This is a genomic window from Streptomyces sp. NPDC058812, from assembly GCF_042744565.1.
Lineage (GTDB): Bacteria > Actinomycetota > Actinomycetes > Streptomycetales > Streptomycetaceae > Streptomyces > Streptomyces thinghirensis.
Genome location: NZ_JBHYOB010000002.1, coordinates 280,028 through 337,698, shown reverse-complemented (window position 1 = coordinate 337,698; position 57,671 = coordinate 280,028). Strand labels below are relative to the sequence as shown.

The 57,671-nt window shown below is 71.1% G+C and carries 41 protein-coding genes (1 of these 41 cut by a window edge); 21 read left to right on the top strand and 20 right to left on the bottom strand.

All coding sequences use genetic code 11. The features are described 5' to 3' along the window. Positions 1-349: 349 nt before the first annotated feature. The 4 genes from ACFW48_RS05565 to ACFW48_RS05550 are packed head-to-tail and all read right to left on the bottom strand — an operon-like array spanning position 350 to position 5,814. Entirely contained in the window at positions 350-2,731 is a 2,382-nt protein-coding gene (locus ACFW48_RS05565; protein WP_386310718.1) for a glycoside hydrolase family 3 N-terminal domain-containing protein, read from the bottom strand. Continuing rightward, positions 2,728-3,546: a carbohydrate ABC transporter permease gene (locus ACFW48_RS05560; RefSeq protein WP_386310716.1), complete on the bottom strand. Its 819-nt coding sequence runs from the start codon at positions 3,544-3,546 to the stop codon at positions 2,728-2,730. The genes ACFW48_RS05565 and ACFW48_RS05560 overlap by 4 nt, the downstream gene beginning before the upstream one ends. Continuing rightward, positions 3,543-4,499, bottom strand: a complete 957-nt coding sequence (locus ACFW48_RS05555) for a carbohydrate ABC transporter permease (RefSeq protein ID WP_386310714.1) — start codon at positions 4,497-4,499, stop codon at positions 3,543-3,545. The genes ACFW48_RS05560 and ACFW48_RS05555 overlap by 4 nt, the downstream gene beginning before the upstream one ends. A gap of 10 nt (positions 4,500-4,509) precedes the next feature. Beyond that, entirely contained in the window at positions 4,510-5,814 is a 1,305-nt protein-coding gene (locus tag ACFW48_RS05550) for an ABC transporter substrate-binding protein (RefSeq protein WP_386310712.1), read from the bottom strand. A gap of 137 nt (positions 5,815-5,951) precedes the next feature. On the opposite strand from ACFW48_RS05550, the gene ACFW48_RS05545 reads away from it, so the two are divergent. Beyond that, positions 5,952-7,007: a LacI family DNA-binding transcriptional regulator gene (locus ACFW48_RS05545; RefSeq protein WP_386310711.1), complete on the top strand. Its 1,056-nt coding sequence runs from the start codon at positions 5,952-5,954 to the stop codon at positions 7,005-7,007. Positions 7,008-7,127: 120 nt separating this feature from the next. Here ACFW48_RS05545 and ACFW48_RS05540 read toward each other — a convergent pair whose 3' ends face one another. After that, positions 7,128-7,493, bottom strand: a complete 366-nt coding sequence (locus tag ACFW48_RS05540; protein ID WP_386311117.1) for a hypothetical protein — start codon at positions 7,491-7,493, stop codon at positions 7,128-7,130. Positions 7,494-7,566: 73 nt separating this feature from the next. Between ACFW48_RS05540 and ACFW48_RS05535 the strand changes: the two genes are divergently transcribed. Next, positions 7,567-8,520 (top strand): terpene synthase family protein, encoded by a 954-nt coding sequence (locus tag ACFW48_RS05535; protein ID WP_386310709.1) that lies wholly within the window; start codon positions 7,567-7,569, stop codon positions 8,518-8,520. On the opposite strand, the gene ACFW48_RS05530 is transcribed toward ACFW48_RS05535, so the two are convergent. From ACFW48_RS05530 to ACFW48_RS05510, 5 genes are all read right to left on the bottom strand, one after another. Next, a complete protein-coding gene (locus ACFW48_RS05530) occupies positions 8,427-8,762 on the bottom strand; it encodes a hypothetical protein (protein WP_386310708.1) in 336 nt (111 codons plus the stop codon). The two genes, ACFW48_RS05535 and ACFW48_RS05530, sit on opposite strands and share 94 nt — an antisense overlap. Beyond that, positions 8,671-9,279: a helix-turn-helix domain-containing protein gene (locus ACFW48_RS05525; protein WP_386310706.1), complete on the bottom strand. Its 609-nt coding sequence runs from the start codon at positions 9,277-9,279 to the stop codon at positions 8,671-8,673. Before ACFW48_RS05525 ends, ACFW48_RS05530 begins: the two co-directional genes overlap by 92 nt. Before the next feature lie 12 nt (positions 9,280-9,291). Next, entirely contained in the window at positions 9,292-9,348 is a 57-nt protein-coding gene (locus ACFW48_RS05520; protein ID WP_386311115.1) for a hypothetical protein, read from the bottom strand. A gap of 225 nt (positions 9,349-9,573) precedes the next feature. After that, the gene (locus ACFW48_RS05515) at positions 9,574-10,578 is read right to left on the bottom strand and encodes a MerR family transcriptional regulator (RefSeq protein WP_386310704.1); all 1,005 of its coding nucleotides are present in this window, start codon (positions 10,576-10,578) and stop codon (positions 9,574-9,576) included. A 48-nt stretch (positions 10,579-10,626) separates the two neighbouring features. Then, entirely contained in the window at positions 10,627-11,286 is a 660-nt protein-coding gene (locus tag ACFW48_RS05510) for a HEAT repeat domain-containing protein (RefSeq protein WP_386310702.1), read from the bottom strand. 662 nt (positions 11,287-11,948) lie between these two features. On the opposite strand from ACFW48_RS05510, the gene ACFW48_RS05505 reads away from it, so the two are divergent. The 5 genes from ACFW48_RS05505 to ACFW48_RS05485 all read left to right on the top strand — a co-directional run bounded on the left by ACFW48_RS05505 (position 11,949) and on the right by ACFW48_RS05485 (position 20,825). Then, positions 11,949-12,479, top strand: a complete 531-nt coding sequence (locus tag ACFW48_RS05505) for a discoidin domain-containing protein (protein ID WP_386310700.1) — start codon at positions 11,949-11,951, stop codon at positions 12,477-12,479. A gap of 190 nt (positions 12,480-12,669) precedes the next feature. After that, a complete protein-coding gene (locus tag ACFW48_RS05500) occupies positions 12,670-14,865 on the top strand; it encodes a discoidin domain-containing protein (protein WP_386310698.1) in 2,196 nt (731 codons plus the stop codon). Positions 14,866-14,996: 131 nt separating this feature from the next. Then, on the top strand, positions 14,997-17,162 hold the full coding sequence (locus ACFW48_RS05495; RefSeq protein WP_386310697.1) for a discoidin domain-containing protein: 2,166 nt from the start codon (positions 14,997-14,999) through the stop codon (positions 17,160-17,162). A 68-nt stretch (positions 17,163-17,230) separates the two neighbouring features. Further along, positions 17,231-18,310 carry a DUF1996 domain-containing protein gene (locus ACFW48_RS05490; RefSeq protein WP_386310695.1) on the top strand — a complete coding sequence of 360 codons (1,080 nt, stop codon included), beginning with the start codon at positions 17,231-17,233 and terminating at the stop codon, positions 18,308-18,310. A gap of 82 nt (positions 18,311-18,392) precedes the next feature. Continuing rightward, on the top strand, positions 18,393-20,825 hold the full coding sequence (locus ACFW48_RS05485) for a glycoside hydrolase family 3 C-terminal domain-containing protein (RefSeq protein WP_386310693.1): 2,433 nt from the start codon (positions 18,393-18,395) through the stop codon (positions 20,823-20,825). Positions 20,826-20,900: 75 nt separating this feature from the next. Here the strand turns inward: ACFW48_RS05485 and ACFW48_RS05480 are convergent, their stop codons facing one another. Beyond that, positions 20,901-22,223: an ROK family protein gene (locus tag ACFW48_RS05480; protein WP_386310691.1), complete on the bottom strand. Its 1,323-nt coding sequence runs from the start codon at positions 22,221-22,223 to the stop codon at positions 20,901-20,903. 182 nt (positions 22,224-22,405) lie between these two features. Here ACFW48_RS05480 and ACFW48_RS05475 point away from each other — a divergent pair, with 182 nt between their 5' ends. From ACFW48_RS05475 to ACFW48_RS05460, 4 genes are read left to right on the top strand one after another with little or no spacing between them, the layout of a single operon-like run. Further along, positions 22,406-23,722, top strand: a complete 1,317-nt coding sequence (locus ACFW48_RS05475; protein ID WP_386310689.1) for an ABC transporter substrate-binding protein — start codon at positions 22,406-22,408, stop codon at positions 23,720-23,722. A 14-nt stretch (positions 23,723-23,736) separates the two neighbouring features. After that, the gene (locus ACFW48_RS05470) at positions 23,737-24,732 is read left to right on the top strand and encodes a carbohydrate ABC transporter permease (RefSeq protein WP_386310687.1); all 996 of its coding nucleotides are present in this window, start codon (positions 23,737-23,739) and stop codon (positions 24,730-24,732) included. A gap of 28 nt (positions 24,733-24,760) precedes the next feature. Next, positions 24,761-25,600: a carbohydrate ABC transporter permease gene (locus ACFW48_RS05465; protein WP_386311114.1), complete on the top strand. Its 840-nt coding sequence runs from the start codon at positions 24,761-24,763 to the stop codon at positions 25,598-25,600. Between the two features lie 56 nt (positions 25,601-25,656). Further along, complete coding sequence (locus ACFW48_RS05460; RefSeq protein WP_386310685.1) at positions 25,657-27,012, top strand: GH1 family beta-glucosidase; 1,356 nt, start codon at positions 25,657-25,659, stop codon at positions 27,010-27,012. Positions 27,013-27,043: 31 nt separating this feature from the next. Here the strand turns inward: ACFW48_RS05460 and ACFW48_RS05455 are convergent, their stop codons facing one another. Then, positions 27,044-28,063: a LacI family DNA-binding transcriptional regulator gene (locus ACFW48_RS05455; RefSeq protein WP_386310683.1), complete on the bottom strand. Its 1,020-nt coding sequence runs from the start codon at positions 28,061-28,063 to the stop codon at positions 27,044-27,046. A 337-nt stretch (positions 28,064-28,400) separates the two neighbouring features. On the opposite strand from ACFW48_RS05455, the gene ACFW48_RS05450 reads away from it, so the two are divergent. The 4 genes from ACFW48_RS05450 to ACFW48_RS05435 all read left to right on the top strand — a co-directional run bounded on the left by ACFW48_RS05450 (position 28,401) and on the right by ACFW48_RS05435 (position 40,732). After that, positions 28,401-31,952, top strand: a complete 3,552-nt coding sequence (locus ACFW48_RS05450) for a LamG domain-containing protein (RefSeq protein ID WP_386311112.1) — start codon at positions 28,401-28,403, stop codon at positions 31,950-31,952. A gap of 182 nt (positions 31,953-32,134) precedes the next feature. After that, positions 32,135-38,659 carry an RHS repeat-associated core domain-containing protein gene (locus tag ACFW48_RS05445; protein WP_386310681.1) on the top strand — a complete coding sequence of 2,175 codons (6,525 nt, stop codon included), beginning with the start codon at positions 32,135-32,137 and terminating at the stop codon, positions 38,657-38,659. A 19-nt stretch (positions 38,660-38,678) separates the two neighbouring features. After that, positions 38,679-39,038 (top strand): hypothetical protein, encoded by a 360-nt coding sequence (locus ACFW48_RS05440; RefSeq protein ID WP_210959326.1) that lies wholly within the window; start codon positions 38,679-38,681, stop codon positions 39,036-39,038. 290 nt (positions 39,039-39,328) lie between these two features. Further along, the gene (locus ACFW48_RS05435; protein ID WP_386310679.1) at positions 39,329-40,732 is read left to right on the top strand and encodes an MFS transporter; all 1,404 of its coding nucleotides are present in this window, start codon (positions 39,329-39,331) and stop codon (positions 40,730-40,732) included. A gap of 42 nt (positions 40,733-40,774) precedes the next feature. Here the strand turns inward: ACFW48_RS05435 and ACFW48_RS05430 are convergent, their stop codons facing one another. From ACFW48_RS05430 to lnt, 4 genes are all read right to left on the bottom strand, one after another. Continuing rightward, on the bottom strand, positions 40,775-42,739 hold the full coding sequence (locus ACFW48_RS05430; protein ID WP_386310677.1) for a helix-turn-helix domain-containing protein: 1,965 nt from the start codon (positions 42,737-42,739) through the stop codon (positions 40,775-40,777). 100 nt (positions 42,740-42,839) lie between these two features. Next, positions 42,840-43,640: a 3-hydroxybutyrate dehydrogenase gene (locus ACFW48_RS05425; protein WP_386310676.1), complete on the bottom strand. Its 801-nt coding sequence runs from the start codon at positions 43,638-43,640 to the stop codon at positions 42,840-42,842. A gap of 55 nt (positions 43,641-43,695) precedes the next feature. Further along, a complete protein-coding gene (locus ACFW48_RS05420; protein WP_386310674.1) occupies positions 43,696-44,175 on the bottom strand; it encodes an NUDIX domain-containing protein in 480 nt (159 codons plus the stop codon). Positions 44,176-44,243: 68 nt separating this feature from the next. Next, positions 44,244-45,857 carry an apolipoprotein N-acyltransferase gene (lnt, locus tag ACFW48_RS05415; protein WP_386310673.1) on the bottom strand — a complete coding sequence of 538 codons (1,614 nt, stop codon included), beginning with the start codon at positions 45,855-45,857 and terminating at the stop codon, positions 44,244-44,246. Positions 45,858-46,156: 299 nt separating this feature from the next. Between lnt and ACFW48_RS05410 the strand changes: the two genes are divergently transcribed. Then, positions 46,157-47,158: a hypothetical protein gene (locus tag ACFW48_RS05410; protein ID WP_386311134.1), complete on the top strand. Its 1,002-nt coding sequence runs from the start codon at positions 46,157-46,159 to the stop codon at positions 47,156-47,158. A gap of 117 nt (positions 47,159-47,275) precedes the next feature. Here ACFW48_RS05410 and ACFW48_RS05405 read toward each other — a convergent pair whose 3' ends face one another. Together ACFW48_RS05405 and ACFW48_RS05400 are read right to left on the bottom strand one after the other, a co-directional pair. Then, a complete protein-coding gene (locus ACFW48_RS05405; protein ID WP_386310672.1) occupies positions 47,276-47,818 on the bottom strand; it encodes a hypothetical protein in 543 nt (180 codons plus the stop codon). Positions 47,819-47,898: 80 nt separating this feature from the next. Continuing rightward, positions 47,899-48,684, bottom strand: a complete 786-nt coding sequence (locus ACFW48_RS05400; RefSeq protein ID WP_386310670.1) for a glutamate racemase — start codon at positions 48,682-48,684, stop codon at positions 47,899-47,901. Positions 48,685-48,723: 39 nt separating this feature from the next. On the opposite strand from ACFW48_RS05400, the gene ACFW48_RS05395 reads away from it, so the two are divergent. Continuing rightward, positions 48,724-49,932 (top strand): glycosyltransferase, encoded by a 1,209-nt coding sequence (locus ACFW48_RS05395; protein ID WP_386310668.1) that lies wholly within the window; start codon positions 48,724-48,726, stop codon positions 49,930-49,932. Positions 49,933-49,953: 21 nt separating this feature from the next. On the opposite strand, the gene ACFW48_RS05390 is transcribed toward ACFW48_RS05395, so the two are convergent. Further along, complete coding sequence (locus tag ACFW48_RS05390; protein WP_386310667.1) at positions 49,954-51,267, bottom strand: TerD family protein; 1,314 nt, start codon at positions 51,265-51,267, stop codon at positions 49,954-49,956. A gap of 296 nt (positions 51,268-51,563) precedes the next feature. Between ACFW48_RS05390 and ACFW48_RS05385 the strand changes: the two genes are divergently transcribed. From ACFW48_RS05385 to ACFW48_RS05370, 4 genes are all read left to right on the top strand, one after another. Next, a complete protein-coding gene (locus tag ACFW48_RS05385; protein WP_210959348.1) occupies positions 51,564-52,004 on the top strand; it encodes a DUF6643 family protein in 441 nt (146 codons plus the stop codon). 42 nt (positions 52,005-52,046) lie between these two features. Then, entirely contained in the window at positions 52,047-52,874 is an 828-nt protein-coding gene (locus ACFW48_RS05380) for an MOSC domain-containing protein (RefSeq protein WP_386310665.1), read from the top strand. 208 nt (positions 52,875-53,082) lie between these two features. Beyond that, complete coding sequence (locus ACFW48_RS05375) at positions 53,083-53,688, top strand: hypothetical protein (protein ID WP_386310663.1); 606 nt, start codon at positions 53,083-53,085, stop codon at positions 53,686-53,688. A gap of 108 nt (positions 53,689-53,796) precedes the next feature. Beyond that, positions 53,797-56,235, top strand: a complete 2,439-nt coding sequence (locus ACFW48_RS05370) for a right-handed parallel beta-helix repeat-containing protein (RefSeq protein ID WP_386310661.1) — start codon at positions 53,797-53,799, stop codon at positions 56,233-56,235. A 315-nt stretch (positions 56,236-56,550) separates the two neighbouring features. On the opposite strand, the gene ACFW48_RS05365 is transcribed toward ACFW48_RS05370, so the two are convergent. Then, positions 56,551-57,671, bottom strand: partial view of a hypothetical protein gene (locus ACFW48_RS05365; protein ID WP_386310659.1) — the 3' end only. 1,279 nt of this gene lie beyond the right edge of the window; 1,121 of the gene's 2,400 nt are visible here — the last part of the coding sequence; the start codon falls outside the window, past its right edge; the stop codon is at positions 56,551-56,553.

Sequence of the window (57,671 nt, the reverse complement as noted above, 5' to 3'; positions counted from 1 at the left end):
CGCGGGGCCCGCGACGGCCACACCTGGAGGGTGGGCGATGAAGCGGTGGTCAATCCGCGGCACCGGGCGCGCCGCCAGTATATGAACCATCAGATCCACTTGATCAAGTATTTACCCATGTGATCGGCGTCACATCACGATTGTTTGGGCGGAACGTGAGGTTCCGAATGTGTCGGCCGAGTTCCCGAGACCTACTATTCAGCGCCCCGCTTCTCGCTATTAACGAACGGAACACCCGCCTTTCCCGCCCTCCATTCCTGCGAAGAACAAGGCGAATGCCAACCGTAAAGCAGCGAGCGGTGCTCCCGGCACTGTCACCGGGCGCACCGCTCGTGGTATTGCGGGCGGATCAGGCGTCCGCAGTGTTTCCCTGACCGAATTCGGCGTGCAGGCGCCGCGTGTGGTCGACATGGCGTACCGGGCCGGTGAGGGTGACCGTCGCCGTCAGGAGCGGCTCGGTGCTGGACGCCGCGAACCGCAGTTCCAGGTCGCCCGGCTCGACGAGACGGCGGCCGTCGCGGCCGGTGAAGGAGGCGAGGTCGGCCGGGACCGTGACGCGCACCCTGCGGGCCTCGCCGGGGGCCAACCGCACCCGTGTGTAGCCGATGAGGCGCTGAACCGGCTGGACCACGGAGGCGACCGGGTCGTGCAGGTAGAGCTGGACGACCTCGGTGCCGTGCCGTTCGCCGGTGTTGCGGACGGTGAGCGCCAACGAGAACTCGCCGTCGGTGGCCGCTTCCCCGGTGTACGTCACGAGGTCGCTCCAGGCGAACGTGGTGTACGTGAGGCCGTGCCCGAACCCGAAGGCGGGCGTCGGGTCGATGTTGGACACCTCGCTGGCGTGGGCGAGCCGCGCTCCGAGATAGGTGGTCGGCTGCGCACCCGCTCCGCGCGGCACGCTGACCGGAAGCCTGCCGGAGGGACTGGTCCGTCCGCTGAGCACCCCGGCGATGGCGGCGGTGCCCTCCTCGCCGGGGAAGAACGACTGCACGATGGCGGCGGACTCCTCCACGGCCCGGCCGAGCGCGTAGGGGCGACCCGCGAGCAGCACCGTCACGACCGGTCTGCGGGTGTCGATCAGCGCGTCGAGGAGTTGCTGCTGGACGCCGGGCAGGGCCAGCGACTCGGCGTCGCAGCCCTCCCCGCTGGTGCCACGGCCGAAAAGGCCGGCGCGGTCGCCCAGGACGGCCACGACGACATCGGCGTCCCGGGCCGCCCGGACGGCCTCGGGGATCCCGAAGGCGTCGCCGTCGTCGACGCCCGTGCCGCGTACGACCGTGAACTCGGTCTCGGGGAACTCGGCGGCCAGGGTGTCGCGCAGAGTGGGCAGTTCGATGCCGACCGGGGTCTCGGGATGGTGCACGCCGATGTGCTGGGGAAAGGAGTAGCAGCCCAGTACGGCGGTGGCCTCGTCGGCGTTGGGTCCGACCAGGGCGATGCGGCGCGGCCGGTCCAGCGGCAGGGTGCCGTCGTTGCTCAGCAGCACGACCGCTTCCTCGGCGACCGTGCGGGCCAGCTCGCGGTTGGCGGGCCCGTCCAGGTCGATCCTGCCGCGCAGGGCGTCCGGGTCGTCCAGGTCGGCGCCGTCGAGCGCGGGCGGCACCGGGTCCCAGTCCGGGTCGAGCAGCCCGAGCATCGCCTTCTGGGTGAGTACCCGGCGCAGGGCGCGGTCGATCACCTTCTCCGGCACGCGGCCGGCGGCGACGGCCTCCGCCAGGGGCGCGCCGAACGTCTTGACGGTGGGCAGTTCGACGTCGACGCCCGCCCTCAGCGCGGTGCCGGCGGCGCCGGCCCAGTCGGCGGCGACACCGTGCAGCGTCTTGAGGAAGGCGATGCCGAAGTAGTCGGCCACGACGGTGCCCTCGAAGCCCCACGTGTCGCGCAGCAGCCCGGTCAGCAGGTCCTCGTCGGCCGCGGCGGGCACACCGTCGATGTCCGTGTAGGCGTGCATCACCGACCGTGCGCCGCCCTCGCGGATCGCCATCTCGAAGGGCGGCAGCAGGACGTCGGCGCGTTCCCGCGGGCCCACGGAGGAGGGGGCGAGGTTGCGTCCGGCGCGGGAGGCCGAATAGCCGACGAAGTGCTTGAGGGTGGCGACGACCCCCGCGCCCTCCAGTCCGCGCACGTAGGCGGTGCCGATGGTGCCCACGAGGTACGGGTCCTCGCCGATGGTCTCCTCGACCCGGCCCCAACGGGCGTCGCGCACCACGTCCAGGACGGGCGCGAGGCCCTGGTGGACGCCGACGGACCGCATGTCGCGGCCGATGGCGGTGGCCATGCGGTGGATCAGGTCCGGGTCGAAGGTGGCGCCCCAGGACAGCGGGACGGGGTAGGCGGTCGCGCCCCAGGCGGCGAAGCCGGCCAGGCACTCCTCGTGCGCGACGGCGGGAATGCCGAAGCGGCTCTGCGAGGCGATGCGGGTCTGGGTGCGCGACAGGGAGAGCGCACCGAGTGCCGGGTCGACGGGAAGGGTGCCGAACGACCGGGTCAGCTGCCCCAGTCCGGTGGGCAGCAGTGCGTCGAGGTCGACGGCCTCCTCCATGTCGTGCTGATGGGGGGCCACGTCACCGCCCTCGTCGGACGCGCCGACCCAGACGCCGTACAGCTGGGCGATCTTCTCCTCCAGGGTCATCGCGTCGATCAGCGCGGACACCCTGGTGGTGACGGAGTGGGCGGGGTCGTTCCAGAGGGGGACTTCGGGGGTGGTCTCAACGGCCACGTCGGCGATCACTTTCCTCCGACGCCCATCAGGCCCTGGACCAGGGCGCGACGGGCGAACAGGTAGACGAGCAGGATGGGCACCATGGACAGCACCACGGCTCCCAGCAGACCGGGGATGTCGATGCCGTGCGCGGTCTGGAAGTTGTACAGACCCAGGGTGACCACCTTGGTGGACTCGGACTGGGTCAGGACGAGCGGGAACAGGAAGCCGTTCCAGGCCTGGAGCGCCGAGAACACCACGATCGTGGACAGTCCACCGCGGGACAGCGGCACGACGAGCTGGAAGAACATGCGCCGCGGGCTCGCGCCGTCCATCGCCATGGCCTCGTACAGCTCCGGAGAGATGTCACGCATCGCGCCGCTGAGGATCAGGGCGGACATCGGCAGGCAGAAGGCGGCCGTGGGCAGGATGACGCCGAGCAGGTTGTCGTACAGCCCGGCCTCACTGATCAGGTAGAACATCGGCACGATCACGGCCTGGGCCGGGATGGCGAGGCCGAGCAGGAACAGCCGGAAGATCGCCGACGTGGCCCTGCCGCGGCTTCGGACGATGGCGTAGGCGAGCGGCGGGACGAGCAGCAGCACGATGCCGATCACACAGGCGGTGACGACCAGCGTGTTGAAGAAGTACTGGCCGAAGCCCGAGTCGAAGGCGCCGGTGTAGTTGTCCAGCGTGAAGCTGTCCGGGATCGAGACCGGGCCGTTCTCGGCGTAGTCCTGACGGGTGCGCAGGGTCGCGGCGAGCATCACGTACAGCGGCAGGCCGACCAGGACCAGCCAGACGAGCGAGCCGGTACCGGCCACGTAGTTCGGTCGGCGCCTCATGACACACCCTCCGCCGAGCCGCGCATCTTGTCGTAGCCGGAGACCCGGACGACGATCAGTGAAATGATCGTGGCCGCGACGACCAGGGCCAGGGCGATCGCGGAACCGGTGCCGTAGTCGAAGCTCTTGAACGCCTTGTCGTACATGTAGTAGGCGCTGATGGTGGTGTCGGTGCCGGGGCCGCCCTGGGTCAGGATGAGGACCGTCTCGAACGTGGTCAGACCGCCGACGATCATCAGGATCATCGAGGTGATCATGGAGGTGCGCAGCTGCGGCAGGGTGATGTGGAAGAACTGCCGGTAGCGGCCCGCCCCGTCGATCTCCGCGGCCTGGTACAGCACCGGCGGGATCGCGCGGGCGGCGCCCTGGTAGATCAGCGTGTGGAACGGGGTGAACTGCCAGGTGCTGACGAAGGCCAGCACCCCGATGGCGGTGGCCTGTTCACCGAACAGGTTGCCGTCGCCGAACAGCCAGCCGGCGTCGGCCGGGATGCCGAAGTTCGGGTCGAGCAGCGCCCGCCACAGCACGGACACGGCCGTCGCGGACAGCAGCAGCGGGATGAAGTAGATGACCGACAGGACGGCGCGGTTGCGCTGGTGACCGGCGGCCCAGACGCCGAGCAGGATGCTCAGCGGGGTCTGGAGGACCACGCCGAGCGCGGTCAGCAGCAGGGTCAGCCAGATGCTCTTGAGCATGACCGGGTCGTCGATGAGGCGCGACCAGTTGTCCGTGCCGACGAACTCGGGCGGACTGATCCCGTCCCAGCTCATGAAGGACAGCACCGCCACCATGATCAGCGGGACGATCGCGAAGAGGGCGAAGAACACTGCGGCGGGCAGCGCCCAGGCGAAGCCGGGGCGGCCCACGTTCGTTGCGGACGAGGCGGGCGGCCGCCGCCGGGACTCCTTGCGGGGTCCGGCGGCGGGCCGGGCGCTCGTGATCTGTGTGGTCATGAGCCGTTCGTCACTCGGTCGGGAGGGCCTGCATGGCCTTGATGAAGCCGTCCGTGTCGAGCTGTCCGTTGAAGAACTGCTGGACGGCCTTGTGCATGTCCGAGCTCGCCTTCTGCGGGTACGCCTGGTCCCAGGACAGCTGGAACGACGGTGCGTCGGCGACGAGGTCGTACTGGAAGCGCGAGTACTCGGGGGTGCCCGAGCTGTCGATGAACTTGTCGGTGTTGGTCGTGGTGGGCAGGTTGCCGATGTCCAGCTGCGCCTTGACGAACTCATCGGAGTACATGAGCTTCAGGAACTCGGCGACGGCCTCGGGGTGCTTGGTCTTCTTCATCACCGAGTAGTAGTTGTTGGTGTTGCCGGCGACGTTGGCCGGGTCGCCCTTGCCGCCCTCGACGGACGGGAAGGCGGTGTACCCGAGGTCCTTCTCGGCGAAGTCCGGGTGGTCCGTCAGCTGTTGGGAGTAGTACCAGGAGCCCATCAGCTCGAAGCCGGCCTTGCCGGAGGCCACCAGCTGGACCGAGCCGCCGTTGGTGTACTTGACGGAGTCGTAGTTCTTGCCGAAGGCACCGGTGTCGACGAGCTCCTTGATCATGTCCAGGGCCTTCTTGCTGTCCGCGCTCTCCCAGGCGCTCTTGTCGCCCCCGACGGCCTTCGCGAACAGCTCCGGACCGGCTATGCGGTCGTAGAGGTACTGGAACCACATCTGGGTGGGCCAGACGTCGCCGCCGCCGAGCGCGATCGGCGTGACGCCCTCGTCCTTGAGCTTGTCCACCGCGTCGAGCAGTTCGTCCCAGGTCTTCGGCGGCTCGACGCCCGCCTCTTCGAGGACCTTCTTGTTGTGGAAGAGCAGGACCGGTTGGGTGCCGCGCATCGGGATGCCGTACGGCTTGCCGTCGACGACGGCGCTGTCGAAGACGGACGGCAGGAACTTCTGCTTCAGGTCCGGGTCCTTCTTGATGAAGTCGTCGAGCGGCAGCAGCAGGTCGGCCTTGACGAACGGCTTGATGCTGCCGCCGCCCCAGTTGAAGAAGACGTCCGGAGCCTGGGGGGTGTTGATGATCGTCTGGAGCTTCTGCTGATAGTCGGCACCGGGGATGGTGTCGAGGACCACCTTGACGTCGGACGTCTTGTTGAAGGTGTCGACGATCTGCTGCTCGACCTTGTTGCTGGCGTCCCCGTAGACCAGGACATGGATCTTGCCGTCGTCCGACGACGCCCCGCCGTTCCCGTCGCCGCAGGCCGACAGGCTCAGCGCCAGGGCGAGCGTCGCGCCAGTGGCGACCAGTCTGGGCAAGCGCGCACGTGTCTTCATCGTTCGCCTTTCGAAAGTTTCGGCACCATCACCGAAAGTCCATGCTGTCGGACAGTAAAGTCAGTCGGGATTTCCGGTCAATGGCCGTGCGGATGCCGACTCAAAACGTTATCGATCGCATGACCTACTCTGCCTGTATGCACGATGAAGTTGAGGTGGGCACAAGGGTGACCCTGGCCGAGGTGGCGAAAGAAGCGGGGGTCTCCCCTCCGACAGTTTCGAAAGTCCTCAACGGTCGTTCGGACGTCTCCAGCGCCACCCGGGTCAAGGTCGAGCGGCTTCTGGAGCTCCACGGCTACCGCCGCCGGGCCTCGAGCCCACCGCGCTCCCCGCTCGTCGAACTCGTCTTCCACGAGTTGGACAGCGTCTGGGCGATGGAACTCGTCCGGGGCGTGGAGAACGTCGCCAAGGCCAACCGGGCGACCGTGGTGCTCACCAGGAGCGGCACCCGGCACGCACCCGCTCCCGGCTGGATCGAGGGTGTGCTCCGACGCAGGCCACTGGGTGTCGTGCTGGTCTTCTCGTCGCTTCCCGCGGAGGTGAAACAGCGGCTCAGATCGCGGGACATCCCCTTCGTCATCGTCGACCCGGCCGGCGACCCCGATCCCGACGTACCGTCCGTGGGCTCCGCCAACTGGGCCGGAGGGCTCGCGGCGACGCGCCATCTCACCGACCGCGGACACGAGCGCGTCGCGATCATCACCGGGCCCGAGGACATGCTGTGCTCACTGGCCCGTCTCGACGGGTACCGCTCGGCCATGACCATGGCGGGCCTGACGGTCGACCCGCGTCTCGTCCGGTTCGGCGACTTCCAGGTGCGGAGCGGCTTCGAGCACGCCATGGACCTGCTGGGCGGTCCCCGTCGGCCGACGGCGGTCTTCGCGGGCAGCGACCTCCAGGCACTGGGCGTCCTGGAGGCGGCCCGGCTCAGGGGGTTGAGGGTGCCGGAGGACCTCTCGGTGGTCGGCTACGACGACGTACCGCTGGCCCAGTGGTCGAGCCCGCCGCTGACCACGGTCCACCAGCCGCTGCGGCACATGGCCGAGGAGGCGGCCCGCATGCTCTTCCGCCCGGACGACCCCGGCGGGGCCGTCCAGCGCATTGAACTGGCGACACATCTCGTCGTACGGCAGAGCACGGCACGACGAGGGCAGCGCGCAATCCCGGCGGAGACCGTCAGCGCGGGCGCGTGACGAGGACCTGCCGTTCGCGGGCGGTGCCTCGGTGCAGGCGGTGCAGGCGGTGCCTCGGTGCAGGCGGTGCAGGCGGTGCCTCGGTGCAGCCGGTGCAGCCGGTGCAGCCGGTGCAGCTACCTAGTGCTGCGCTGCGGATGTTCCGCTGATGGCTATCGGGCGGTGAGGCGTTTGTCGATGTCCTTGATGTCGAACTGGCTTGGGTCGAAGGCGTCGCCAGCCCACTCCAGGAGTTCGTCGTGCTCCCCATGCCGGGGGCGGAGATGCCTCGATGAAGTTCGCGTAGTTCCACGGGCTGCCGCAGTCCTCCGGTGGGCAGGCCCGGCGGCCGGTCAGGCAGCCCCGGTAGGTCGCACCCGGATCCCCGGACAGGGCCTTCTCTACCTCGATGCGGTGGACCGGGAGCGTGTGACGTTTCTGCAGAATGTGCCGGGGGCAGTCGGGACAGTAGGGCCCCGCGATGGGCCGGGCGAGAAAGGCCGCCATGGGCGCGAGATACACAATCCCCGTCATCCGGACCGCAATCCCTTGGATGCTCAACCCCCATCACTCTGCCGAGATGGACGCCGACGCGAACCGCTGGGCGTTCGAACTGTTCCGCGACGACCCGCGTGTTCCGACCCCGGCACGGGCCGACAATTACACGACATGGGTGGCCCTCTGCTTCCCCGACGCAGGCCCCGAGCTGCTGACGCGCTGGTGCCGCTTCAACGCGCTCTACACAGTCATCGAGAACAAGCAAGAGGCGTTGTACGAGACGAGCGACGCGGGCAGCGCGGAAGCCGTCTGGGAACGTACGGTCACGCTGTTGTTCCGGCAGTCGCATGCTCCGGACGTGTTCGCCGTTCCGGCTGACGGGTGGGGCGAGGGGTTGCCCCGGTTCTACCTGCTCGCGGCGCACGGCATCGCCAAGACGCTGCCTGAACTGCTCGCCCGGTACTTCCTGCGGCGCATCGCGTACATGGCGCAGGCGCAGTACCAGGAAGAGGCTGCGATCAAGTCACCCCGTATGGGGCTGGGGGAGTATCTGGAGTACCGGCAAGTGAACTTCGGCATCCCGCTGTTCATAGCGACGATTCGCGCGCTGATGGGGCGTGACTTGTCGTCGGCCGAGTGGGAGTCGTCGGCGCGGGCAGAGCTGGACCGGCTGACGGCGCGTCACTGCTGTCTGGTCAACGACCTGTATTCGTTCCGCAAGGAGTGGAACGACCGCGACGGTAAGAAGGCCCCGGTTCAGGCTGTGACCGTTCTGCGGGCGCTGCACGGCTTGCCGACCCAGAGAGCCATCGACCTACTCGCTGAGACGATCGAGGCGACAGAGGCGGAGTTCTTGAGCCTGCGCGACACTGTGGCGAAGACGGCAGAGATGCGCGACTACTGCGACAGGTTGGGGCACATCCTGGCGGGGAACCTGCGCTATCACCAGGTGTCGCCCCGGTTCCACGGGCGAGGCTTTGACGGGGTGTTCGAGGGCGGGGAGATTACGGTTACCGGGGTGCCTGCGGAGCCCTGACCTGGGATTGTCCTGTAGGCAGCGGTGGCGCTCTCGGCCCCAGTCTGGCGGGGCCGGCCCTCGTAGTTCCAACGGAACGGGCGAGCAGTTGCGTTGTGGACGATGGTGAAGTCGGTGACCTTCCCAAGCAGGTCGACACGGGATGAGAAGTCACCGTGACGCAGGACAGCGCGGGCCAGGAGGGAGAAGAAGATCTCCACCTGGTTCAGCCAGGAGGCGTGCTTGGGCGTGTAGTGCGCCACGATCCGTGGGTGTTTCGCCGGCCAGGCCCGGGTGTCCTTGGAGGTATGCGACCTGCCCGGTGTGCACATCCAGCGCGGCCGTGACCGAGACCGTGCCGTGACGGACGTACTCGAACTCCCGTAGGCGCGCCCGCCGCAGGGCGGGCGGCCGGTCGGGATGCTTGCGGGAGCGGGCGGCCATCGCGGTCTTCTCGTCCACCGAGAGCACCACCGAACGCGGCGGGCCATTGCGGTAGAGGGCGCACACCTCGGCCACCCTGGTGAAGAAGTGCGGGTCGGTGGGCCGGGTCAGCCAGCCGCGGACCCGGTGCGGCTTGACCTGGAGCGCGGCAAGAATCCGTCCGACCTGGGAGGCGGAGATACCCGTGTCCGCCAGGTGATCGGCGATCAGCCGGTGCGACCAGCCGTCGTAGGGGTGGGGCGCGGCGCTGGTGGCCGTCGCCACGATCCGCAGCCGAACCCCGGGCCCGTAGACGGGCGGTCTGCCCGAGCGGGCCCGGTCATCGAGTCCGGCCATTCCCTCCTGGGCTTACCGGTCCCGCCACCGCACCACCGTGGAGACATCCACCCGGACGATCTCCGCTATCCGCCAGGCCGGGTGCCCTCCAGCGGCCAGTAAGGACTATGTGCGCACGGCGGGCACGCGCTGCGGAGCGGTATGCGCGCGCACCCGCTCCTCCAGCACACGACGATCATCAGCATCAAGCACCATGCCTGGCCAACGAGATGGCACCCATCAGCGAAACTTCCGCGGCGCAGCACCAGACGACGTGCCGGCCGTCCACCGCCGGTGGCGAACCGGAGACATCCGCTACCGCGCGTCGCGCAGCTCGAGCACGTACGCCGCGGTGAGCGCCACGGCACGGTCCTCGTCGTGCGACAGCTCAGCGAGGGCACGTGACGCCGTCGTTCCCGGGATGTCCGCGAGCGCCTGTGTCAGCCGTCGACGTGCGGACGATCCAACGGTGCCCGGGGTGAGGCGGTCGACGAGCCCGGTGGCGATGCGGTCCGCCAGCGCCGGATCGAGCGCCAGCGCGCCCAGCGCGTCGGCCGCGTCGACGTCGTTCGCCTCCTCGACGACCATGTCGACGAGCGTCGGCACCGCGTCGGCCACCGCGCGTGCCCCGAGCGCCACGGCCGCGTACCTGCGGACCACGACGTCGGAGTCGGCGAGCGCCTCCTTGAGCAGTGCGGTCGCCGCACCGTCCGGGATCTCGGCGATGGACTGGACGGCACGTTCGCGCACCTCGGCATCCGGTGAGGCGAGGCCCTCCGCCAGCAGCGCGAGTCCGGCATCGCCCAAGCGCGCCAGAGCCCATCGAAGGGCTCCGGCGACGTTCGGGTCCGTCTCGCTCAGCGCCGCCTCGACCAGTGCTTCCACCGGCACCGGAGCCTCTTCGACCGAGGACAGGGCCGCGCGCTGGCGCGTCGCGGCGCTCTTCGATGCCAGGGCCTGCAGGAGGGCCACGGTCTGCAGGACGTCCTCCCAGCCGGCGGGTTCCGCGGCGCCGATCCGGCCCAGTCGCGTGAGCAGCTCCGTCTCGGCCGCGATGCGTTCCCGCGTCTGCCGGACGAGGTCGCCGACGAGCTGTGAGGGCGTGAAGCCGGGATCGTCCAGCGCGCGCCCGACTTCACGCAGCGACAGGCCCAGTGACCGCAGGCTCTCGACATGGAAGATCCGCCGGATGTCCTCGTCGGAGTAATCGCGATAGCCGGCGTCGGTACGACCCGTCGGCCGCACCAGGCCGAGCGAGTCGTAATGCCTGAGCATGCGGGCGCTGACCCCGGACCGTCGCGCCACATCACTGATCAACACTGCCTGTCACCCCTGCCCCTTCCCCCCTGCCCCTTCACCCCTGACCTGTCACCCCTGACTCGTCCTGCCCAGGACCACGATGCGCTTCGCCTCCTCGATCGCGAACTCGAATCCGGCGTCCGGGTCGCGCAACAGCCGTTCCGTGGCGATCGCGTGCCGGCGCACGAGGGGGTTGAGATCCGTCGTCGCGGCACGCAGGGTCGGCATGATCACCTCTCCGAGCGCGATCAGCGCCCTGCTGAGGCTCAGCCGCGTCTCACGTTCGCCGCGCCCGAGCTGTGTGGCCAACGCCGTGGCCAGCTGGGGCTCTTCCCCTTCGGGCACGAGCACGACCGCTGCCCGCCAGGCGCTCCGCGCCACCTCGTCGTCGACGTCGGACAGCAGCGCCCGTGTGATCGCCGGCCACGCCTGCCGGTCCCCGATCTTGGACAGCGTGTGCAGGGCCTGGCTTCGTGCCTGCGCACGCTCCGAGCGGACTTCGTGGAGAAGCGCCGGGAGCGTCGCGGAGGACGGGTGACGCGTGAGTGCCCAGGTGAGCATGTCACGCACGTAGAACTCGGGCTCGACCGCGCATCGTTCGACGAGCTTGTCGACGAACCGCGGGTCGGGGGCCGTTCCGGCTCCCAGCGCTGCCCGCAGCCGCACTGACGGGCTGATGTCCTCCAGTTTCCGAAGGGCTTGCTCGGTATCCCTGTCCTGTTTCGGCATGTCGTCGGGACCACCTCCTGCCCACAGTGAAGACCTTGTCACTGTGTCAAGGTCAAAACGGGCCCCGCCTACACCGTCACCACTACCTCCGCGCCTCGGCGTTCAGCGTTGGCCAGAGTAAAGGGAAGTGACATAGAGGTCTAGACCCCATACGACTTACCCCTGGCGGAGCCCTTCCCTCATCCTCGGCTGAGGCAAGGCCGTTTGTTGGTCCAGGCCAAGCCTGGAGGTCTCATGGGAAGACGCGCGAACGCCATCACGGTGGTCGGCGTGTGCTTCGCACTCGCAAGCACCATGGCATTCGAGTCGCTGCCGGCCGCCGCCGCGGACGCCGATCCGCACGCCGCCTCCGCGGTTCCGCCCCTCTCGCCGACCCCGCAGTCCCTCACCCGCGCAGGTGACGACGTCGTCGTGACGGGCAGAGTGCTCGTGGTGGCGGACGAGGGCACCGACGCCGCCGCCCGCGCCCGCCTCGTCCGGGAGTTGAAGGCGCACGGCGCCGGCCGGGTGGACGTCGTCATCCCCGGGAACATCCCCAGAGCCGCCGCCGGACTGCTCACCGTACGGCTCGGCCCGGCCACCCGCCCCGACATCGCGGCGACAAGGAGACCTCGGACCGGCTGCTGGCCGCATCGAACGGGCTGCGGGAGCGGGCTCGCGCCGTGCGGGTCGATCCGCCGCGCGACTCCTGGGGGAAGGTGCGGCCCAAGGTCGGTGACGGGGTGCTCGACACCTTCCTGGTCCAGGCCGACGTCCGGCTGCGGCTGTGGGACTCCGCGGGAGGCGGGGAGAACCTCGCCCTGAAGGGCACGGCGTCCGCGTCCAGCGTGGAGCAGGACCTCGACCGGCTGGCACCCAGGTACGTCAACGACGGGCTGACCGGCACTCGTTGGGCCTCCGGTTACTCGGACGACGAGTGGGCGCAGATCGAGCTCGCGGCGCCGACGAAGGTCGCGGCGGTGACCCTCGACTGGGAGAACGCCTGCGCGGCGGAGTACGCCGTCCAGACCTCCCAGGACGGGGCGGAGTGGAGGACCGTGTCCACACAGCGTCCCGCCGACTGCGGCAACGACGTCGTAGGGCTCGCCTCCGACGACGCCGTGCGGTACGTCCGTGTGCAGGGTGTCGAGCGGAAGACGACCTGGGGCTGCTCGATCCACGAGATGGGCGTCTACGGGACGCCTGCCTCCTGACGGTCGGCGCCCCGCGGGGCGGGTGTCGCCCGGCGACACGGCCGGGCAGCACCCGTCGTAGCGGGGGCTGCCGAACTTACTTAATGAAAGCCAAAAGAAAAGCCGTGCAAGGAACCTTGACCGCGACCGGCAGGGCGGGCAAGGTGCCGGAGAGCGCTCTCCCACCCCTCCCGTGTCAAGGAGTCTCTCCATGCCCGTTGTCGGCATACCCCCGACGGTGCCGGTGCCGCGCAGACCCGGTCGCCGCGGACTCGTCGGCGTCCTGGTCACCGCGCTGGCCGCCGCCCTGCTCGCCGTCGTCCCCGCCGCGCAGGCCCAGGCCGCGCCCGTGCTGTTGTCCCAGGGCAAGCCGGTCACCGCCTCCAGTCAGGAGCATTACGGCACCCCGGCGACCGCGGCCGTCGACGGCGACAACGGCACCCGCTGGTCCAGCGCCGCCGCCGACCCGCAGTGGATCCGCGTCGACCTCGGCGCCCCCGCCTCCCTCAGCCGGGTCGAGCTGCGCTGGGAGGCCGCCTACGCCAAGTCGTACCGCATCGAGACGTCCCAGAACGGCACGGACTGGTCGACGGCCCACTCCACCACCACCGGCGCCGGCGGCACGGAGACCGTGAACGTCTCCGGCACCGCCCGGTACGTCCGCATGCTCGGCACCGCCCGCGCCACCGGTTACGGCTACTCCCTCTGGGAGTTCAAGGTGTTCGGCACCACCGGCGACGACCCGGGGCCGGTCATCCCGGGCGGCGGCGACCTCGGCCCGAACGTGCACGTCTTCGACCCGTCCACGCCCGGCATCCAGGCCAAGCTGGACCAGGTCTTCCAGGAGCAGGAGTCGGCCCAGTTCGGCTCCGGCCGGCACGCCTTCCTCTTCAAGCCGGGCACCTACGACAACCTCAACGCCCAGATCGGCTTCTACACCCAGATCCTCGGTCTCGGCCTGCGCCCCGACGACACGACGATCAACGGTGACATCACCGTCGACGCCGGCTGGTTCAACGGCAACGCCACCCAGAACTTCTGGCGCGGCGCGGAGAACCTCGCCGTGAATCCGGTCAACGGCACCAACCGGTGGGCGGTCTCGCAGGCGGCCTCGTTCCGCCGGATGCACGTCAAGGGCGGTCTCAACCTCGCGCCCAACGGCTACGGCTGGGCCAGCGGCGGCTACATCGCCGACAGCAAGATCGACGGCCAGGTCGGCAACTACTCGCAGCAGCAGTGGTACACCCGCGACAGCTCCATCGGCGGCTGGTCCAACAGCGTGTGGAACCAGACCTTCTCAGGTGTCGAGGGCGCTCCCGCCACCAGCTTCCCCGAGCCCCGCTACACCACGCTCGACACGACGCCGATCTCCCGCGAGAAGCCCTTCCTCTACCTGGACGGCGACGAGTACAAGGTCTTCGCGCCCGCCAAGCGGACCAACGCCCGCGGCACCACCTGGGCGAGCGGCACCCCGCAGGGCGAGTCGATCCCGCTGGACGAGTTCTACGTCGTCAAGCCCGGCGCCACCGCCGCCACCATCAACGCCGCCCTCGCCCAGGGCCTGCACCTGCTCTTCACCCCCGGCGTCTACCACGTCGACCAGACGATCAACGTCAACCGGGCCGACACCATCGTGCTGGGCCTCGGACTCGCCACGATCATCCCGGACAACGGGGTGACCGCGATGAAGGTCTCCGACGTGGACGGCGTGAAGCTCGCCGGCTTCCTCATCGACGCCGGGCCGGTCAACTCCCCGACGCTCCTGGAGATCGGCCACCAGGGCGCCGCCGCCGACCACGCCGCGAACCCGACCACCGTGCAGGACGTCTACATCCGCATCGGCGGCGCCGGCGCGGGCAAGGCCACCACCAGCATGGTGGTCAACAGCCACGACACGATCATCGACCACACCTGGGTGTGGCGGGCCGACCACGGCGAGGGCGTCGGCTGGGAGACCAACCGGGCCGACTACGGCGTCCGCGTCAACGGCGACGACGTCCTGGCCACCGGACTGTTCGTCGAACACTTCAACAAGTACGACGTCGAGTGGTACGGCGAACGCGGCCGGACGATCTTCTACCAGAACGAGAAGGCGTACGACGCCCCCAACCAGGCGGCCATTCAGAACGGCACGACGAAGGGCTACGCCGCCTACCGCGTCGACGACTCCGTGGACACCCACGAAGCCTGGGGCCTCGGCAGCTACTGCAACTACAACGTCGACCCGACCATACGCCAGGACCACGGGTTCAAGGCGCCCGTCAAGCCGGGAGTGAAGTTCCACAGCCTCCTCGTGGTCTCCCTCGGTGGCATGGGCCACTACAACCACGTCATCAACGACACCGGCGCCTCCACCGTCCCGGCCGGCACTTCGACCGTGCCGTCCACCGTCGTGTCCTTCCCCTGACCGAGCCTCAGCCGGTCACAACACCCCGCCGGGCCGGGCCACATCCCCGCCCCCCCGGCCCGGCGGGGACATCAGGCGGTGGCCACGGCCGCCCCACCCCATCGGCTCTCCCCAACCCGCCAGGAGCAGATGTGTCCCCAGCCCCCTCGTACCGCAGACCAGACGGCCGCCGCGCCGTTCCCCTGCTCGCCCTCGGCGCTCTTGTGGCGTCGTCGCTCGCCCTCGCCGCCCCGCCCGCCCAGGCCGCGGAGACCCTGCTCTCCCAAGGCAGGCCCGCCACCGCCTCGTCCCAGGAAGGCGACGGGTACGCCCCCTCTGCGGCCGTCGACGGCAACCTCACCGGCACCCGCTGGGCCAGCCAGTGGAGCGACCCGCAGTGGTTCCAGGTCGACCTCGGACAACGGTCCGACCTCAGCCGTGTGGTGCTCACCTGGGAAGGCGCGTACGGAAAGGGCTATCAGATCCAGGCGTCCGACAACGGGACGGACTGGCGGACCCTCAAGACCGTGACCGGCGGTGACGGCGGCACGGACGAGGTCGCCGTCACCGGCTCCGGCCGCTATGTGCGCATGCTGGGCACCGAGCGGTCCGGCGGCTACGGCTACTCCCTGTGGGAGTTCCAGGTGTACGGGACCACGGACGGCACACCGCCCGCCACCGGGGCGGTGGAGGTCACCGGCTCCCAGGGCAACTGGCAGCTGACCGTCGGCGGCCAGCCGTACACCGTCAAGGGCCTGACCTGGGGCCCCGCCATCGCGGACGCCCCGAAGTACATGCCCGACGTGAAGTCCATGGGCGTCAACACGATCCGCACCTGGGGCACCGACGCAGGCACCGAGCCGCTGCTCGACACCGCCGCCGCGCACGGCATCCGGGTCGTCAACGGATTCTGGCTGCAACCGGGCGGCGGCCCCGGCTCCGGCGGCTGCGTCGACTACGTCACCGACACCACGTACAAGAACAACATGCTCACCGAGTTCGCCAAGTGGGTGGAGGCGTACAAGAGCCACCCGGCGACCCTCATGTGGAACGTCGGCAACGAGTCGGTCCTCGGCCTGCAGAACTGCTACAGCGGGGCGGAGTTGGAGGCGCAGCGCAACGCCTACACCGGCTTCGTCAACGACGTCGCCAAGAAGATCCACAGCATCGACCCCGACCACCCCGTCACCTCGACCGACGCCTGGACCGGAGCCTGGCCGTACTACAAGCGCAACGCGCCCGACCTCGACCTGTACTCGATGAACTCCTACGGCGACATCTGCGGCGTCCAGGAGGACTGGGAGGAGGGCGGCTACACCAAGCCGTACATCATCACCGAGGGCGGCCCGGCCGGTGAGTGGGAGGTGCCCGACGACGCCAACGGCGTCCCCGCCGAGCCGACCGACGTGCAGAAGGCCGAGGGGTACACCAAGGCCTGGGACTGCGTCGCCGGCCACCGGGGCGTCGCGCTGGGCGCCACCCTCTTCCACTACGGCGTCGAGCACGACTTCGGCGGGATCTGGTTCAACCTCGTGCCCGACGGGCTGAAGAGGCTGTCCTACTACGCCGTCAAGAAGGCGTACAGCGGATCGACCAGCGGTGACAACACCCCGCCCGTCATCACGAACATGACCGTCGCCCCCGCCTCGTCGGCCGCGGCGGGCGAGGAGTTCACCGTCCGCGCGGACGTGCGCGACCCCGACGGCGACCCGATCGCGTACCAGGTCTTCCTCAGCGGCAACTACGCGAGCGGCGACAAGCGCCTGGTGGAGGCCGAGTGGCGGTCCACCGGCAACGGCACCTTCGCCGTGACGGCCCCGGAGAAGCTCGGCGTGTGGAAGGTGTACATCCAGGCCGAGGACGGCCGCGGCAACGCCGGCATCGAGACGAAGTCGGTCAAGGTCGTCGCCCCGCCGGTCACCGGCACGAACGTGGCGCTGGACAAGCCCACCACCGCGTCCTCCTTCCAGCCGTCGTACGGCGACTGCCCGTGCGAGCCGGCCAAGGCGACGGACGGCAGGACGGACACGCGCTGGGCCAGCGACTGGAGCGACCCGCAGTGGATCCAGGTCGACCTCGGCGCCCCCACCCCCATCCGCGAGCTCCAGCTCGTATGGGACCCCGCCTACGCCAAGTCCTACGAAGTCCAGGTCTCGGACACCGGCACCACCTGGCGCACGGTCCACACCACGGCCGCGGGCAACGGTGACATCGACACCATCGACGTCGCTCAGACCGCGCGGCACGTGCGACTCCACCTGACGGCGCGTGGCACCGGCTGGGGCTACTCGCTGCACGAGTTCGGCATCTACAGCTGACGGCGAAGGGCGTCCGGCGGCGCCCTCCGCCCCACCCCCACCAGGCACCTCAGCGGGCAGGAGGCCCCATGAGACCGCGTTCGAAACTCCCCGCGCTGCTGCTCGGCAGCGCACTGATCGCAAGCGTGCTCGGCGTCGGCACCGTCGCCACGGCGGCCGGTCCCGGCGGTGCCCCGGCCGCCTCGGCCGGCGCTCACACCGGGCACACGACGGCGGTGTCGACCCGGGCGTCCGCCGACGATCCCGACGGCGACGGGTACATACCGGCCGTTCCCCCGGTCACCGGCGTGACCCCGTCCGAGGCCACCCCGCCGCCGCGCTACCACAAGGAGTTCCAGGCCAACTGCGCCGTCACGCACACCGCGCCGGACGACCCGATCGTGTACCCGGGGCAGCCGGGCAGGTCCCACGACCACACCTTCATGGGCAACACGTCGACGAACGCCGGCAGCACTACGGCGAGCCTCCACGGCGGCGACACCACCTGTCTCGCACCGGCCGACGCCTCCGCGTACTGGATGCCGTCCCTGTACAAGGGGGACGAGAAGATTCTCCCCGTCGGCCCGCAGGTCATCTACTACAAGGCCGGTGTCACCGACTACACCAGCGTGCGGCCCTTCCCCAAGGGTCTGCGGTACGTCGTCGGCGACCCCATGCAGAGCGCCCAGGAGTTCCGCGGTCACAAGGGCTTCGTCGAGGGCTGGGAGTGCGGTGACAGCTTCTTCAACGTCGACTTCCCGGCGAGTTGCCCGAGCCGACCCGACGTCCAGCTCAACGTCCGCTTCCAGGCGCCCAGTTGCTGGGACGGCAAGCACCTCGACACCCCCGACCACAAGGGCCACATGGCCTACCCGGTCGTCAAGCCCGGCACCAACGACAACATGTGCCCGGCCTCCCACCCGGTCGCGCTGCCGATGATCGAGTTCAAGATGGCCTTCCCGGTCAACGGCGACATGAGCGACGTCCGCCTGGCCAGTGGACGCGGCTACTCCTTCCACTACGACTTCTTCAACGCCTGGGAGGAGCGGACCCTCAAGGCGCTGGTCGACCACTGCATCGTGGGCGGCCTCCAGTGCGACACGCGCGGCTACGACCAGAACCACCCGGAACGCGGCGCCGTGCTGAACGCGGATCACCGGCTGCCCTGACCCGGTCGGTTCCAGGGCCCGGCTGCACCCGTGCTGAGCGGGTGCAGCCGGGCCCCGGCAGGAGAAGGGAAATGGGGCGGGAATGAACGACGAGACACTCGATCGGCTCATCGGCGAACTGAGCCTGGAGCAGAAGGTACGCCTGCTCACCGGCTCGACGACCTGGCGCACCGCCGGTGAGCCCGGGATCGGCCTGCGGGAGATGGTGACCTCGGACGGGCCCGCCGGGGTGCGCGGCGAGGCATGGGACGAGCGGCGCACTTCGGTCCTGCTGCCCTGCGCCTCCGCCCTGAGCGCGATGTGGGACGAGGATCTGGTGGAGCGGCTCGGCCGCCTGCTCGCCACCGAGGCCATCCGCAAGGGCGTCGACGTGGTGCTGGCCCCCACGCTCAACCTCCATCGGAGTCCGCTGGGCGGCCGGCACTTCGAGTGCTTCTCCGAGGACCCGGAACTGACCGGCCGTACCGGGGCCGCGCTGATCCGGGGCATCCAGGCCCTCGGGGTGGCGGCCACCGCCAAGCACTACGTCGGCAACGACTCCGAGACCGACCGGTTGACCGTCGACGTCCGGGCCTCGGAACGCACTCTGCGAGAGGTGTACCTCGCGCCCTTCGAGGCTGCCGTCGAGGCCGGGGTGTGGCTCGTCATGGCGGGCTACAACGCCGTCGGCGGCACGACCATGACGGCCAGCCCGCTCCTGGCGGAACCCCTCAAGGGGGAATGGGGGTTCGACGGGGTCGCCGTCTCCGACTGGGCGGCCGTGCGCACCACCGAGGAAACCGGTCGCGCCGCCCTCGACCTGGCGATGCCGGGCCCGGACAGTCCCTGGGGCTCCTCGCTGGTGCGGGCGGTGAAGGACGGCCTGGTCGCCGAGGAGGCGGTCGACGGGAAGCTACGCCGGCTGCTCCGGCTCGCCGGCCGCGTGGGCGCGCTGGAACCGCGTCAACCGCGCCGGGTACCGGCGACGGCGTCCCGCGACACCCGGGCGTTGCTGCGCCGCGCCGTCAGCGCCGGTTCGGTCCTGCTGCGCAACAGCGACGTGCTGCCGCTCGACCCCGCCGGGCTGTCCACCGTCGCGGTCGTCGGCGTGCACGCCGCGTCCCCGCGCGTCCAGGGCGGCGGGAGCGCGGGCGTCTTCTGCTCCGACCTGGTCACCCCGTTGGCGGGCGTCCGAGCCCGGCTGCGGGGCCGGGCCCGGGTGGTCCACAAGCCGGGCCCGGCGCCGGGGGCGCCGCCCGCTCCCCTCGGCACCGACCAGTGCAGCGACCCGCGCTCGGGCGCCCCCGGCGTACTCCTGCGGGTGCTGGACGCGGCGGGGCGGGAACTGCACTCGGAGCACCGTCTGTCGGGCCGGCAGCTGGAGCCGGACCTGCCCCCGGGCGCCCACACGGTGGAGATCGCCGCCGTGCTGCGTCCCCGTCAGGCAGGAGAGTGGACGTTCGGCGTCGGGGGCTTCGGACGCATGACACTCACCGTCGACGACCGCGTCCTCCTGGACGGGGAGTTCCCCGGTGACACGGACGACCCGGCCGTCGTCCACGTCAACCCGCCCGTGCACACGGCGCGGACGGTACTGACCACCGGGCGCCCCGTGCAGGTGGTGGCACGGCGCGAACTGGTGCCCGGCCGAGGACGCGCCACCGTCGTCACCGCCGCGCCACCGGAACCGGACCCGGCGGCCGCGCTGGAGGACGCGGTGCGGGCGGCCCGCGACGCCGACGCCGCGATCGTGGTCGTCGGCACCACCGAGCACAGCGAGACCGAGGGCTACGACCGCGCCGGACTGACGCTCGGCGGGCACCAGGACGAACTGGTCCACGCGGTCGCCGCCGCGAATCCGCGCACGGTGGTGATCGTCAACAGCGGCGGACCGGTCGAGCTGCCCTGGCGTGAAGAGGCGGGCGCCGTGCTGCTCACCTGGTTTCCGGGTCAGGAGGCCGGCGCAGGGCTGGCCGACGTCCTGTTCGGCCGCACCGAGCCCGGCGGCCGGCTCCCCACCACCTGGGCGGCGACTCCGGCGGACGCACCCGTCACCCGCACCCGGCCGGTCGATGGCCGGCTCGACTACGCCGAGGGCCTGCACATCGGCCACCGGGCGTGGCTGCGAGCCGGACGGGAGCCCGCCTACTGGTTCGGCCACGGACTCGGTTACACGACGTGGGCGTACGCGGACGTGGAGGCCCCCGCTCAGGTCGTGTCGGGTGAGCCGTTCACCGTTCGGGTGACGGTTCGCAACACCGGTACCCGCGCCGGACGCGAGGTCGTACAGGTCTACCTGGCCCGCCCCGGTTCGGCGGTGGAGCGCCCCGTCCGCTGGTTCGCCGGCTACGCGGCCGTGCGGGCGGAAGCGGGCCGGACGGCGAGCGCCGAGGTGGTGGTGCGCCCGAGCGCCCTGCGGCACTGGTCGGAGGCGGACCACGGCTGGACCACGGAGCCCGGCCCCTACCGGCTCGTGGTGGGCAGGTCGGCGGGGGACACACGGTGGGAGGGGACGGTCACGGTCAGTGGCTTCTGACGGGGGCACGGGCGGCGGCCGGTCGACGGGTCCGGCTGTCCCTGGAGCACGCGGCCAGTAGGCGGCCCGCTCCGCTCACCGCACCGAGCGCTCCCGCAGGGCCGTCCGCCACGCCGGATCCGGTTCCACCGGTTCGGCTTCCTCCGGCCGGCCGCCACGAGCGAAGAAGTCGGCGAGCGGCAGGATCGCGGCCCCTACGGTGACGGCGTCCGGTCCCAGGGTGCCGAGGTCGATGCGGACGCGGGCGGCCGGGTAGGTCAGGGCGTAGGCGGTGGCGTGGGCCGTCACCGAGTCCAGGAAGCGCCGGCCCAGTTGCAGTCCGGCCCAGCCGCCGACCAGGATGCGTTCGGGCTGGAAGAGGTTGATCAGGTCGGAGAACCCCGCGCCGAGGTACTCGGCGGTCTCCTCCAGAACGGCCAGCGCGGTGGCATCGGGTTCCGGGGCGGTCCCCGAGGCGTCCGCGTCCGGGTACGCGGCCGCGAGCATCGCGGTGAGCGCGGTCTCCTCGTCCGCGCCCACGGGCGGCCGCCCGCCCGCCTCCGCCCAGCGCTGGAGCAGGGCCTCCGCGCCCGCGTACGCCTCCAGGCAGCCCTGCGCGCCGCAGCGGCACCGGCGCCCACGCACCCGTACCGTCAGGTGCCCCCACTCCACGGCCCGGCCCGGTCGCATGTCGTCCCCGACGACGCAGGCGCCGACACCGGAGCCGAAGAGCACGACCGCCGCGCTCTGCGCGCCCCGGCCGGCGCCGAACCACATCTCCGCCTGGCCCAGCGTCTTGGCCCCGTTGTCGATGTAGTAGGGCACCGTCTCGGGCAGGATCCGGGACTCGCGCAGCAACCGCTCCAGCGGAACGGCGTCCCAGCCGATCGTCTGGCCGTGCACGACCGCACCGTCCTCGGCGGTCCTGGCGACGATGCCCGGCACGCCGATCCCGACGCCGAGCAGCCGCTGCGCCGCGATGCCGGCCTCGTCCAGCACCTCGGGGATGCCCTCGCGCAGATGCGTCATGACGACGCCGACGTCGTAGCGGTCGATGCGGCGCGGTCCCTCCGCCTCCAGCGGTCTCTCGACCCGGGCCAGCTCGGTGAGGGCGAGGTCGAAGAGTTCGATCCGCACCCGGGTCTCGCCGATGTCGACGCCGATCATGTAGGCGCTCCGCGCGCTGACGCGCAGCAGCGTGCGGGGGCGGCCGCCGGCGGAGTCGACGCTTCCGGCCTCCTCCACCAGTCCTTCGGCGACCAGCTCGGAGACCACGTTGCTGACCGAGCCGGAACTCAGTCCGGTGACCGGCCCCAGCGAGAACCTGCTGAGCGGTCCGTCGAAGTACAACCGTTGCAATACCGCGGTGCGATTCTGCCGCCGCAGGTCACGCACCGTACGCCCGTTGCGCACCTTCACCCTCGCCCCCTCGTTCCGAAATCCTCACCGCAACTTACATGTGGCCGGGCCCTTGACGCGACCTTCACTTGAGGTTTAAGTCACATCCTAAATTAAGCCGTGGGGGGCTTCAGGGAACGCGGGGCGTTGCTCCGGCCCCCTCCGCGGGCGACCCCGTCACCTCCCGGAAGGCCTCTGGAGTCATGCGCAGAATCAGAGCCGCAGCCGTCGGCGCCGTCACCCTCTCGTTCGCCCTCACCGTGGCTGCCTGCGGCGGGGGATCGTCCGGCACGGAGGGTTCCAACGAGCAGCCGAAGACCCTCACCTACTGGGCCTCAAACCAGGGCGCGAACCTGGAGGTCGACAAGAAGGTCCTCCAGCCGGAACTCGACAAGTTCGAGAAGGAGACCGGCATCGAGGTGAAGCTGGAGGTCGTGCCCTGGGCGGACCTCCTCAACCGCATCCTCACCGCCACCACCTCGGGCCAGGGCCCCGACGTCCTGAACATCGGCAACACCTGGAGCGCGTCGCTGCAGTCCAGCGGCGCCCTCCTGCCCTGGGACGCGAAGAACTTCGAGGCCATCGGCGGCAAGGACCGCTTCGTGGAGTCCGCGCTCGGCTCCACCGGCGTACAGGGGCAGGACCCGGCCGCCGTACCGCTGTACTCCATGGCCTACGCGCTCTACTACAACAAGAAGATGTTCGCCGACGCGGGCATCGAGCAGCCGCCGGCGACCTGGGAGGAGCTGGCCGAGACCGGCAGGAAGCTCTCCAGGAACGGCAAGTGGGGGCTCGGCGCGGAGGGTTCGAACCTCTCCAACAACATCCACCAGGTCTTCGTCCTGGCCAAGCAGCACGGCGCGGACTTCTTCACCCCCGAAGGCAAGGCCGACTTCACCTCCGACGGCGCCGTCGCGGCGGTGAAGCAGTACGTCGACCTGATGGCCAAGGACAAGATCGTCGCGCCCGGCAACGCCGAGTACGCCCAGAACCAGTCCCTGAGCGACTTCGCCAAGGACAAGACGGCCATGGTGCTGTGGCAGACCGCCTCGGCCACCTTCGAGTCGCAGGGCATGAACGAGGACGAGTGGGGCGTCGCGCCCGCTCCCGTGCAGTCCGGCGAGCCCGGCCCGGGCAAGGCCACCAACTCCATGGTCGCCGGCATCAACATGGCCGTCTTCAAGAACACCAAGAACATCGACGGCGCCAAGAAGTTCGTGAAGTTCATGACCAGCGACGAGGAGCAGGTCGTCCTCAACAAGGCCTACGGCTCCATCCCGCCGGTCAAGGCCGCCCAGCAGGACCCGGCCTTCGACACCCCGTCCCTCACCGTGCTCCGGGAGACCCTCGCGACCAGTGCCACCGCACTGCCGCAGGTCCCCGAGGAGTCGCAGTTCGAGACCGTCGTCGGCACCGCCGTCAAGGAACTCTTCGCCGACGCCGCCGCCGGCCGTGCGGTGACCGACGAGTCGGTGCGGGCGGGGCTCGAAAAGGCCCAGCAGCAGATGCCCGAGAAGTGAGCACGGACACCGCCATGACTACCACCGCTGCCCTCGACGCAGGCGAGCGGACGGCACGCAAGAACGCCCCCGGAGCGGCGCCGCGCAAGCGTCGCTCCGGGCGGCTGCGCCGCATCGCCCTGCCGTACCTGCTGCTGTTCCCCGCGATCCTCCTCGAACTGCTGGTCCACCTGGTGCCGATGGTGATCGGCATCGTCGTCAGCTTCAAGGAGCTGACCCAGTTCCACATCCGCGACTGGGGTACCGCGCCCTGGGCCGGCTTCGACAACTACGCGCTGTCGCTCGACTTCGACGCCCCCGTGGGCGAGGCGCTGCTGAAGTCGTTCTTCACCACCTGCCTGTTCACCGTGGTCTCCGTCGGCCTGTGCTGGATGCTCGGCGTGGCCGCCGCGGTCTTCATGCAGGAGTCGTTCCGCGGCCGGGGCTTCCTGCGCACGATCTTCCTCGTCCCGTACGCGCTGCCCGTCTACGCCGCCGTCATCACCTGGTCGTTCATGTTCCAGCGGGACAACGGGCTGGTGAACCACGTGCTGCACGACCAGCTAGGGCTCACCGCCAGTCCCCCGTTCTGGCTGATCGGCGACAACAGCTTCATCGCGCTGCTCGTCGTCTCGGTGTGGAAGGGCTGGCCCTTCGCCTTCCTCATCATCATGGCCGGACTGCAGAACATCCCGAGGGACGTCTACGAGGCCGCCGCCCTGGACGGCGCGGGCGTCTGGCAGCAGGTCCGCCGCATCACCCTGCCGGCGCTGCGCCCCGTCAACCAGGTCCTCGTCCTGGTGCTGTTCCTGTGGACGTTCAACGACTTCAACACGCCCTTCGTCCTGTTCGGCAAGGCCGCGCCGGAAGCCGCGGACCTGATCTCCATCCACATCTACCAGTCCTCTTTCCAGACCTGGAACTTCGGGACGGGCTCCGCGATGTCGGTCCTGCTGCTCCTGTTCCTGCTCGTGGTGACGGGCGTCTACCTCTGGCTCACCTCCCGAGGAAGGAAGGCCACCGATGCCTAGCCCCACCGTCCGGCGCCCCCGCTCCCCGATGGCCGCCCCGCGGTCCTTCCTGTGGAGCCGCCGGGTCTTCCTGAGCCTCCTCACCGTCTTCGTCCTGCTGCCGGTCTACGTGATGATCTCCAGCTCGCTGAAGCCGCTGGAGGACGTGTCGGGCGAGTTCGAGTGGATCCCCTCGGGTCTCACCGTCCGCCCGTACTTCGACATCTGGGAAACGGTCCCGCTCGCCGACTACTTCGTGAACTCGCTGATCGTGGCGGGCGCGGCGACCCTCTGCTCCGTCACCATCGCCGTGTTCGCGGCCTACGCGGTCAGCCGGTACTCCTTCCGCGGCAAGCGCGTCTTCACGGTGACCGTGCTGTCGACCCAGATGTTCCCCGGCATCCTGTTCCTGCTGCCGCTGTTCCTCATCTACGTCAACATCGGCAACGCCACCGGGATCGCCCTGTTCGGCTCCCGCGGCGGCCTGATCCTCACCTACCTCACCTTCTCGCTGCCGTTCTCCATCTGGATGCTGATCGGCTACTTCGACTCCGTGCCCAGGGACCTCGACGAGGCGGCCAAGGTGGACGGCTGCGGACCGCTCGGCGCCCTCTTCCGGGTGATCGTGCCCGCCGCGATCCCCGGCATCGTCGCCGTCGCCGTCTACGCGTTCATGACCGCCTGGGGCGAAGTGCTCTTCGCCTCGGTCATGACCAACGAGGCCACCCGCACCCTCGCGGTCGGCCTCCAGGGCTACGCCACCCAGAACGACGTGTACTGGAACCAGGTCATGGCCGCCTCACTCGTCGTCAGCCTCCCCGTCGTCGCCGGCTTCCTGCTGCTCCAGCGCTACCTCGTCACCGGCCTCACCGCCGGCGCCGTCAAATAACCGCCCGAACTCCGGCCCCTGCCCCACTCCGCCCGACCAACCCAGAGAGGCCCTCTGTGTCCGAATCGCTCGACCTCGCCGCCTTCCCCGCCGACTTCACCTGGGGCACGGCCACCTCCGCCTACCAGATCGAGGGCGCCGCCGCCGAGGACGGCCGGGCACCGTCGATCTGGGACACCTTCTCCCACACCCCCGGGAGGATCGACAACGACGACCACGGCGACGTGGCCTGCGACCACTACCACCGGTGGCCCGAGGACATCGCCCTGATGAAGCGGCTCGGTGCCGACGCCTACCGCCTGTCCATCGCCTGGCCCCGTGTCATGCCCGGCGGCGACGGACCGGTCAACGCGGCCGGACTCGACTTCTACGACCGGCTCGTCGACGGCCTCCTCGACGCGGGGATCACCCCCAACATCACCCTCTACCACTGGGACCTTCCCCAGGCGCTCCAGGACCGCGGGGGCTGGACCGTGCGCGAGACCGCGGAACACCTCGCCGACTACGCCTCGGTCGTGGCCGGCCGCCTCGGCGACCGCGTCACCCAGTGGGCCACTCTGAACGAACCCCTGTGCTCCGGCTGGATCGGCCACCTGGAGGGCCGGATGGCACCCGGCCTGACCGACCTGACCGCCGCCGTACGCGCCTCGTACCACCTTCTCCTCGCGCACGGCCTCGCCACTCGGGCGGTGCGCGCGGCGGCACCGGGCGCGCAGGTCGGCCTCGTCACCAACCACTCCACCGTCGAGGCCGCCTCGACCCGCCCGGAGGACATCGCGGCGGCCACCCGCATGGACGGCCACACCAACCGCTGGTGGCTCGACCCGGTCCACGGCCGCGGCTTCCCCACCGACATGCGCGAGCTGTACGGCGTGGACCTGCCGGAGCGCCCCGGCGACCTGGACACGATCGCCGCGCCCCTCGACTGGCACGGCCTCAACTACTACTTCCCGGCGACCGTCACCGACGACCCCCAGGGCCCTGTCCCCCACGCCCGTGAGGTCCGGCTGCCCGACGTACCGCGCACCGGCATGGACTGGCAGATCGACGCCGGCGGCCTGGAGGCCCTGCTGCTGCGCCTGACCGACGAGTACGGAGTCCGCAAGCTGTACGTCACCGAGAACGGCTCCGCGTTCCCGGACACGATCTCGCCCGACGGCGCCGTCCACGACCCCGACCGGGCCGGCTACCTGGAGCAGCACGTGAGCGCCTGCGCCCGGGCGGTCCGCAAGGGCGCACCGCTGGCCGGTTATTACGCCTGGTCCCTGCTCGACAACTTCGAGTGGGCCTACGGCTACGACAAGCGCTTCGGCCTCGTCCACGTCGACTACGCGACGCAGGCCCGGACCGTCAAGACGAGCGGCCTGCGGTACGCGGAGATCATCCGGGCCCACCGGGAGTCCCGCGCCTGACCACGCCGACGGCCCGCGCCCCGTCGCCGGGTCAGGCGGACTCGCGTACGACCAGTTCCGGTTCGAAGACGAGGGTACGAGGTTCGGTACGGATGCCCTGGACCTGCTCGTCCAGCATCCTGGCCATGGCCGCCGCCATGTCCTCCACCGGCTGGCGCACGGTGGTCAGCGGTGGCCTGCACGTCACGGCGATGCTCGAGTCGTCGAACCCGACGACGGCGACGTCCTCCGGTATGCGCCTGCCCAGTTCCCGCACGACTTGGCAGGCGCCCTGGGCCATCAGATCGTTGGCCGCGAACACGCCGTCCACGGCGGGGTGGTCCCGCAGCAGCGCGGCCATGGCCACCGCCCCGCTGTCCCACGTGAAGACACCCTCCGCCGCGGGAGGGCGGTCATGCCCGGCACGAGCCAGGGCGGCGTGGAAACCGGCGAGGCGCTCCCGGCCGGCCCGCAGATCCGGCGGAGCGCTGATCACCGCGATACGGCGGCAGCCGCGGGCCAGGAGGTGTTCCCCGGCCAGGCGTCCCCCCGCACGGTGGTCCAGATCGACGCAACTGACCGGTGTCGCCCGGGTGGGACGTGCGAACAGCACCGTGGGGACGCGGGCGGAGAGGAGCATGTCCGGCAGCGGGTCGTCCGGTTGCACGGAGACCACCAGCGCGCCGTCCGCACTCCCCTGCCGCACGTAGTCGACCACCTGCGTCCTGGCCGCCTCCGACTCGGCGAACAGCAGCACCGGTTGCGTCATGCGCGCACGGAGATACCCCACGACGCCGTTGACGACACGGCCGAAGAACGGGTCGGCGAACACGCGGCCCGCGAAGGCGTCGCCGGCACCGGAGACGATGAGGGCCACCGTCCCGGTACGTCGGGTGACCAACGCCCTCGCCGCGCGGTTCGGCGTGTAGCCCGTCCGTTCGATCGCGCTGCGGACCAGGTCCTGGATGCTGGGATCGACGTTGCGCACGCCGTTCACGACCCGCGACACGGTGGCGCGGGAGACCCCCGCCTCCCGCGCGACATCCTCCAGCGTCGGGGCCTGCCTGCTCATGAGGGGAACTCTAACGCCGGGCAGGCCGCCGGCTCGCGGGAGCCGGATGGTGCGCCCCCGAGAACGGCACGAGCTTGACCGGCGTGCGGGAACTCTATTTACTACCCCAGCACATCTGAAGATCATGTGAACATGGGTGGGGAAAGTGCTTATACGCAGGCACGATGCGTTCATCAGGCGAAGACGCCGCGGACCGGGGGGAGCCGCCGCCATCACGGCGCTGGCGTTGCTCGCCTCGCTGCCCGCGCTCGGAGGGACGGCGGCGGCCGCGGCTCAGGTGGCCCCGCAGTCCACCAAGGGCCCGGCGAGGACGCACGAGGCGGCGACGGCCCGCGCGATGGCGACGGGCGAGCCGGTGGAGGTGACCGGTGAGCGCACCGAGTACTCCACGACCATGGCCGATCCGGACGGGACGTACAGCTTCACGCAGTCCGCGGTGCCTCAGCGCGTCAAGGGGGAGGACGGCGGCTGGCACCCGGTGGACGCGACGCTCGAGAAGCGCGGCGACGGGACGGTAGGCCCCAGGTCGGCCGTGGTCGACCTGTCGTTCTCCGGCGGCGGTGACGGGGCGAAGCTGATCGAACTCGGCAACGAGCAGGGCACCATGCGGCTCGGCTGGCCGGGCCGACTGCCCGAGCCGAGGCTGGACGGCGCGAAAGCGGTCTATCCGGAGGTCTTCGAGGGTGTCGACCTGGAGCTGACCGCGACGGCCGAGGGCTACCGCGAGGTCCTGGTCGTCAAGTCCAGCGAGGCCGCGGCCAATACCGCACTGGACCGGATCGAACTCACGGCCTCCTCGACCGGCCTGGAGATCGTGAACGGCGCGGGCGGCGGCCTGCGTGCGGTCGACGAGAACGGCAACACCGTCTTCAAGGGCCCGGCCGGGCAGATGTGGGACTCGGCCGGCCAAACCGCGACGCCGCAGGCGACAAGCCGTATCGCCCTGGCCGCTGTGGAGGAGCCGGACCCGGTCGAGGAGGGCACCCAGCCCCGCGCCGGTGACGCCAGTGCCGTCATGCCGGTACACGTGGACGGCGAGTCGGTGTCCGTGAAACCGGACCTGGAGCTGCTGCGCGGCGAGGACACGGTCTATCCCGTCCGTATCGACCCGTCGGTGGGCCTCGGGGTGTCCGAGCGGACCGTGCTGTCCTCCGACGGCGACAAGTTCTGGCAGTTCAACGGCGATTACGGAGTCGGGCGCTGCAGTGTCTCCGGTCCGTACTACTGCGGCAGCAACTACACCAACCGCATGTACTTCGAGTTCTCGCCGTCGAAGCTCGCCGGCAAGTACATCCTCGACGCCACCTTCCGCGCGTACAACACCTGGTCGTTCTCGTGCAACGCCAAGTGGGTCGACCTGGAGCGCACCAACAACATCTCCGAGGGCACCCGCTGGCCGGGCCCGACGCAGCTCGACCAGATGGGCGACCGCTACGTCTCCAACGGCCGCGGCACCAACTGCAGCCCCGATCAGCCGGACGCCTGGGTCGAGTTCAACGACAACCCGGAGGAGGGCGACGAGAACCTCGCCTCCACGGTGCGGAAGTTCGCCGACGGCAAGATCTCGCGGCTGACCCTGATGCTGCGCGCCAAGGACGAGAGCGACCCGGAGGCCTGGAAGCGGTTCGACGACAACGCCGAGCTCAAGGTCAACTACGCGTACAAACCGGGCGTGCCCACCAGCGTGGGCGTGATCCCGGGCGACGGCACCACCGCGTACTGCAACAAATCGTCCTCGGACCCGCTGATCGTCACCCGGGTCGATCCGACGGTGCAGGCGGCCGTGCAGACCCTGGTCGAGCACCACGCGGGTGACGAAGAGGGATCGCTCCAGGCCGAGTTCGTCGTGGAGCGGGGTGACGACGCGGCCTGGCACCAGGTGTGGACGGGCTACCGGCCCAGCTCCGGCTGGGACCCGGACGGCACCATCGAGCGGATGCGCACCTCCAACCGTGCGGACGGCGGTCTGTACCGGCTCAAGTCACGTACGCAGTCGCACTGGTCGTACAGCGGGAAGTCCGGCGATCTGTTCTCGTCGTATTCCTCGTGGTGCTACTTCAAGATCGACTCGACGGCCCCCAAGGCCCCGGTGATCACCGCGGGTTCGCCGTACACCGAGTGCACCGCCAACCTCTGCGAGGGCAAGGGCGGTCCGGGCGTACCCGGCAGCTTCACCTTCAAGCCGAACGCGCTCGACAAGGACATCGCCGGCTACCGATGGCGGCTGCTGACCACCTCGGCCAAGGAGACCAGGACGGTCACGGGGTCCACGGTCACGGTGCCGAACGTGACGCCTTCTCTGGCCGGCTCACAGGTGCTGTCCGTGGAGGCGAAGGACGTACGCAACCGCTGGGGCACGCCGGCCGAGTTCACCTTCAAGGTCTCCCCCGCGGCCGGCCCCGTCGGCACGTGGCACTTCGACGACGGGACACCCGGATCGGACGTGACCGTCGCCAAGGACACCGCCACGGAGGGCACCCGTCATGACGCCACGCTTCGGGAGGTGAGTACACGGGTGGGCTGGTCCACGCTCGGCCGACGCGGTGACACGGACTACTCCCTGTGGCTCAACGACGGTGCCGACCAGACACGCGTCGGTTACGCCTCCACGGCGTCCCCGGCGGTGAACACCAAGGACTCGTTCACCATCTCGGCCTGGGCCTATCTGACGGACACCTCGTCCACCAAGGTGGTGCTCGCGGCGCCCGGCGCCAACGCATCCGCGTTCACGCTGTACTACTCGGCGTCGTACAAGAAGTGGGTGTTCAACCGCACCGCCACCGACACGAAGACCGGTCCGGTGTATCTGCGCTCGCTGTCCGAGACCGGTGAGCCGCCACTGAAGGTGTGGACGCATCTGGCCGGCGTCTTCGACACGCAGGGCGACACGGACAAGACGAACGACACCATCCAGCTGTTCGTCAACGGCCGCCCGCAAGGCCGACCGGTCGTACTCAACACGGTGTCGAGCGCGTACACGCCGTGGGTGTCCTCGGGTGGTCTGCAGTTCGGCCGCTCGCTGGTCGGCGGCGCCTGGGGCGAGAACTTCCGCGGCCGGCTCGACGAGGTCTCCGTCTGGCAGCGCCCCCTGACCCGCGACGAGGTCGCCCAGGAGGCACAGCTGCTGGAGAACAGCGTCCCGGCCAATGAGCTGGTCGCCCACTGGGACGCCGCGTCGTCCACGGGCACGGAACTCAAGGAGCTCTCGTCGTATCCCGCGCCGGCGCTGAAGCTCTCGGCGGCGGGTGCCGCGCTCGACACGCAGAACGGTCTCGTCGTGGACGGCGCCGCCGGATACGCCTCCGCGACCGGCCCGGTGACCGATGAGTCGGGTTCGTTCACGGCCACGGCCCGGGTGCAACTGGACTCCGCGAAGCTCGCGGCGAAGCCGGTGGGGTACGAGGCGCAGGTCGCCGGCCAGCAGGCGTCGACCGGTGAGTCGTCGTGGGCGCTGTCGGTGGTCAAGCCGGCCGACGGCGTCTACCAGTGGAAGTTCACCCGCACCGCCGTCGGCACCGACGGCAAGGTCACGCAGAGCGCCCAGGTGCCCGGCGGCGACATCGCCGAGACCGACACCTGGGTCCAGGTCACCGGCGTCTTCGACGCGCAGGAGGCCTGGGAGTGGTCCGACCCGGACGATCCTGCCAAGTCGGAGACGCGCTACGGCAAACTCCACCTGTACGTGGGCCAGTTCGACCAGCCCGCCGAGGGTGACGCCGGGTTCACCGCCGCCCAGCAGGGGGCCGGTGCGCTGGCCGTGGGCCGTGGCTCCAAGGGCGGCACCACCTCGCGCTATCTGCCCGGCGCCCTGGAAGAGCTGCGGATCTGGACGGGCGCGATGAGCGCCGACCAGGTCGCCTCGCAGGTGATCGGCACCGAGGTGCTCTAGCAACATCGGCGGGCCGGGCCGGGGCGTCGTCGCCCCGGCCCGGCCCGGCGCTACCCGCACGCGGGCCCCCACGACGTATGCCTGCCGCGGGCCGACCTCCCCCACACCACCTTGACCTCCGCCGTGCACGGCGGGGTCGCAGCATGCCCGGCCGACGGTCCGGGCGCAGAAGGAACACCTTCATGAATCCCTTGGGGAAATACCGGCTGCTCAGAAGCAGCCGGCCCGATGAGCCCGGGAGTGGCCGCTGGGTGCGGCGGATCTCTCTGGGCGTGGGCCTGGCCATGCTCCCGGGCCTGCTGTCACCGACCGCTTTCGCGGCGGACAAACCCGATCCGCTGGGCCGCCCCGATCTGAAGGACGCACGCTCGGCCGAGGTCTCGCCGCTCACCGCTGAGGCCAACGCGAAGGCCGCGCGCGCCGTGTCGGACGGTGCGAAGGCCGACGCGGCCGCCGCGAAGCGCGCCCGCACCGATCAGGACCGGTCGGTCACCTGGCCCGACAAGGGCACGGCGAAGCTGACTCAGGACGATCCTGCTGCCGAGCCCGGCAGGCTGCCGGTCAGACTCAACCAGCCCGCCGGCCGGAAGCGCGCCGCCTCCGAGGTCGAGGTCAACGTCCTCGACCAGAAGACCGCCTCCTCCCTCGGCGTCAAGGGCATCGCCCTGGCCGTCACCGGACCGAAGGGCGGCGGCACGGCGGAACTGACTCTGGACTATTCGGCGTTCGCGTCCGCCTATGGCGCCGACTGGGCCGGCCGGCTCCAGCTCCAGGAGCTGCCGGGCTGTGCGCTCGACGACCCGTCGAGGGCCAAGTGCCGTACGCGTACGCCTCTGGAGTCCACGAACAAGCGGGCCGCGAACGAGCTGAGCGCCCCGCTCAGCTTCGCGCCGGCCAGGAGCGCCGGCGGCCGGACCATGGTTCTCGCGCTGGCCGCAGGCTCGCAGTCCGGCGCGGGCGACCTCGGTGCCACGCCCCTCGCGGCCTCCTCCACGTGGGAGGCCGGCGGTTCCTCCGGCACTTTCACCTGGACGTATCCGCTCCGTACGCCGCCGGCCGCGGCGGGCCCGCAACCGGAGCTGGAGATCTCCTACGACTCCGGCAGCGTCGACGGCCGTACCGCGACGACCAACAACCAGGGCACGGCGCTCGGCGAGGGCTTCGACATCACCTCGTCGTACATCGAGCGGCAGTACGGCTCGTGCGACGAGGACGGCCAGGACGAGAAGTACGACCTGTGCTGGAAATACGAGAACGCCTCCATCGTCCTGAACGGCCAGTCCACCGAACTGGTCAAGGACGACACCAGCGGCGAGTGGCGCCTGAAGAACGACGACGCGTCCAAGGTCGTACGGCACACGGGCGCCGACAACGGTGACGACAACGGGGAGTACTGGACCCTCACCACGGGCGACGGCACCGTCTACACCTTCGGCCTGAACAAGCTCGCGGGGGCGGGCACCGACGACCGCACCAAGTCGGTGTGGACCGTGCCGGTGTTCGGTGACGACGAGGGGGAGCCGGGCTACGCGGACGGCACCAGCTTCTCGGGCCGCGCCAAGAAGCAGGCCTGGCGCTGGAACCTCGACCTGGTCGAGGACACCCACGGCAACGCGTCCACGTACTGGTACGAGGACGAGGTCAACCACTACGACAAGCTCGGCGACGACACCACCGGCACCGCGTACACGCGCGGCGGCTACCTCGAGGAGATCCGCTACGGCCAGCGCGCCGGCGCCCTGTTCTCCGCCACCCCCGCCGCCTCCAACAAGGTGGTCTTCGCCTACGCCGAGCGCTGTCTGGCCACCGGCACCGGCTGTGACGCGCTGACCGAGGACAAGCGGGACAACTGGCCCGACGTGCCCTACGACGCCCTCTGCAAGGAAGGCGACAAGTGCACCGGCAACGTGGGCCCTTCGTTCTTCACGCGCAAGCGGATGACGGGCGTGACCACGTATGCGTGGGACGCGGCGGCCACCACACCCGCGTACGCGACGATCGACAACTGGTCGTTCAAGCAGTTGTACCTTGACCCGGGCGACACGGGTGACTCCACCGACCAGTCGCTGTGGCTGGACGAGATCAAGCGCACCGGCAAGCGCGGCGCCGATCTCGCCATGGATCCGGTGAAGTTCACGCATGTCTTCCTGCCGAACCGGGTCGACGGCGCGTCCGACGACATCCTCTCCTTCGAGCGGCCCCGGCTGAAGACCATCACCTCCGAAGCGGGCGCGCAGACGATCGTCTCCTACATGGCGGCCGACTGCGTCAGCGGGCAGACCATGCCCAAGGTCGACGAGAACACCCGGCGCTGCTACCCGGTGAAGTGGTCGCCCAACGGCGAGCAGGAGCCGATCCTCGACTGGTTCCAGAAGTACCCGGTCAGCGCGGTCTCCACGACCGACCCGTTCGGCGGCGCCGAGGCGGTCCAGCACAGCTACCAGTACGCGGGCGGCGGTGCCTGGCACTACAACGACGATCCGCTGACCCCGGCCAAGGAGCGCACCTGGTCGCTCTGGCGTGGCTTCGAGAAGGTCACGCACCTCACGGGCGCGAGCAACACCACGCAGAACAAGACCGCCACCGTCTACATGCGCGGTATGAACGGCGACCGCGTCCTGGGCGCCGACGGCAAGACGCCCGACCCGGACAAGCGCAAGACCGCCAAGGTGACCGGCATCAAGGCCGGTGAGATCACCGACTCCGACCAGTACGCGGGTTTCGTACGCGAAACGGTCACGTACAACGGCACGGCGGAGGTGTCCGGCTCGATCGCCGACCCGTGGTCGAAGCGGACGGCGACCCAGCACAAGTCGTACGCGGACATCGAGGCGTATTACGTGCGCACCGGTGCCACGCACGAGCGCACCAACGTCACCTCCGGTGGCACGGCCAAGGACCGGGTCCGTACCACCGTCACCACGCACGACGGCTTCGGCATGCCCGAGACGGTCGAGGACCGCGGCGACGACGCGGTCGGCGGAGACGAGACCTGCACCCGCACGTGGTACGCGCGCAACGCGGACGAGGGCATCAGCTCCCTCGTCTCGCGCACCCGCAAGGTCGCGAAGCCGTGCTCGGTGGGCGATGCCTCGCTCGTCCTGCCGACGGATTCCGCCCGTCCCGGTGATGTCGTCGAGGACACCGCGATCGTCTACGACAACGACGCGGCGACCGGATGGAGCGCGACGCAGAAGCCCACGAAGGGCAATCCGTCGTGGACGGGCCGTGCGAAGGCGTACGCCGGTGGCGTCCCGGCCTGGCAGAAGGTCAGCAGCACAACCTTCGACACACTCGGGCGCGCGCTCACCGTCAAGAACACCAGCGGCACCGTCACCAGTTCCGTGACGTACACCCCGGCGGCGAGCGGCCCCCTGACCGCCACCGCCGCCGAGGACGCCAAGAAGTTCAAGACGACCACGACGGTGGACATCGGTACCGGCTCGGCCGTGAAGGTCACCGACCCCAACGGGAAGGTCACCGAGTCCGAGACCGACAGCCTCGGGCGGCTCACGAAGGTGTGGCTGCCCAACCGCTCCAAGGCGCTGGGCAAGACACCCAACCGCACCTACGCGTACAAGGTCACGAACTCGGCGCTGCCCTGGGTGGCCACCAGCACCCTCAAGGGCGACGGCTCCGGTTACAACACCTCGTACGAGATCTACGACTCGCTGCTGCGTCCGCGGCAGACGCAGTCGCCCACGCCGGTGGGCGGACGGCTGATCGGCCAGACCCTGTACGACTCGCGGGGCCTCGTGGTCACGCGGCAGGCGGACGTCTGGGACGAGAGCGCCGCTCCTTCCGGAACCGCCGTGCAGATCGACGGCGGGCAGGCGCCCAAGCAGGTCGACACCGAGTTCGACGGTGCGGGCAGGCCCACCAAGGAGACGACCAAGACCCACGGCACGGTCCGCTGGTCCACGCAGACCACTTACACCGGTGACACGGCGGCCACCACCGCGCCCAGCGGCGGACAGGCCACGGCCGTGGTGACGGACGCGCTGGGCCGGACGACCGAGCGCCGCGAGTACGGCGGCACGAAGCCGGAAGGCACCGGATTCACCAGCACGCGGTACACGTACACACCGGCCGGTCAGCAGAAGACCATCACCGGGCCGGACGAAGCCAAGTGGTCCTACGAGTACGACCTGTTCGGACGGCTCACCAAGGCCACCGACCCGGACGCCGGTACCACCCTCACCGGGTACGACTCCCTCGACCGGCTGACCAGTTCCACGGACGCCGAGGGCAGGAAGCTGCTCACCGACTACGACGTCCTGGACCGCCGTACCGGCATGTGGAAGACGGACAGGACCGATGCCAACAAGCTGGCCGCCTGGACCTTCGACACCCTCGCCAAGGGTCAGCAGGACACGGCGACCCGTTACGACGGCGGCCTGACCGGCAAGGCGTACACGGCGAAGGTCACCAGGTATTCGGCACAGTACGCGGTCGAGACCAGCCAGATGCTGCTCCCGGCCGATGACGAGCTGGTGAAGGCGGGCGTCCCGCAGACGCTCTCCTTCACCACCGGGTACCGCCTGGACGGCACCGTCTCGCAGGCCTCGCAGCCCGCGGTCGGCGGCCTCCCGGGCGAGACCGTCTCGTACACCTACAACGCGACCGGACAGCAGCTCACTTCGAAGGGTACGAGCGGCTATCTCCAGGGCGCGGCGTTCTCCCCGCAGGGTGATCTTCGCCAGCTCACGCTCGGCACGAACGGTGCGAGCTCCGCGAAGAAGGCGTATCTCAACTACGACTACGAAGCGGGCACCCGGCGCCTGGTGCGCTCCTACGTCACCGATGACGTGCACGGCTATATGCCGCAGGAGCTGAAGTTCACCCAGGACGACGCCGGCAATGTCACGTCGATCTTCGACGGCACCACGCAGGGCGGCACCGCCAAGCCCGACTACCAGTGCTTCGCCTACGACGGTCACAGCCGGCTGACCGAGGCCTGGACGCCGAGGACGGCTGACTGCTCGGCCGCCGGCCGTACGCGGACCAACATCGACGGCGCCGCGCCGTACTGGACCTCGTACACCTACAACGAGGCGGGCCAGCGCGAGACCGGGACCGAGCACAAGACCTCGGGCTCCGTCACGACCGACTACGCCTACGGCAACACACCCACGGGTCAGCCCCATCCGCTGACCAAGACCACGACCGGGAGCGTGAGCAGCAGCTACGAGTACGACAAGACCGGCAACACGACCAGGCGTCCCGGCCCGAAGGCTCAGCAGACCCTGGACTGGAACGCCGAGGGCAAGCTGCTCAGGACGACCGAGGGCACCGCGGAGACAAGCTATCTCTACGACGCCGACGGCGAGTTGCTCATCCGGCGGGCCAAGGGTGACGGCGACACGGTCCTCTACCTCGGCGGCACCGAGGTGCGCCTGACGGTCAAGGGAACGACGAAGACCCTCTCGGGTACGCGCTCCTACACCGCCAACGGTCAGAACATCGCGGTGCGCACCGCGGTGAGCGGCACCTCCGGCAGCAAGCTCAGCTTCCTCGCCGCCGACCACCACGGCACGTCCAGCGTCGCGCTCGACGCCACCACCTATGCGGTCACCAAGCGCTTCACCTCGCCCTTCGGCGAGAGCCGGGGTGCCGCGGTGTCGTCCTGGCCGGACGACAAGGGCTTCCTCGGCAAACCGGCCGACAAGGACACCGGACTGACGCACGTGGGGGCTCGCGAATACGACCCCGCAATCGGCCAGTTCCTGAGCGTCGACCCGGTCCTCAGCCTGGACGCGCATCAGTCCATGAACGGCTACGCCTACGCGGACAACTCGCCCGTCACCTTCAGCGACCCCACGGGGCTCAAGAAGAACGGCGGCCTCGGCGGCCTGCTCGGCCTCATCGGTGCCGCCATCGGCGGTGTGGTGGGGGCCGTGATCGCCACGGTCGGCGCCGTCCTCGGCAGCGGCATCCTGGGCGGCGGCGGAGGCGGCTGGGGCGGCTGGGGCGGCGGTGGTAGCGGCAACAGTGGCGGTGGCGGCACCGTCCAAGCCAGCAGCACCGGCACCACCAAGTGCTACTACGCGATGGGCATGAACCAGTGCACCACCACCGGCGCACCGGCCATGACCGACAACTCGGTGAACACCGGCAACAGCTGCAACGGCACAGGCTCCGGCTATCCCGTCTGCCCGGGCATGATGGGCGAGCAGGGCAACCCGGAACTGGTCAAGGAGCTGCTGCTCATCGGCTGCGGCTGGATCCCGATCCTCGGAACGGGCTGCGACGCGTACGACGTGAAGCGCTCGGCCGACGAGAAGGACGTGGCGGGCGCATCGCTCGGCATGGCGGGCTTCATCCCGTTCTTCGGCGACCTCGCGAAGTTCCCGAAGCAGCTGGAGCGGCTCGACGACGCCGTCAAGGCGGGTGAGAAGGCCAAGGACGCCTCCAAGATCACCCGTAGCCTGGACGACCCCGAGTCGTTGCGCGGTGCCACGGCGGATGAGCTCGACAAGCTGCTCAAGGGCAAGGACCGCAAGCCTTCGCACTCGGCGACCGGCGGCGGATTCATGATTAGGATCGACGGCGGCGCCATGGTCTTCGAGGCGGGCAACAACGCCAAGAAGGCAGACGGATCCTACGAAATGCACGACCCGCTCCACCGGGGCCCGTATGTCAAGATCCAGCAGGGCAAGAAGAAGCCCATCCGCATTCCGCTGGCCGGCAATCCGACCCTGGACTGAGTGTGGAGGGACGCAATCCGTGAAGGACCTGCAAGACGACGAGTACTGCCTCTTCATCAACGGAGGAGAGGGATCCGACCTCTGGGCCCTGCTGGCCGACTGGTCCGACAGCGAGGACGAGGAGGAGTGGAAGAAGCACATCCCGCGCTTCTCCCGCCTCATCCGCTGCTGGCAGCGCCTCGGTTTCATCAAGGTGTTCCAGTCCGACGAATGGCCCGCGCACCTCACCAGCGAAGCGGTGACCGGTCAGGCCCTGGACGACCTCCTCGCCGATCCAGCCAGCTGGGAGTACCAGGACCCCGACCGCTGGACCTGTGTCGGCTCGGGCGACCGGGACATCCACGAGCTGGAGGAAGGCATGTGCGACCAGGAGCGGTGAGCGCCGCGTCCTGAACCGCGGGCCCCGGCCGACCCCTGTCGGCCGGGGCCCGCGTACGTCCGGGGAAGCCCTCGGTCGGCCGGGACGTCGCCCACCGCGTTGCGGTACCAGCCAGTACTCCGGTCCACTCCGGTCCAAGTCCGCGAGGGCCCCGACAAGGTATCTCATGGTGTGAGCGCGCACACACACGCATCAAACTATGGTGCCCCGCCACATACGCCGCTGACCTGCATGTTCCTACGGTATGGCGACACACAACCGTCCCCGCAGAACCTCAGGAAGTGGTGCCGATGTCGTCGCCCGCAACCGCTCCACCAGCACAGAACAAACTCAAGCGCATCGTCGCCGCCTCCCTCATCGGCACCACCATCGAGTGGTACGACTTCTTCCTCTACGGCTCCGCCGCCGCTCTCGTCTTCAACAAGCTGTTCTTCCCGGACTCCGACCCGCTGGTCGGCACGCTGCTGTCGTTCCTGACATACGCCGTCGGGTTCGCCGCGCGTCCGCTGGGGGCGCTGGTGTTCGGGCACTACGGTGACCGCCTCGGGCGCAAGAAGCTGCTGGTGCTCAGCCTGTTGATGATGGGCGGGGCGACCTTCGCGATCGGGCTGCTGCCCACGCACGCGACCATCGGCACGGCCGCTCCCGTGCTGCTGACCGTGCTGCGGCTCGTCCAGGGCTTCGCGCTCGGTGGTGAGTGGGGCGGGGCCGTGCTGCTGGTGTCGGAGCACGGGGACGCGCGGCGGCGCGGGTTCTGGGCGTCGTGGCCGCAGACCGGGGCGCCGGCGGGGCAGTTGCTGGCGACCGGCGTGCTGTCGCTGCTGACGGCCGTGCTGTCGGACTCCGCGTTCAACAGCTGGGGCTGGCGGATACCGTTCCTGCTCTCCGGAGTGCTGGTCATGGTCGGTTTGTGGATTCGTCTGTCCGTCGACGAATCCCCCGTCTTCAAGCAGGCGCTGGCGCAGGCCGAGACGCGCAAGGCGAAGGCCGAGCCGCTTCCGATCGTCGCCGTGCTGCGGCACCACTGGCGTGACGTGCTGATCGCGATGGGCGCGCGGATGGCGGAGAACATCAGCTACTACGTCATCACGGCCTTCATCCTCGTCTACGCCACCACCGCCGCCGACGTCTCCAAGCAGAGCGCGCTCAACACGGTACTGATCGCCTCGGCCGTGCACTTCGCGGTCATCCCGGCCTGGGGTGCGCTGTCGGACCGGATCGGCCGGCGTCCGGTGTATCTGCTGGGCGCGGCCGGTGTCGGGCTGTGGATGTTCCCGTTCTTCATGCTGATCGATACCGGTGGCTTCGGCAGTCTGCTCCTCGCGGTGACCGTGGGTCTGGTGCTGCACGGCGCGATGTACGCGCCCCAGGCGGCGTTCTTCTCCGAGATGTTCGCGACCCGGATGCGCTACTCGGGTGCGTCCATCGGCGCGCAGTTCGCCTCCGTCGCGGCCGGCGCCCCCGCGCCGCTGATCGCCACCGCACTGCTGGACAAGTACGACAGCTCCACCCCGATCTCCCTCTACGTCATCGCCGCGGTCGTCCTGACGCTGATCGCCGTGGGTGTGGCGAAGGAGACCCGCCACCGGGACCTCAACGAGGTCATGTCCTCTCGCGAGGACGCGGACCGAGAAGGTGACATGAAGGAGGCGGAGGGGAGCGCCTCCGGGGCGCCGGGGGCCCGCGCCCTCTGACCTGCCCTGCCATCGGCCCCCGTACGCCCGTGCGTACGGGGGTCAGTGCTGTGCCGGGATCGACAACCGACGTAGTCTCAGGGCCAGTTGTATCTCCAGAGTACGGTCGGGGCTCTGCCAGTCCTCGCCCAGGAGGTGGCCGACGCGTTCGAGGCGCTGGGCGACCGTGTTCACGTGGACGTGCAGGGCGTCCTTGGTGCGGGCGGGGCTCATGCCGCAGGCGAAGTACGCGTCGAGCGTGCGCAGGAGTTCGGTGCCGCGCCGCTCGTCGTAGGCGACGACCCGGCCGATGGTGCGCTCGACGAAGCCGGAGACGTTCTGGTCCCCGGCCAGCAGCAGTCCCAGGAACCCGAAGTCCTCGGCGGCGGCGCCGTCCCCGGAGCGGCCCAGCAGGCGCAGGGCGTCGAGGCAGCGTCGGGCCTCGGTGTAGGCGGCGGCCACCGCGTCGGGGCGGGCGGCGAGATCCTCCACGGGGGCGGAAGCGCCGACGGTGACGGCCTCGTGGACGGCCGTGCCCAGCTGGCGGGCGGTGCGGCGGGCCAGGCCCGTGGCACCGTCCCCCGCGGTCAGGGGCAGCAGCAGTACGGTGCCGCCGTCACGGGCGGCGGCCAGGCCGTGACGGGTGGCCGCGAGGTGGGAGGCGGCGGCCCACAGGCGTCTGCGCGCGTCCGCCTCCTGATCGACGTCGGACGCGGTGGCGTCGAGACGGGCGGCGAGTACGACGTGGGTGGCGTCCAGGTCGGCACGCAGCCGTCGGGCGCGGTCGCCCAGCAGGCGCGGGTCGCGGTCGCGGGCGTCGAGCAGGTCGTCCAGCAGCTCGCCGCGGACACGCTGTTCGGCCTCGGCGGCGGAGCGCCGGGCGAGCAGGAGGAGGGAGGTGACCATCGCGGCGCGTTCCAGGGTGAGCTGGTCGACGGGGTCGAGTCCGGGGTGGCCGCGCAGGACGAGGGCGCCGAGCAGCTCGCCGCCGGCGGTGACGGCGGCGATCCAGTCGTCCTCGTGCCGCACCGCGTGCCCCTCGGCGCGGGATGTCTCCAGCGCGCGCGGCGGCGCCGAGGCGGCCTCGGTGAACTCGACGGTGCCCGCCAGGACCTGGGAGACGGCGGCGGCCACGTCGTGGACACCACCGCCGCGCAGGACGAGCTCGGCGAGCCGGTCGTGGACGTCGGAGGCGCGCTCGATGACGCCGCTGCGGTCCCGGATGATCTCGTTGGCGCGCTCCAGGCCGGCGAGGGCCGAGCGGGTCTCGGCGAGCAGGTTCGCGGTGTCGATGGCGGCTGCCGCGAGGGCGGCGAAGGAGCCGAGCAGGGCGATCTGCTCACGTTCGAAGACGCGGGCGCGCCGGTCCGCGGCGAAGAGCACGCCGATGACGTGGTGGCCGAGCATGAGAGGCACGCCGAGGATGGCGACCAGGCCCTCGTCGCGTACACCCGCGTCGATGGTGCGGGTGTGCTGGAAGCGGGCGTCCTTGAAGTAGTCGTCGGTGACGTAGGGGCGGGCGGTCTGGGCGACGAGGCCGCCGAGCCCCTCCCCCATGCCGAGCCGCAACTGCTGGAAGCGGGCCGCGACCGAGCCCTCGGTGACGCGCATGTAGGTGTCGCCGCGGGCCGTGTCGTTGAGGCTGAGGTAGGCCACGTCCGTGCCGAGCAGCGAGCGGGCCCGTTGCACGATCGCGCGCAGGACCGCGTCCAGGTCGCGCAGCCCGGCGAGGTCGTGGGCCGTCTCGAACAGTGCGGACAGCTCGGCCTCACGCCTGCGCCGGCCCTCCAGTTCGGAGCGCACGCGCAGGGCGAGGTTCCTCGCCTGTTCGAGCGCGGCGATCCGCTCGGCCGGTCCCCCCTCCGCGCGGGCGAGCAGCACGGGCTGCTCGTAGGCGTCGGCGGACGCGCCCCGGGCCAGCAGCTCCAGGAACGGCGTCTCGACGGCTGCCGGGCCCACGGCGTCGCCGACCGGCGCTCCGGCATCGTGGGCGGAGCGCTCGGCGGACTGCACGTGATCGCGGGACATGCTCACAGGATTCCCCATCGCACGGTCGTCCTGGCAGCCCTGTGGAAAACCCCGGCCGCCGAGGGCACCACCCGGCTCGGTGAGCGGGCCGCCACCCTGATCAGTGCGCGGTCCAGCCGCCGTCCAGGACGAGTGAGGTGCCGGTGACGAAGGACGCCTGCGGGCCGCACAGGTAGGCCACGGCGTCGGCGACCTCCTCCGGTTCGATGAGCCGGCGCACGGCGCTGTCCCGCAGCAGTACGTCGGTCAGCACCTGCTCCTCGGGGATGCCGTGGGCCAGGGCCTGGTCGGTGATCTGCTTCTCGACGAGCGGGGTGCGCACGTAGGAGGGGTTCACGCAGTTGGAGGTGACGCCGTGGGCGGCGCCCTCGAGGGCGGCGGTCTTGGACAGTCCCTCCAGCCCGTGCTTGGCGGAGACGTAGGCCGCCTTGTAGGCCGAGGCACGCAGGCCGTGGACGGAGGAGATGTTGACGATACGGCCCCAGCCCTGCCCGTACATGTGGGGCAGGGCCCCGCGGATGAGCCGGAAGGGGGCCTCCAGCATCACGGTGAGCACGGTGTGGAAGACGTCCGGCGGGAACTCCTCGATCGGCCGCACCAGCTGCAGCCCGGCGTTGTTGACGAGGACGTCGGTGCCGGCGGCGGCGAGTTCGGCGGCGTCCAGGTCGGTCAGGTCCAGGACGTGGGGCTCGACGCTGCCCGCGAGACCCCCGCAGCTCTCGGCGAGCGCGTCCAGCCCGGCGGAGTCCCGGTCGACCGCTCTGACCTTGGCCCCCGCGGCGGCCAGCCGCTGCGCACAGGCACGGCCGATGCCGCCGGCGGCGCCGGTGACGAGGGCGGTACGGCCGCCGAGGTCGAGCGGGGAGGCGTGGGGGGCCGGGAGGACACTGGGCGAGGTCATATCCCCGACCCTAGGCAGCCTCCACCGCACCCCCCATGTGGGCACGCCCCATACTTCAGATGGAACCAGTGGGGTCGAACCATGTGGGGGTGTCGGACAGCGCCTGCTTGACCCGGGCCTGCCCGAACTCCTTGAGGTCCGGCAGGGCGTCGACCGCGAACCAGCCCACGTCCAGCGACTCGTCGTCGTTGACCCGGGCCTCGCCGCCGACGGCCCGACAGCGGAAGGTGATGTCCATGTACTGGCAGACGTCACCGTTGTCGTACGTGACCGGGTTCAGCGCCTGGACGAGGACCACCCGCTCGACGACGCACCGTACGGCCGTCTCCTCCTCGACCTCGCGCACCGCGCAGGCGGCGGGCTGCTCCCCCGGCTCCGGGATGCCGCCGATCAGTGACCAGCGCCGGTTGTCGGCACGCCGGTTCAGCAGCACCCGGCCCTCGTCGTCGAAGACGACGGCGGTGACTCCGGGGAGCCACAGCAGCTGGTGTCCGGCCGAGGCGCGCAGGTCGCGGATGAAGTCGGGAGTAGCCATGCGCACGACCCTAACGGGCCGGTCGGGCCACTCCGGGCGAGGCCGCGGGGCGTGCGGCGGGCGTACGGCTACACGCCACGGGCGCGTCGCCCGCGCACACCGGCACCGACGGCCCAGCCGAGCCCGCCGGCCGCGACCAGCGCCAGGGCGATCTCGGGCACCACGCCCAGCCGGGTGGCGGGCGTCTCGGAGGAGCGCAGGGGGACCTCCTGGACCAGGGAGTCCGCCACGAACATGCCGGTCTTCTGGGTGATCCTCCCGTCCGGCATGATGATCGCACTGACGCCGCTGGTCACCGGCACGGTGACGGTCCGGCTGTGCTCGACCGCGCGGACGCGGGACATGGCGAGCTGCTGGTAGGTCATCTCGCTGCGGTCGAAGGTCGCGTTGTTGCTCGGTACGGAGATCATCTGGGCGCCGTCGGTGACCTCGGAGCGCACCGCCCAGTCGAAGGCGGCCTCGTAGCAGGTGACGAGCCCGACGTTGGTGCCGGCCATGGTGAACACGCCGGGTTCGGTGCCCCGGCTGAAGTCCTGGCTGACCATGGAGGTCCACTCGTCGTTGATCGCCCCGATGAGCGAGCGCAACGGGAGGTACTCGCCGAACGGCTGGATCTGCCGCTTGTCGTAGGTGTCCACGGGCCCCTTGTCCGGGTCCCACAGGATCTGCTCGTTGAGCAGTTCGCCGTCGCGTTCCACCACGCCGCCGACGGAGATGGGCGCGCCGATCGCCTTGGCGGCCCGGTCGATGACCAGCCGCGCGTCGGCGTTGGCGAACGGGTCGATGTCCGAGGAGTTCTCCGGCCAGAGCACGAAGTCGGGCCGGTCCACCTCGCCGGCCTCGACCTCGGCGGCCAGGCGTTCCGTCTCGCGCGCGTGGTAGTCGAGTACGGCCCGCCGCTGGGCGTTGAAGTCGAGGCCCGCGCGCGGCACGTTGCCCTGGATCACGGCGACGGTCGCGGTGCCGTTCTCCGCCTTGTCGCTGACCAGCGGCCGGGCGGCCACGGCGCCCACGACGGGTACGGCCACGCTGAGGAGGGCCACCGCCGCCGCGCTCCGCCGTACCTCTCGGGTGCGGCGCGCCAGGGCGGCCAGGCGCACGGCCTCGTAGAGGCCGAAGCCGCACAGGACGACCGCGAACCCGAGCACCGGTGTGCCGCCGACCGCGGCGAGCGGCAGGAACACGCCGTCCGCCTGCCCGAACGCGATCTTGCCCCAGGGAAAACCCTCGAAGGGCACGCGTGCGCGGGCGGCCTCTCCGGCGATCCACAGCGCCGCCGCCCACACGGGCCAGGCCGGCAGTTTCGACACCGCGGCGACGCCCACGCCGACCAACGCGACGAAGAGCGCCTCGATCGCGACCAGGGCGAGCCAGGGGCCGGGGCCGACCTCCACGCCGGTCCACACCAGCAGCGGCAGCAGGAAGCCGAGGCCGAAGAGGTAGCCGAGGCCGAGACCCGCCTTCCAGCCGCGGCCGCACAGCACCCAGCCGAAGACGGCGAAGGCGGGCAAGGCCAGCCACCACAGGGTGCGCGGCGGGAAGCTGACGTAGAGCAGCACTCCGGAGAGCGCGGCGGCGGCGGCCGGGAGGAGGCGCAGGAGCCGCGCGGCGACGCGCGAGACGCGCGTGGTCTGCGGCCGCGTCCGGTCCGACTCGCCGACGGAGGTTGCGGTGGCTGTCACCCCCCGGAGTGTACGGCGGGTGACCGCGCCGCCGACAGCGCGGTCGGGGGGCGCCGCGGGGTCCTGGCGGCCGGTGCCGCACCGTTTCGGCACATCCGGGTGCCGAGCGGTCCACAATCCACCGACCAGCCGCTACGGTGTGCCGGAGCCTCAGCCGCCGGCCCGACCCGGCCGGGTGGCCGGGGCCCGTCAGGTCGGGGGCGACGCGGGCGCGGGACGCGGTGGGTTCGAGGGGGACGACGTCTGTGGCGCGGTCGGACGCGGACGGCGACAGACGGAGCGGTGCGGACACGGCGGGCGTGCTGATCCTCGGGGCCTGCGCCTCCTGGTCGCTGATCACGGCCGCCGCGCGGGACGGGCGCCCGGAGGGCGTGCTGCTCGCGGTGCTGGCCGTGGCCGCCGGCTACGCCGCGGGGCGGGTCTGCGGGGCGCTCCTTCCGGTCGCCGCCCCTTGTGCCGCGGCGCTGGCCGGGGTCGCCCTGACGGTGGTCGTCCCGCACCTCGCGCCCGGGCCGCGGATCACCGCGCCGCTGGGACACGCCGGCGCGACCGCCGCCCTGCTCGCGCTGTCGGCCGGCGCCGCGTGCTGCGGGGCCTGGGCCAGTCCGGTGCCGGCCGTACGGGTCGCGCTGCGGCTGCTGGCCGCCGGGGTCGCCGTGACCGCGGCTGCCCTGGGCTCGGCCGTCGGCTGCGCCGTCTGTGCGGTGGTGCTGCTGTGCTCGCTCGCCGCGGGCCGCGTGTGCCGCCGCGGCGCGGGGATCGCGGGGCTGGGTCTGGCCGCGGGCCTGGTGACCGGCGTGACCTGGGCGGTCCTCGGAAGCTTCGTGCCGGTCGGACTGGCCGCCTCCTTGGAGGGGCGGCTGACCTCCCATCGTGTGCGGTTGTGGGGCGACGCGCTGGACCTGCTGCGCGGGGATCTCGCGCTCGGGGTGGGCCCGGGTCGTTTCGGGTCGCCGAGTCCGACCGCGGCACAGGCCTCGGTGACCGACGGCAGACCCCACTCGGCGGTGTGGCAGCAGGCGGCCGAACAGGGCGTCGGCGTGGTCCTGCTGGGCGCGGCCTTCGGCTGGACGCTGTACGTCCTGTGGCGCTCGTCGCGCCCCACGCCGGTCGTTCTCACCGCGGGCGTGGCCCTCACCGGGCTCGCGGCGATCGCCGCCGTCGGCAACGCGCTGAGTTTCACCGCGGTGTCGGTGGGCTCGGGGCTCCTCGCGGGACTTGCCACGGCCCGCCCCGTCGCCGACGATTCGCCGGCGCGGGCGAGCGGCGTACGACCGCGGGGCGACCGGATGTCCCGGTGAGGGCTGGGTGCTTCGGTACCGGTGATGGGGAGGGAGCCGGGCCGGCGCGTAGCGCCACCGTCCTGCGCGCGGTGACCGCGTCGGGCGCGAGGGCCCCCGCCCGGAGCCTCCCCGCGCTCAGCGCGCCGGGCCGGGAGCCTTCGGGCGCAGTCGGTCCTTGATGACCTGGACGGCCGCTTCGGCGTCGTCCACGGTGATCGTGAAGGTGTGGCCGTCCCACAGGCGCAGGACCACGCCCTCCCCGCGCCGTACGACGACCGCGGTGCCCTTCTCCGGCCGCCAGCGGTAGCCCCAGCCGCCCCAGTGGCGCGGGGTGACGCACGGGGCGAACTCGGCGCCCGCGACGTGCGAGAGGGGGATGCGGCGACGGGGCACGCCGATGTGGCCGCACCGTACTTCGAGGCATTCCTCGTCGACTCTCAGGGCGACGTGCACGAACGCCAGCGTGCCGAAGAGGACCAACAGTCCCGCCGCGATGCAGCCGACGACCGCCATGGCCAGCGGGGCGACGCCGGACTCCCAGGCCGATTCGACGGCCAGCGCGATGCCGAGCGCCATGCAGGCGGCGCCGATGAGCGCCAGGAACCACTGGACCCGGTTGGTGGCCCGTCCGGTCCAGACGTCCGGCTGGGGGGTGGTCTCGCCGTGGCGATGCCTCATGGACAAGAGGTTACTGCCGTTTAGCTGCGCGGGTACCTCGTCGCACAGCTATGACTGGGCCGACCGGGCGTGCCCGCCGGTCAGCGCGCGGGTGTGACCGCTCGCAGGAGCCGGCCCTCGTCGTAGGCCAGCGCGGGCGCGGGCAGCGTGCCCTCGCGTCCGCTCAGCAGCACGGTGAGGGTGCCCTCGGCCGGGGCCCCGGGGTCGGGGCGGGCACCGATCCGGCGCAGCGCCTGGGCTGCGACCGCGCCGGCGGAGCCGTGCAGGACGAGGCGCGGGGCGCCGGGGCGCTGAACGGCGGCGCGGATGCGTTCGGCGACCAGTTCGTAATGGGTGCAACCCAGGACGACGGTCGTCACCGCATCGGGTGTCAGGGCGGCCGCGGCGGCCACCGCCGCGGTGATCGCGGTCTCGTCCGCGTGCTCGACGGCGTCGGCGAGCCCCGGGCACGGCACTTCGGTGACCGTCGCGTCGCCGGCGAACTCCTCGATGAGACCGCGCTGGTAGGGGCTGCCGGTGGTGGCGGGCGTGGCCCAGATCGCCACGGGGCCGCCGCCGGCCGCGGCGGGCTTGATCGCCGGGACGGTGCCGATGACCGGCAGTGCGGGCTCCAGCCGGGCGCGCAGTGCGGGCAGCGCGTGCACGGTGGCGGTGTTGCAGCCGACGATCAGGACGTCGGGACGGTGCGCGGCGGCGGCCTCGGCGACGGCGAGGGCCCGCTCGGTCAGGTCCTCGGGGGTGCGCGGCCCCCAGGGCATGCCGTCGGGGTCCAGGGAGAGGATGAGATCGGCGTCCGGTCGCAGGCGCCGTACCGCGGCGGTGGCCGCCAGCAGACCGATTCCGGAGTCCATGAGAGCGATCTTCACCGGGCCACCATAGACGATGGGCCGCTGCGGGCCGCTGCCGTGGGGCAGACTGCTCACGTGAGCGCCGATGCGTGGACTTCCGTCGTGACCGCCGTATCCGCCCTGTCCCTCGCCGCCTGGCTGTGGCTGCTGCTCGCCCGGGGCTTCTTCTGGCGTACGGACGTCAGACTGCCGCTCCTGGAGGAACCCGACGCCTGGCCCTCCGTGTGCGTCGTCGTCCCGGCGCGCGACGAGGCGGCGGTCCTGCCGGCGAGCCTGCCGTCGCTGCTGGCCCAGGACTATCCGGGGCGGGCGGAGGTCTTCCTGATCGACGACGGCAGCACGGACGGCACGGGTGAGCTGGCGTGCGAGCTGGCCCGGCGGCATGAGGGTCTGCCGCTCACCGTGGCCTCCCCCGGGGAGCCGCCCGCCGGCTGGACGGGCAAGCTGTGGGCGGTGCGGCACGGCGTCGACCTGGCACGCGCGCGTGAGCCCGAGTACCTGCTGCTGACGGACGCCGACATCGCCCACGCGCCGGACAGTCTGCGCCGACTGGTGGCCGCTGCCCGCACGGGCGGTTTCGACGTCGTCTCGCAGATGGCCCGGTTGCGGGTGGAGAGCGTGTGGGAGCGGCTCGTGGTGCCGGCCTTCGTCTATTTCTTCGCGCAGTTGTACCCGTTCCGGTGGATCGGTGGAAAGGGGGGGACGGCGGCGGCCGCGGGTGGCTGCGTGCTGCTGCGCGCCGAGGCCGCCGAACGGGCGCGGATCCCGGACGCCATCCGGCACGCCGTCATCGACGACGTGGCCCTCGCCCGGGCGGTCAAGGGCGACGGCGGCCGGATCTGGCTGGGCCTGGCCGACCGGGTGGACAGTGTGCGTCCGTACCCGCGGTTGCACGACCTGTGGCGCATGGTCTCGCGCAGCGCGTACGCGCAACTGCGGCACAACCCGCTCGTGCTCGCCGGAACGGTCGCCGGCCTGGCTCTGGTGTATCTGGTGCCGCCGGCGTCGGTGGTCGTGGGTGCGGCGACGGGGAGTGCGGCGGTGGCCGTCCCCGGTGCCGCCGCCTGGCTGGTGATGGCGGGGACGTACGTGCCGATGCTGCGCTACTACCGGCAGGCGCTGTGGCTCGCTCCGCTGCTGCCGGTCACCGCGTTCCTGTACCTCCTGATGACGGTCGACTCGGCGGTGCAGCACTACAGGGGGCGCGGTGCGGCCTGGAAGGGCCGCACCTACGCCCGTCCGGGCGCCGTGCCCGAGGAGGGCTGAGCGCCCGCGTCGGCAGGGGGTTCACTTCCGGCCGGGGGTCCAGTTCATGCCCCACCCGTAGGCGTAGTCGACCGTCCGCTGCGGGCTCACGCCGCGTTCGGGCACCAGGTAGCGGGCCTCGCGCTGGACGACCAGGTCGCTGCCGGTGTTGGTGATCAGCGCGAGGGCGCACACCGTCGAGGGCACCGTGCACTCGTCGAGCGAGAAGTCGATCGGGGCGCCGTACTGCGGCTGGAGGGTGACCGTGGCGTGCAGGTCGGCGAAGGAGCGCGCTCCCTCGTAGATGGTGACGAAGACGAGGATGCGCCGGAAGTACTGCTTGTGGTCGAGGTTGACGGTGAGGTTCTCGCCGCTCGTCACGGCGCCGGTGCGGTCGTCGCCGTCGAGGTGGATGAACGGCGGCTGGTGCAGGGACCCGAAGGCGTTGCCGAGGGCCTGGACGACTCCCTTGCTGCCGTCGGTGAGTTCGTACAGGCAGCACAGGTCGAGGTCGAGGTCGTCGTGCATGGCCACCGGACGGGCGAGCTTGCGGGCCCAGCCGGAGAACTGCTTGCGCACCTGCCAGTTGAGGTTGACGCGCATGGCGCCCGAGGTGCCGCCCTGCTTGGTCAGCGAGACGGAGGGCGCCGCCTTGGTGAGCGTGACCTTGGTCAGGCGGACCGGCTCCGCGGAGGGCGCCGACGGGGGCGGCGGGGCGGCGGCCGGTTGCGCCGCGGGAAGGGCCGGCCGTGTCGTGGGAGGGGCCGCGGGTACCGGCGGCGGCACGGTGACCGCGGGGGCGGGCGGCGCCGGCGGGGCGGCCGGGGCTGCCTGCTGCGGCTCGTCCACCGAGATGCCGTAGTCCGTGGCCAGGCCCTCGAGCCCGCTGTCGTAGCCCTGGCCGACGGCACGGAACTTCCAGGCGCCCTGGCGGCGGTAGAACTCGCCGAGCACGAAGGCCGTCTCCACGGTCGCGCCCGGGTTGTCGAAACGTGCCGCCACCGTGTTCTGCGCGGCGTCGCGGACCTCGATGTACAGACCGGGGACCTTCCCGAACGATCCACCGTCCGAGGAGGCCGCGAGGATCACGGTCTCGATCGCGGGCTCCACGCGCGCGAGGTCGACGATCAGACTGTCGGTCACCCGGCCGCCGGCGTCCCGCTTGCCCTCGTGGCGGACCGCGCCGGAGGAGTGCGCGGACTGGTTGTAGAAGACGAAGTCCGCGTCGGAACGTACCTTCCCACCCACCAGGAGCAGGGCCGAGGCGTCCGCGTCGGGCACGCCGGGGCCCGATCGCCATCCCAGTTCGACCCGCAGCGCCGTCGTCGGCACCGGAGTGTTCGATCCTTTCGACATTGACATGTCCGCCCCCATCACGTGTCACCGAACCGGGCCGCGTCCCGGCGGTTCGCCAAGTTTTCCGCGCCCAACCTATTCCCCCCGCCGCCCGCGCCCGACGAGGCGTGCGGCAAGACGTCCGGACAACCGCCGGTAACCCGCCCGGAACTCGGCCTTTACCGCAAAATCGCGTCTCGCGATGCCCTATTTTGCCAAGTTCGCTCGTATTGGGGATGCCAGGTCACTGCGGACACGGAAAACAACCCTCTTATCGGTCTCCCCAACCAGCACATCGTGGGCTTAACTTATGTGCCATGACCTCCCCCCGCTCCACTTATGGCGGCGGCTACTACTCCGCCTCCTTCCCGGACACTCCGATCTACGACTCGCTCGTGGCCGAGCGGGGCACCCCGCAGATCGCCCCGATCCGGGTCCCCGCCGCGTACGACGCGCCGGGCAGCCACCTGCCCGCGCTCCCGTCGGCTCTGCCCGCCCTCCCGGCGGGCCCGTCCCAGTCCTCCTACGGCTACCCGCAGCAGGTGCCGCAGCCCGCCCCGCTGCAGCAGGCCCCCGCCGCGTACATCCCGCACCAGGCGACCGCACCGCGCGGGTACCCCGGCCCCCAGCAGCCGCAGCAGCACCGCCCGGCCGCGCCCGGCCCCGCGGGATACGAGGCGATGCGTCCCGCGGCCCCCCGGCCGGCCCCGGCGCCGTATCAGGACCCGTACAACCAGCAGCAGTACCGCGGCTACTGAGCCGCCCCCGGCGTTGTCGGTGCCACCTGGCACGATGACCCCATGGGAAACGCACGGCTGCAGTCGATCCACGTCCATCCGGTCAAGGCGTTGCGGAGCCTGGCGCTCCGGGAGGCCGTCGTGGAGCCCTGGGGGCTGACCGGAGACCGCCGCTGGATGCTGATCGACGACGGGGGAAAGGTCGTCACACAACGCCAGCAGCCGCGCCTCGCCCTGGCCGCCGCCGAGCTTCTGCCCGGCGGCGGTGTCCGGCTGTCCGCGCCCGGCCGGGAGCCGCTCACGGTGCCGGTCCCCAGCGCGCGGGGCACCGTTGTGGTGCAGATCTTCCGCGACAAGGTCGAAGCGGTCCCCGCGGAGGAGGAGGCCGTGCACGCTTGGTGCAGCGCCTTCCTCGGCGCGGACGTACGACTGGTGTACCTGGACGATCCCGCCACGCGCCGGCCCGTGGACCCGCGGTACGCGCTCCCGGGCGAGACCGTCTCCTTCGCCGACGGCTTTCCGCTGCTGCTCGCGGCCACGGCCTCCCTCGACGCCCTCAACTCCCTGATCGCCGAGGGCGAGCACGCCGACGAGGGTCCGCTGCCCATGAACCGCTTCCGGCCGAACGTGGTCGTCTCCGGCACCGACGCGTGGGCCGAGGACGGCTGGTCACGCGTCGCCGTCGGCGAGGTCGACTTCCGGGTCGCCAAGCCGTGCGGGCGGTGCGTCGTGACGACGACCGACCAGGGCACCGCCGAGCGTGGCAGGGAGCCCCTGCACAGCCTCGGGCGGCACCGCCGCGTAGACGGCAAGCTGGTTTTCGGGCAGAACCTGGTCCCGGTCGGTCGCGGCACGATCCGGGTCGGTGACCCGGTGCGGATCATCGAGTGAGACGCCACTTCGCCCCGGGGGGGCGGGTTCCGGACACCGGCGGGGACCCGGGAACGGGGTCCGCGGCCCGCGCGTTGGGCTGTGTGAGACGTTTCATGAGAAACCCGGCCGCGAGCCCCGTCGAGAGGCAATGGCGCGCTCTCCCGGACCGGCCCGCGCATGGACGGCTCGACCGGGGGCGGTACGGAGCGGGAAGGGGGTGCGGATCGTGCGGGCGATCAGCGGGCTCTGGCGCTGGCGGCACAATCCGCTGTGCCGCGCGACCGACCTGGCCGAGGCGTGGGTGGCACTGGGGGGACTGCTGCTGATCCTGTCCGTGGCGCCCCTGGTCGGCGCGCGCGTGGGCGGCGCGGCGCAGGACGCCATGCAGCGGTCGGTGCGCGACCAGCACGAGTCCCGGCACCGGGTGACGGCCACCGTCGTCCGCACTCTGGAGCGTCCACCGATGGCCGTCGACCCCGACGGCACGTCCGCCGGGGGACTGCGCAGCCGTGTCCTCGCCGACTGGACCGCGCCGGACGGCTCAAGGCACGAGGGTCCCGTCATGACGAGCATCCGCGACCCGGACACCGGCGACCGCTTCGCCGTATGGACGGACGGACAGGGCCGGACGGTGGCCCGTCCACTGGACTCCGCGACCGCGACGACGCACGCCGTGCTCGCCGGGTTCGGCGCCGCCGTCGTGGCCGCGGCCCTGGTCGAGGCCGGCCGGCGGGTCGTCGTGTGGCGCATGGTCCGCCGCCGGTACGCCCGTTGGGAGCGGGAGTGGGACCGGGCCGGGCCGGACTGGGGCAGGACCGGCGCGGGCGGTTGACGGGCTTCCGCCTCCGGTCAACTCACCACCTGTGCGCACGCTACGGTGGACCGGCCGAACCGAATCGGCGACAACCCGCGTACGACGAGGTGGGGGCACAGCAACGCCATGGCACAGGGCACGGTCCAGGTGACGCACACCGGTACCTCGCGGTGGCGGCGCCGCACAGGTGAGTACGCATCGCTCGCCGCCGCCCTGGAGGCCGCGGCCGACGGTGACGTCCTCACCGTCGCCCCCGGGACCTACCGGGAGAACCTCGTCGTCCAGCGGGCGGTGACCCTGCGCGGGCCCGAGGGCGCCCAGGGTTCGGTACGGATCGCGCCGGTCGACGGCGTACCGCTGACCGTACGCGCCTCGGCGGTGATCCAGGATCTGCACGTGGAGGGCCAGGACGCGGCGGCGCCCGCCGTGCTCGTGGAGGAGGGGACGCCGGAGCTGCTGGACCTGCGGGTGGTCACGCGTTCCGCGTCCGGGATAGAGGTGCGCGGCAGCGCGCGGCCGACGGTGCGGCGTTGCACCGTCGACAATCCGGCCGGTGTCGGTATCGCCGTTCTCGACGGCGGGGGCGGCGTGTTCGAGGAGTGCGAGGTCGTCTCGGCCGGTCAGGCGGGCGTCGCGGTGCGCTCCGGCGCGCACCCCCGGCTGGACCGCTGCCGGGTCCACCACGCCGCGGGTTCGGGCCTGACGGCGACGGGTGAGGGGTCCTCACTGGAGGCCGTGGGCTGTGAGGTCTACGAGGTGCGGGGCAGCGGCGTGCAGGTCACCGGCCGCGCCACCGCCCATCTCACCGACTGCGACGTGCACCGCACCACCGGCGACGGCGTCACGCTCGACACGGACGCGGTGCTCACGCTCGCCGACTGCCGTATCCACGACATCCCGGAGAACGCGGTCGACCTGCGTTCCCGCTCCGTCCTCACCCTGACCCGCACCACCGTGCGGCAGTTCGGGCGCAACGGCCTGTCGGTGTGGGACCCGGGCACCCGGGTGGACGCCAATCAGTGCGAGATCTTCGACAGCACCGGCGACTACCCGGCGGTCTGGGTCAGCGACGGCGCCACGGCGGTGCTCGACTCCTGCCGGGTGCACGACGTGCCGGACGCGCTGTTCGTCCTGGACCGCGGTTCACGCGCGGACGTCGTCGACAGCGACCTGTCGCAGGTGCGCAACACGGCGGTGTCGGTGAGCGACGGCGCCACCGCGCAGCTCGACGACTGCCGCATCCGGGACGCGGCCACGGGCGCCTGGTTCCGCGACCACGGCAGCGGCGGCACCCTCAACAACTGCACCCTGGACGGCAACCGCACCGGCGTGATCGTCACCAAGGGGGCCGACCCCACCATCGAGCGCTGCACGGTCGACTCCCCCTCGGAGGCGGGCGTCTACGTCTCGGCCGGCGGCCGCGGCAGCTTCCTGAACTGCCGGGTGACCGGCAGTGCCGGCTACGGCTTCCATGTGATCGACGGCTGCCGTACGACGCTGCGGAAGTGCCGTACGGAGCGGTGCGCGCGCGGCGGGTACGAGTTCGCGGACGGTGGCCCGGACACGGCGCACGACTCCGGCCCGCTCGTCGAGGACTGCACCAGCGACGAGAGCGGCGGTCTGGCGCCGCCCCCCGCTCCGGAGCCCGTCGTGCAGACGGTGAGCCAGTCCCCCGGCCTGCTGGGCTCGATCCCCGGGCAGCGCAGCACCGAGCAGGAACCCCTGATCGCGGGCGCCGCGCCGCAGGAGCCGGCGCGCACCTCCAAGGCCGTCCTCGGCGAACTGGACGCGCTGGTGGGCCTGGACAGCGTCAAGCGCGAGGTCCGGGCCCTGACCGACATGATCGAGGTCGGCCGGCGCCGGCAGCGGGCGGGCCTGAAGGCCGCGTCGGTCAAACGCCATCTGGTCTTCACCGGCTCCCCCGGCACCGGAAAGACGACGGTCGCCCGGCTGTACGGCGAGATCCTCGCCTCCCTCGGTGTGCTGGACAAGGGGCACCTGGTCGAGGTGTCCCGGGTCGACCTGGTCGGCGAGCACATCGGCTCCACGGCGATCCGCACCCAGGAGGCGTTCCAGCGGGCGCACGGCGGGGTGCTGTTCATCGACGAGGCGTACGCGCTCTCCCCCGAGGACGCGGGCCGCGACTTCGGCAAGGAGGCCATCGACACGCTGGTGAAGCTGATGGAGGACCAGCGGGACTCGGTCGTGGTGATCGTCGCGGGCTACACGGCGGAGATGGAGCGCTTCCTGTCCGTCAACCCCGGGGTGGCGTCCCGCTTCTCACGGACCATCACCTTCGGCGACTACGGACCCGACGAACTGCTGCGGATCGTGGAGCAGCAGGCCGACGAGCACGAGTACCGGCTCGCGCCGGGCGCGTCCGAGGCGCTGACGAAGTACTTCACGGCGATCCCGAAGGGCCCGGCCTTCGGCAACGGCCGTACCGCCCGACAGACGTTCGAGGCGATGGTGGAACGGCACGCGAGCCGCGTCGCCCAGGTCCCCGACCCCAGCACGGACGACCTGACCCTGCTGTACGCCGAGGATCTGCCGGAGCTGCCGTAGAGAGACCCACCAGGGCTGCGCGGACACCCCGGTGGGTACGGACCCGGACGCCCTAGGTGTGCTGTCCGGCGGATCAGGTCGCAGGAAAGCGACGGCGTCTCATCAGCGCGGGTGAGCGGGGGCTGGTGCGTCCAGCTGCAAGGCGGAGGAGGGCGTCGACGCGATGGGGGTCCCCCCGCGCATGGGGGTCCCCCCGCTCGAGCGGAGCCGAGAGTGGGGGAGAAGCCGAGCGTCGGGGAGTCGACAACCGACGACAACGCCGCAGATGGGCGTGCCGGCCCCCCCGCGTCTGCGGCATGATCCGCCGGACAGGCCCTAGCAGTCCTCGGGTCCGCCGTCCGCCGCCGGAACGGACGCCGGCCGGTCGGTGCGGCGCGGCGCCGGCACCTCCGGGCGCAGCCGGGCCAGCAGCCGCTGCCGTTCCTCGGCGAAGGCGGGGTCCGCCTGGTAGTCGGAGTGGCCGAGGAGCGGCGCGGGCAGCGGGTGGAGTTCGGTGCGGCCATAGGTGAGCGGGTCCTTGAGGGGTGCGCGGTCGACCGCCGGGCCCGAGTCGCCGGGCAGCCGCATCGGACCGCCGATCGGGTCCGTGCGCCGGTAGAGGTTGCGCCAGCAGTCGACCTCCTCGTGCAGCGAGCCGAGCGCGGCCGGTCCGAAGTGGGCCGGGAACCAGCGGCCGTACAGCCGCTCCAGCGGGGAGCCGTAGGTGAGCAGGGCGACCCGTTTGCGGGCCGTCGGCTCCAGTTGCCAGGCCGCCGCCGCGGCGAGGACGCTGCCCTGCGAGTGCCCGGAGATGACCAGCCGCCCGCCGGTGGCCCGGGTCCAGGTCGCCATCCGCCAGGTCAGGTCGGGCACCGCGCGCTCGGCGTAGCAGGGCGGTGCGAAGGGGTGGGCGGCGCGCGGCCAGAAGGTGCCGACGTCCCACAGGATGCCGATGGTGCGCCGCGCGGAGGCGTCCTTGTAGGCGCGCCTGCCCCAGGTGACGAACAGTATGAAGCCGAGGCCGATGAGCCAGGACCCCAGCGCCTGCGCGGTCTGCGCGGCCCCGTGCACGACGGCGTACGTCCCGCGCGCGGCGTCGCCGGGCACCTGATCGGTGGTCAGGGCGCCCACCAGGGCTCCGGCGCCCAGCAGCAGGGTGGCGGCGGAGGTGATGGCGAGGAGGAGGGGCGCCCGGTCGGTGAGGGTGGCCATGGCGCGGGTGAGCGCGATGCGCCGGGTGCGTCCCGGGTCCCCCGCCTCCCCGGGGTGGTCGCCCTCCACGGCGTCCCGTTCGGCGCGGGCGAGGCGCCAGGTGTGCCGGGCGAGTGCGGCGCAGAGCAGCAGGACGATCACGAGCAGCGGCGGGATGACGGAGGCCTGCCAGGTCAGCAGGACGGGCGGGCCGTCTATGGAGGTGCCGGTGCCGTCCAGCCAGTCCGACACCCGCTGGGAGACAC

Coding starts and splice junctions, on each gene's coding strand:
- ACFW48_RS05560 (WP_386310716.1), bottom strand. CDS start 3,546: ATGAGGCGCCGACCGAACTACGTGGCCGGTACCGGCTCGCTCGTCTGG.
- ACFW48_RS05555 (WP_386310714.1), bottom strand. CDS start 4,499: ATGACCACACAGATCACGAGCGCCCGGCCCGCCGCCGGACCCCGCAAG.
- ACFW48_RS05550 (WP_386310712.1), bottom strand. CDS start 5,814: ATGAAGACACGTGCGCGCTTGCCCAGACTGGTCGCCACTGGCGCGACG.
- ACFW48_RS05545 (WP_386310711.1), top strand. CDS start 5,952: ATGCACGATGAAGTTGAGGTGGGCACAAGGGTGACCCTGGCCGAGGTG.
- ACFW48_RS05540 (WP_386311117.1), bottom strand. CDS start 7,493: ATGGCGGCCTTTCTCGCCCGGCCCATCGCGGGGCCCTACTGTCCCGAC.
- ACFW48_RS05535 (WP_386310709.1), top strand. CDS start 7,567: ATGGACGCCGACGCGAACCGCTGGGCGTTCGAACTGTTCCGCGACGAC.
- ACFW48_RS05525 (WP_386310706.1), bottom strand. CDS start 9,279: ATGGCCGGACTCGATGACCGGGCCCGCTCGGGCAGACCGCCCGTCTAC.
- ACFW48_RS05510 (WP_386310702.1), bottom strand. CDS start 11,286: ATGCCGAAACAGGACAGGGATACCGAGCAAGCCCTTCGGAAACTGGAG.
- ACFW48_RS05500 (WP_386310698.1), top strand. CDS start 12,670: ATGCCCGTTGTCGGCATACCCCCGACGGTGCCGGTGCCGCGCAGACCC.
- ACFW48_RS05490 (WP_386310695.1), top strand. CDS start 17,231: ATGAGACCGCGTTCGAAACTCCCCGCGCTGCTGCTCGGCAGCGCACTG.
- ACFW48_RS05485 (WP_386310693.1), top strand. CDS start 18,393: ATGAACGACGAGACACTCGATCGGCTCATCGGCGAACTGAGCCTGGAG.
- ACFW48_RS05475 (WP_386310689.1), top strand. CDS start 22,406: ATGCGCAGAATCAGAGCCGCAGCCGTCGGCGCCGTCACCCTCTCGTTC.
- ACFW48_RS05470 (WP_386310687.1), top strand. CDS start 23,737: ATGACTACCACCGCTGCCCTCGACGCAGGCGAGCGGACGGCACGCAAG.
- ACFW48_RS05465 (WP_386311114.1), top strand. CDS start 24,761: ATGGCCGCCCCGCGGTCCTTCCTGTGGAGCCGCCGGGTCTTCCTGAGC.
- ACFW48_RS05455 (WP_386310683.1), bottom strand. CDS start 28,063: ATGAGCAGGCAGGCCCCGACGCTGGAGGATGTCGCGCGGGAGGCGGGG.
- ACFW48_RS05450 (WP_386311112.1), top strand. CDS start 28,401: ATGGCGACGGGCGAGCCGGTGGAGGTGACCGGTGAGCGCACCGAGTAC.
- ACFW48_RS05445 (WP_386310681.1), top strand. CDS start 32,135: ATGAATCCCTTGGGGAAATACCGGCTGCTCAGAAGCAGCCGGCCCGAT.
- ACFW48_RS05435 (WP_386310679.1), top strand. CDS start 39,329: ATGTCGTCGCCCGCAACCGCTCCACCAGCACAGAACAAACTCAAGCGC.
- ACFW48_RS05430 (WP_386310677.1), bottom strand. CDS start 42,739: ATGTCCCGCGATCACGTGCAGTCCGCCGAGCGCTCCGCCCACGATGCC.
- ACFW48_RS05425 (WP_386310676.1), bottom strand. CDS start 43,640: ATGACCTCGCCCAGTGTCCTCCCGGCCCCCCACGCCTCCCCGCTCGAC.
- ACFW48_RS05420 (WP_386310674.1), bottom strand. CDS start 44,175: ATGGCTACTCCCGACTTCATCCGCGACCTGCGCGCCTCGGCCGGACAC.
- ACFW48_RS05405 (WP_386310672.1), bottom strand. CDS start 47,818: ATGAGGCATCGCCACGGCGAGACCACCCCCCAGCCGGACGTCTGGACC.
- ACFW48_RS05390 (WP_386310667.1), bottom strand. CDS start 51,267: ATGTCGAAAGGATCGAACACTCCGGTGCCGACGACGGCGCTGCGGGTC.
- ACFW48_RS05385 (WP_210959348.1), top strand. CDS start 51,564: ATGACCTCCCCCCGCTCCACTTATGGCGGCGGCTACTACTCCGCCTCC.
- ACFW48_RS05380 (WP_386310665.1), top strand. CDS start 52,047: ATGGGAAACGCACGGCTGCAGTCGATCCACGTCCATCCGGTCAAGGCG.
- ACFW48_RS05370 (WP_386310661.1), top strand. CDS start 53,797: ATGGCACAGGGCACGGTCCAGGTGACGCACACCGGTACCTCGCGGTGG.